The organism is Rhizobium alarense, assembly GCF_021555155.1.
GTDB classification, from domain to species: domain Bacteria; phylum Pseudomonadota; class Alphaproteobacteria; order Rhizobiales; family Rhizobiaceae; genus Rhizobium_D; species Rhizobium_D alarense.
This window is the reverse complement of the sequence record NZ_JAKGBU010000009.1, coordinates 1-56,577: the sequence shown is the minus strand read 5'-3', so window position 1 is coordinate 56,577 and position 56,577 is coordinate 1. Positions and strand designations below refer to the sequence as shown.

General features: G+C 63.4%; 55 protein-coding genes, 1 pseudogene and 1 riboswitch (1 of these 57 only partly in view). Of the genes and pseudogenes, 38 read left to right on the top strand and 18 right to left on the bottom strand.

Annotation, left to right across the window (positions count from 1 at the left end; all coding sequences use genetic code 11):
* Positions 1-140: the 3' end of a cobalamin-dependent protein gene (locus tag LXM94_RS04780; RefSeq protein ID WP_235770005.1), read on the top strand. It extends 1,603 nt beyond the left edge of the window; only the last 140 of its 1,743 coding nucleotides appear in the window; its start codon lies off the left edge, out of view; the stop codon is at positions 138-140.
* Positions 141-161: 21 nt separating this feature from the next.
* On the opposite strand, the gene LXM94_RS04775 is transcribed toward LXM94_RS04780, so the two are convergent.
* On the bottom strand, positions 162-377 hold the full coding sequence (locus LXM94_RS04775; protein ID WP_408015584.1) for a hypothetical protein: 216 nt from the start codon (positions 375-377) through the stop codon (positions 162-164).
* A gap of 297 nt (positions 378-674) precedes the next feature.
* Between LXM94_RS04775 and LXM94_RS04770 the strand changes: the two genes are divergently transcribed.
* The 8 genes and pseudogenes from LXM94_RS04770 (at position 675) to LXM94_RS04740 (ending at position 6,894) form a co-directional block, all read left to right on the top strand.
* On the top strand, positions 675-1,646 hold the full coding sequence (locus LXM94_RS04770) for a thiamine pyrophosphate-dependent dehydrogenase E1 component subunit alpha (protein WP_235770002.1): 972 nt from the start codon (positions 675-677) through the stop codon (positions 1,644-1,646).
* A gap of 1 nt (position 1,647) precedes the next feature.
* On the top strand, positions 1,648-2,622 hold the full coding sequence (locus tag LXM94_RS04765; protein WP_235770001.1) for an alpha-ketoacid dehydrogenase subunit beta: 975 nt from the start codon (positions 1,648-1,650) through the stop codon (positions 2,620-2,622).
* Positions 2,623-2,678: 56 nt separating this feature from the next.
* A pseudogene (locus LXM94_RS26285) lies at positions 2,679-3,080 on the top strand (biotin/lipoyl-containing protein); the annotation flags it as partial.
* A gap of 9 nt (positions 3,081-3,089) precedes the next feature.
* Entirely contained in the window at positions 3,090-3,926 is an 837-nt protein-coding gene (locus LXM94_RS26280; RefSeq protein WP_408015583.1) for an alpha/beta fold hydrolase, read from the top strand.
* 74 nt (positions 3,927-4,000) lie between these two features.
* Positions 4,001-4,324, top strand: a complete 324-nt coding sequence (locus tag LXM94_RS04755; protein WP_235769999.1) for an NIPSNAP family protein — start codon at positions 4,001-4,003, stop codon at positions 4,322-4,324.
* 2 nt (positions 4,325-4,326) lie between these two features.
* Entirely contained in the window at positions 4,327-5,184 is an 858-nt protein-coding gene (locus LXM94_RS04750; RefSeq protein ID WP_235769998.1) for a hypothetical protein, read from the top strand.
* Positions 5,185-5,195: 11 nt separating this feature from the next.
* On the top strand, positions 5,196-6,119 hold the full coding sequence (locus LXM94_RS04745) for a 3-hydroxyacyl-CoA dehydrogenase NAD-binding domain-containing protein (RefSeq protein WP_235769997.1): 924 nt from the start codon (positions 5,196-5,198) through the stop codon (positions 6,117-6,119).
* A gap of 25 nt (positions 6,120-6,144) precedes the next feature.
* Positions 6,145-6,894: an SDR family oxidoreductase gene (locus LXM94_RS04740; protein WP_235769996.1), complete on the top strand. Its 750-nt coding sequence runs from the start codon at positions 6,145-6,147 to the stop codon at positions 6,892-6,894.
* A gap of 5 nt (positions 6,895-6,899) precedes the next feature.
* Here LXM94_RS04740 and LXM94_RS04735 read toward each other — a convergent pair whose 3' ends face one another.
* A complete protein-coding gene (locus LXM94_RS04735) occupies positions 6,900-7,652 on the bottom strand; it encodes a pyrroline-5-carboxylate reductase family protein (RefSeq protein ID WP_235769995.1) in 753 nt (250 codons plus the stop codon).
* Between the two features lie 134 nt (positions 7,653-7,786).
* Between LXM94_RS04735 and LXM94_RS04730 the strand changes: the two genes are divergently transcribed.
* From LXM94_RS04730 to LXM94_RS04660, 15 genes are all read left to right on the top strand, one after another.
* On the top strand, positions 7,787-8,551 hold the full coding sequence (locus LXM94_RS04730; protein ID WP_235769993.1) for a GntR family transcriptional regulator: 765 nt from the start codon (positions 7,787-7,789) through the stop codon (positions 8,549-8,551).
* A gap of 148 nt (positions 8,552-8,699) precedes the next feature.
* Positions 8,700-9,809 (top strand): branched-chain amino acid ABC transporter substrate-binding protein, encoded by a 1,110-nt coding sequence (locus LXM94_RS04725; RefSeq protein ID WP_235769992.1) that lies wholly within the window; start codon positions 8,700-8,702, stop codon positions 9,807-9,809.
* A 147-nt stretch (positions 9,810-9,956) separates the two neighbouring features.
* A complete protein-coding gene (locus tag LXM94_RS04720) occupies positions 9,957-10,907 on the top strand; it encodes a branched-chain amino acid ABC transporter permease (protein ID WP_235769991.1) in 951 nt (316 codons plus the stop codon).
* The gene (locus LXM94_RS04715; protein WP_235769989.1) at positions 10,907-11,902 is read left to right on the top strand and encodes a branched-chain amino acid ABC transporter permease; all 996 of its coding nucleotides are present in this window, start codon (positions 10,907-10,909) and stop codon (positions 11,900-11,902) included. The genes LXM94_RS04720 and LXM94_RS04715 overlap by 1 nt, the downstream gene beginning before the upstream one ends.
* The gene (locus LXM94_RS04710) at positions 11,899-12,729 is read left to right on the top strand and encodes an ABC transporter ATP-binding protein (RefSeq protein ID WP_235769988.1); all 831 of its coding nucleotides are present in this window, start codon (positions 11,899-11,901) and stop codon (positions 12,727-12,729) included. The genes LXM94_RS04715 and LXM94_RS04710 overlap by 4 nt, the downstream gene beginning before the upstream one ends.
* A complete protein-coding gene (locus tag LXM94_RS04705) occupies positions 12,653-13,402 on the top strand; it encodes an ABC transporter ATP-binding protein (protein ID WP_235769987.1) in 750 nt (249 codons plus the stop codon). Before LXM94_RS04710 ends, LXM94_RS04705 begins: the two co-directional genes overlap by 77 nt.
* Positions 13,395-14,684, top strand: a complete 1,290-nt coding sequence (locus LXM94_RS04700) for an NAD(P)/FAD-dependent oxidoreductase (protein ID WP_329605587.1) — start codon at positions 13,395-13,397, stop codon at positions 14,682-14,684. Before LXM94_RS04705 ends, LXM94_RS04700 begins: the two co-directional genes overlap by 8 nt.
* Positions 14,685-14,872: 188 nt before the next feature.
* Complete coding sequence (locus LXM94_RS04695) at positions 14,873-16,504, top strand: ABC transporter ATP-binding protein (RefSeq protein ID WP_235769986.1); 1,632 nt, start codon at positions 14,873-14,875, stop codon at positions 16,502-16,504.
* A gap of 310 nt (positions 16,505-16,814) precedes the next feature.
* On the top strand, positions 16,815-17,270 hold the full coding sequence (locus LXM94_RS04690) for a MarR family winged helix-turn-helix transcriptional regulator (RefSeq protein WP_235769985.1): 456 nt from the start codon (positions 16,815-16,817) through the stop codon (positions 17,268-17,270).
* Positions 17,267-17,971, top strand: coding sequence for an SDR family NAD(P)-dependent oxidoreductase (locus LXM94_RS04685; protein WP_235769983.1), 705 nt, complete (start codon positions 17,267-17,269; stop codon positions 17,969-17,971). Before LXM94_RS04690 ends, LXM94_RS04685 begins: the two co-directional genes overlap by 4 nt.
* A 1-nt stretch (position 17,972) precedes the next feature.
* Positions 17,973-19,304 (top strand): NAD(P)/FAD-dependent oxidoreductase, encoded by a 1,332-nt coding sequence (locus LXM94_RS04680; protein WP_235769982.1) that lies wholly within the window; start codon positions 17,973-17,975, stop codon positions 19,302-19,304.
* Positions 19,305-19,396: 92 nt separating this feature from the next.
* On the top strand, positions 19,397-21,070 hold the full coding sequence (locus LXM94_RS04675) for a peptide ABC transporter substrate-binding protein (protein WP_235769981.1): 1,674 nt from the start codon (positions 19,397-19,399) through the stop codon (positions 21,068-21,070).
* Between the two features lie 102 nt (positions 21,071-21,172).
* Complete coding sequence (locus LXM94_RS04670) at positions 21,173-22,123, top strand: ABC transporter permease (protein ID WP_235769980.1); 951 nt, start codon at positions 21,173-21,175, stop codon at positions 22,121-22,123.
* Between the two features lie 10 nt (positions 22,124-22,133).
* Positions 22,134-23,024: an ABC transporter permease gene (locus tag LXM94_RS04665; RefSeq protein ID WP_235769979.1), complete on the top strand. Its 891-nt coding sequence runs from the start codon at positions 22,134-22,136 to the stop codon at positions 23,022-23,024.
* Positions 23,025-23,034: 10 nt separating this feature from the next.
* Positions 23,035-24,357, top strand: a complete 1,323-nt coding sequence (locus tag LXM94_RS04660) for an NAD(P)/FAD-dependent oxidoreductase (protein WP_235769978.1) — start codon at positions 23,035-23,037, stop codon at positions 24,355-24,357.
* Between the two features lie 39 nt (positions 24,358-24,396).
* Here the strand turns inward: LXM94_RS04660 and LXM94_RS04655 are convergent, their stop codons facing one another.
* Entirely contained in the window at positions 24,397-25,317 is a 921-nt protein-coding gene (locus LXM94_RS04655; protein ID WP_235769977.1) for a response regulator transcription factor, read from the bottom strand.
* Positions 25,310-28,687, bottom strand: a complete 3,378-nt coding sequence (locus tag LXM94_RS26135) for an ATP-binding protein (RefSeq protein ID WP_235769975.1) — start codon at positions 28,685-28,687, stop codon at positions 25,310-25,312. The genes LXM94_RS04655 and LXM94_RS26135 overlap by 8 nt, the downstream gene beginning before the upstream one ends.
* Positions 28,688-29,040: 353 nt before the next feature.
* Between LXM94_RS26135 and urtA the strand changes: the two genes are divergently transcribed.
* From urtA to LXM94_RS04595, 11 genes are all read left to right on the top strand, one after another.
* Complete coding sequence (gene urtA, locus LXM94_RS04645) at positions 29,041-30,303, top strand: urea ABC transporter substrate-binding protein (protein WP_235769974.1); 1,263 nt, start codon at positions 29,041-29,043, stop codon at positions 30,301-30,303.
* Positions 30,304-30,385: 82 nt separating this feature from the next.
* On the top strand, positions 30,386-31,312 hold the full coding sequence (gene urtB, locus LXM94_RS04640; RefSeq protein ID WP_235769973.1) for an urea ABC transporter permease subunit UrtB: 927 nt from the start codon (positions 30,386-30,388) through the stop codon (positions 31,310-31,312).
* A gap of 12 nt (positions 31,313-31,324) precedes the next feature.
* Complete coding sequence (gene urtC / locus LXM94_RS04635; protein WP_235769972.1) at positions 31,325-32,458, top strand: urea ABC transporter permease subunit UrtC; 1,134 nt, start codon at positions 31,325-31,327, stop codon at positions 32,456-32,458.
* Positions 32,459-32,470: 12 nt separating this feature from the next.
* On the top strand, positions 32,471-33,223 hold the full coding sequence (urtD, locus tag LXM94_RS04630; protein ID WP_235769970.1) for an urea ABC transporter ATP-binding protein UrtD: 753 nt from the start codon (positions 32,471-32,473) through the stop codon (positions 33,221-33,223).
* Positions 33,224-33,234: 11 nt separating this feature from the next.
* Positions 33,235-33,924 carry an urea ABC transporter ATP-binding subunit UrtE gene (gene urtE / locus LXM94_RS04625; protein WP_235769968.1) on the top strand — a complete coding sequence of 230 codons (690 nt, stop codon included), beginning with the start codon at positions 33,235-33,237 and terminating at the stop codon, positions 33,922-33,924.
* 64 nt (positions 33,925-33,988) lie between these two features.
* Positions 33,989-35,221, top strand: coding sequence for a formamidase (fmdA, locus tag LXM94_RS04620; protein ID WP_235769967.1), 1,233 nt, complete (start codon positions 33,989-33,991; stop codon positions 35,219-35,221).
* A gap of 69 nt (positions 35,222-35,290) precedes the next feature.
* Positions 35,291-35,623: an FmdB family zinc ribbon protein gene (locus LXM94_RS04615; RefSeq protein ID WP_235769966.1), complete on the top strand. Its 333-nt coding sequence runs from the start codon at positions 35,291-35,293 to the stop codon at positions 35,621-35,623.
* Between the two features lie 347 nt (positions 35,624-35,970).
* Entirely contained in the window at positions 35,971-36,180 is a 210-nt protein-coding gene (locus LXM94_RS04610) for a cold-shock protein (protein ID WP_235770040.1), read from the top strand.
* Between the two features lie 128 nt (positions 36,181-36,308).
* Entirely contained in the window at positions 36,309-36,533 is a 225-nt protein-coding gene (locus LXM94_RS04605; RefSeq protein ID WP_235769965.1) for a hypothetical protein, read from the top strand.
* A gap of 33 nt (positions 36,534-36,566) precedes the next feature.
* Positions 36,567-36,947 (top strand): DUF6481 family protein, encoded by a 381-nt coding sequence (locus tag LXM94_RS04600; protein WP_235769964.1) that lies wholly within the window; start codon positions 36,567-36,569, stop codon positions 36,945-36,947.
* 112 nt (positions 36,948-37,059) lie between these two features.
* Positions 37,060-38,103 carry a fatty acid desaturase gene (locus LXM94_RS04595; protein WP_235769963.1) on the top strand — a complete coding sequence of 348 codons (1,044 nt, stop codon included), beginning with the start codon at positions 37,060-37,062 and terminating at the stop codon, positions 38,101-38,103.
* 269 nt (positions 38,104-38,372) lie between these two features.
* Here LXM94_RS04595 and LXM94_RS04590 read toward each other — a convergent pair whose 3' ends face one another.
* The 14 genes from LXM94_RS04590 to LXM94_RS04525 all read right to left on the bottom strand — a co-directional run bounded on the left by LXM94_RS04590 (position 38,373) and on the right by LXM94_RS04525 (position 53,679).
* Positions 38,373-38,540: a hypothetical protein gene (locus LXM94_RS04590; RefSeq protein ID WP_235769962.1), complete on the bottom strand. Its 168-nt coding sequence runs from the start codon at positions 38,538-38,540 to the stop codon at positions 38,373-38,375.
* A gap of 1 nt (position 38,541) precedes the next feature.
* On the bottom strand, positions 38,542-39,906 hold the full coding sequence (locus LXM94_RS04585; protein WP_235769961.1) for an amidase: 1,365 nt from the start codon (positions 39,904-39,906) through the stop codon (positions 38,542-38,544).
* Positions 39,896-41,314, bottom strand: coding sequence for a TRAP transporter large permease (locus LXM94_RS04580; protein ID WP_235769960.1), 1,419 nt, complete (start codon positions 41,312-41,314; stop codon positions 39,896-39,898). The genes LXM94_RS04585 and LXM94_RS04580 overlap by 11 nt, the downstream gene beginning before the upstream one ends.
* Positions 41,311-41,892 carry a TRAP transporter small permease subunit gene (locus LXM94_RS04575; protein ID WP_235769959.1) on the bottom strand — a complete coding sequence of 194 codons (582 nt, stop codon included), beginning with the start codon at positions 41,890-41,892 and terminating at the stop codon, positions 41,311-41,313. Before LXM94_RS04575 ends, LXM94_RS04580 begins: the two co-directional genes overlap by 4 nt.
* 79 nt (positions 41,893-41,971) lie before the next feature.
* On the bottom strand, positions 41,972-43,108 hold the full coding sequence (locus tag LXM94_RS04570) for a TRAP transporter substrate-binding protein (protein ID WP_235769958.1): 1,137 nt from the start codon (positions 43,106-43,108) through the stop codon (positions 41,972-41,974).
* A gap of 358 nt (positions 43,109-43,466) precedes the next feature.
* Positions 43,467-45,107 carry an amidohydrolase gene (locus tag LXM94_RS04565; RefSeq protein WP_235769957.1) on the bottom strand — a complete coding sequence of 547 codons (1,641 nt, stop codon included), beginning with the start codon at positions 45,105-45,107 and terminating at the stop codon, positions 43,467-43,469.
* Between the two features lie 27 nt (positions 45,108-45,134).
* Positions 45,135-45,938 carry an ABC transporter permease gene (locus LXM94_RS04560; RefSeq protein WP_235769956.1) on the bottom strand — a complete coding sequence of 268 codons (804 nt, stop codon included), beginning with the start codon at positions 45,936-45,938 and terminating at the stop codon, positions 45,135-45,137.
* A gap of 2 nt (positions 45,939-45,940) precedes the next feature.
* The gene (locus LXM94_RS04555) at positions 45,941-46,867 is read right to left on the bottom strand and encodes an ABC transporter permease (protein ID WP_235769955.1); all 927 of its coding nucleotides are present in this window, start codon (positions 46,865-46,867) and stop codon (positions 45,941-45,943) included.
* A 10-nt stretch (positions 46,868-46,877) separates the two neighbouring features.
* Positions 46,878-47,996, bottom strand: a complete 1,119-nt coding sequence (locus LXM94_RS04550; RefSeq protein WP_235769954.1) for an ABC transporter substrate-binding protein — start codon at positions 47,994-47,996, stop codon at positions 46,878-46,880.
* Between the two features lie 388 nt (positions 47,997-48,384).
* The gene (gene ribB, locus LXM94_RS04545) at positions 48,385-49,020 is read right to left on the bottom strand and encodes a 3,4-dihydroxy-2-butanone-4-phosphate synthase (protein ID WP_235769953.1); all 636 of its coding nucleotides are present in this window, start codon (positions 49,018-49,020) and stop codon (positions 48,385-48,387) included.
* Between the two features lie 87 nt (positions 49,021-49,107).
* A riboswitch (FMN riboswitch) is annotated at positions 49,108-49,254 on the bottom strand.
* Positions 49,255-49,312: 58 nt separating this feature from the next.
* Positions 49,313-50,101 carry an SDR family oxidoreductase gene (locus LXM94_RS04540; protein WP_235769952.1) on the bottom strand — a complete coding sequence of 263 codons (789 nt, stop codon included), beginning with the start codon at positions 50,099-50,101 and terminating at the stop codon, positions 49,313-49,315.
* 17 nt (positions 50,102-50,118) lie between these two features.
* The gene (locus LXM94_RS04535; protein WP_235769951.1) at positions 50,119-51,606 is read right to left on the bottom strand and encodes a sugar ABC transporter ATP-binding protein; all 1,488 of its coding nucleotides are present in this window, start codon (positions 51,604-51,606) and stop codon (positions 50,119-50,121) included.
* Between the two features lie 31 nt (positions 51,607-51,637).
* Positions 51,638-52,576: a substrate-binding domain-containing protein gene (locus LXM94_RS04530; protein WP_235769950.1), complete on the bottom strand. Its 939-nt coding sequence runs from the start codon at positions 52,574-52,576 to the stop codon at positions 51,638-51,640.
* A gap of 128 nt (positions 52,577-52,704) precedes the next feature.
* Positions 52,705-53,679 carry an ABC transporter permease gene (locus LXM94_RS04525; protein ID WP_235769949.1) on the bottom strand — a complete coding sequence of 325 codons (975 nt, stop codon included), beginning with the start codon at positions 53,677-53,679 and terminating at the stop codon, positions 52,705-52,707.
* 208 nt (positions 53,680-53,887) lie between these two features.
* Between LXM94_RS04525 and LXM94_RS04520 the strand changes: the two genes are divergently transcribed.
* The 3 genes from LXM94_RS04520 to LXM94_RS04510 all read left to right on the top strand — a co-directional run.
* Positions 53,888-54,697 carry a transketolase gene (locus LXM94_RS04520; protein ID WP_235769948.1) on the top strand — a complete coding sequence of 270 codons (810 nt, stop codon included), beginning with the start codon at positions 53,888-53,890 and terminating at the stop codon, positions 54,695-54,697.
* The gene (locus LXM94_RS04515; protein WP_235769947.1) at positions 54,697-55,665 is read left to right on the top strand and encodes a transketolase family protein; all 969 of its coding nucleotides are present in this window, start codon (positions 54,697-54,699) and stop codon (positions 55,663-55,665) included. Before LXM94_RS04520 ends, LXM94_RS04515 begins: the two co-directional genes overlap by 1 nt.
* Positions 55,666-55,746: 81 nt before the next feature.
* A partial coding sequence (locus LXM94_RS04510) for an FGGY family carbohydrate kinase (protein ID WP_268965011.1) occupies positions 55,747-56,577 on the top strand: 831 nt, incomplete at its 3' end.

The following is a 56,577-nucleotide window of genomic DNA, read 5'->3' as shown; positions in this document are numbered from 1 at the left end:
GGCTGAACGAGGTGCCGAGGGATTCCAATTCCGGCCTGCCGGTCGACGTGACGCGGGAGATTGCCACGCTCGGCTGCCGTCCCTGCGCCGATCTCGACCAGATGCTGGCGGCGTTGACCATCGACCTGCCGGCCGCCTGACGGAAAAGCGTCGCCAAGCCGTCATGCCGCCGTCAGGGTGGAGCCCGCCGCGAAGGAGGATTCGCCGCTTGCCCGCCAGAGGATCGCCTGCGCGGTCTCGATCGGCTCGGCGACGCGGTTCATCGGTGCCCGCGCATCCAGTACCCTCACGAACCTCCCCGGATCCGGATGGGTCTCCGGCATGCGGTCGAAACAGCTGGACCAACTGGCACCCGGCACCGCAGCGTTGACGCGGATATGCTGCCGGCATGGTGGAAGGCCGTGTCATAGGTGAGCGCCGCCGTTCGCGGCCGTCGCCGGCACCGCCAGCTGGCCGTCGCGATCGACTGCGAGCACCATGGTGCCCTGGGGCGAACAGCTCCGCGGTCGCGCGTCCGATGCCGGCGCCGGTTACGATTGCGATCCCATCCTTCAAACGCATGGGTTCATTCTCCTTCCGGACTTTCCTTTCGATTGTTTGCGGCCATTGTGCAGAACGGCTTGCAAAGTGTCGACACTTTTGTATTAAATTCTTTCATGCATTTGGAGGCATCGGTGAAAAACACACCTTCGGTCGAGGATCATCTCGAAATCTACCGCAAGATGCTGCTGGTCCGGCATCTGGAGGAGGGGCTTGGAACGCTGCACAAGGAAGGCCGCACACGCGGACCGATCCATCGCTGCGACGGCCAGGAGGCGGTCGGCGTCGCGGCCACCGCGGTGCTCGAGGCCGGCGACAAGGTGGCGACGACCCATCGCGGCCATGCGGTCTACATCGGCAAAGGCATGGCGATGCGCCCGGTGATCGCCGAGATCTTCGGGCGCGCAACGGGCGCCTGCGCCGGCCGGGCTGGCCACATGCTCATCGCCGACGCCGGGAAAGGCGTCATCGGCGGCAATGCCATCGTCGGTGCCGGTATCCCGGCCGCGGCCGGAATGGCGCTCTCGATGCAGGTGCTCGGGCAGCCGAACGTCGCCATGTGCGTCTTCGGCGACGGCGCCGCCCAGACCGGTATCTGCCACGAGGCGATGAACATGGCGGGCCTGTGGAAATTGCCGATGGTGTTCGTGCTGGAGCACAACCAGTTCGGCCTGACGGTTCCCTCCGACGTCCAGTCGCCGGTCGAAGATCTCGCCATGCGCGCCGCGGGCTATGCGATGCCTTCCGAAATCGTCGACGGCAACGATGCGGTCGCCGTCTACCGCGCCGTCGCCGCGATGGCCGAACGGGCACGCCGCGGCGAGGGCCCCGGCATGGTCGAATGCAAGACCTATCGGGTCGAGGGCTTCTCCACCTCCGACATGGGCGGATACCAGAAGCCCGAGGATATCGCCGCCTGGAAGGCGCGCGACCCTCTCGCCCGCTCCCGCAGAACCCTTCTTGCGGATATCGAAGAGGCCAGGCTCATGGAAATCGAGGCTGCGGCGAAGGCGGAGGTCGACGCGGCCTTCGCACTCGCTCTTGACGACCCCATGCCCATTTTCGCAATCGACGAAGCCTGCAATCCCTACAGCGAGGCGCACTGACATGGCCCTGATGCGATATGCCGAGGCGCTGAATGCCGCGCTCCGCGAGGAAATGCTCGCAGACCCGTCCGTCTTCCTGTTCGGCGAGGACATCGGTCGCTATGGCGGCGTGTTTAAGGTCACCAGGGGCCTGAGGGAGGAGTTCGGCGACATGCGCGTGCGGGACACGCCGATCTCGGAACAGGCATTGACCGCGATGGCGGTGACGGCGGCCATGACCGGGACGCGGCCGGTGCTCGAGATCATGTATGCCGACTTCGTGCCACTCTGCCTTGACGCCCTCGTCAACCAGGCATCCATCTACAACTACATCTGGAACGGGCAGGTGAAGATGCCCTTCGTGCTGCGCACCCAGGGCGGCGGCGGCGCGGGAGCGGGCGCCCAGCACTCCAAGGCGCTCGATTCCATGCTCGCGCATATCCCGGGCATCAAGGTCGTGGCGCCCTCCACGCCTGCCGACGCCAAGGGCATGCTGAAGGCGGCGATCCGCGACGACCAGCCGGTGGTCTTCCTGGAGCACAAGCTGCTCTACAACACCCGTGGCGAGGTGCCGGAGGGTGATGTCGTCGAGCCGCTCGGCAAGGCCCGCATCGTGCGCGAGGGCACGGATGTCTCGATCTTCGCGACGTCCAAGATGGTGGTGGAGGCGGCAAAGGCCGCCGACCTTCTTGCCGGCGACGGCGTGTTCGCCGAGGTCATCGATCTGCGCTCGCTCCGGCCGCTCGACGTCGGCGCCATCGTCGCCTCGATCGCCAAGACGCATCATGCGGTGGTCGTCAACGAAGGCTGGCGCTTCTGCGGTTATGCCGCGGAGCTCTCTGCCACCATCATGGACCATGCCTTCGACGAACTGGACGCGCCGGTCGCCCGTGTCGCCCTGCCCGACATGCCGATTCCCTATTCGGAGCCACTGGAGACGGCAATGCTGCCGAACGCCGAGACGATCCGCTCCGCCGCCCTTGCGACACTGAAGTGAAGGGGAAGGCAGTGGCAACCCATCCGATCACGATCGAAAGCGCCGGCGGCGAATATATGGAATCCGTGCTGGTCGTCGCCTGGGCCGCAAAGCCTGGCGATCACCTCAAGACCGGCGACCTGCTTGTCACCGTCGAAACGGCGAAAGCGGCAACGGAAATTGAAGCCGAGCGCGACGGCTGGTTGACGGAGATCTTTTTCGAAGAGGGACAGGAGGCTCCGGTGGGTGCCGTGCTGGGCACGCTGTCGGACAGCGAGATCACCGGCATCGGAACAGCGGCGACGACATCCGGCGCGGTGGCGGCCGGTGCTCCTCTTTCGACGGCCGCTCCCGATGATGGCGTTGCCGCCGCCGCGAAGGCCCGCGTCGTCGCAAGCCCGCTCGCCCGCCGGCTTGCCCGCGCTGGCGGTCTCGATCTCGGCGGGATCGCCGGCACCGGCCCCCGTGGCCGCATCAAACAGCGCGACGTGGTGGCGGCCCTCGCCGACGAAGCCAGGCAGGCAGGCAGCCTCGTCGAAAAAGCGGCCGGTGAAATCCGCGCGGCGGCGGTCCGGAAAGCAGAGCCCCCTGTGCGGGTGAGCGACCCGACCGTTCTGCTGCACGGTTTTGCGGCCGACCGCACCGCCTGGCGGCAGGTGATCCCGCTGTTGCCGGCGGATGTGGAGGCGGTAGCGCTCGACCTGCCCGGCCATGGTTCGCAGGCGGCCGCCCCCGCTTTCGGCATCGAGGCGATCGCGCTTGCACTTTCCGACCGGCTGGAGGCGCTCGGCATTTCGCGCGCCCATGTCGTCGGCCATTCGCTCGGCGGTGCGGCCGGGCTGGCGCTCGCCGCGCTCGGCCGCGTAGCGGTTCGTTCGGTAACGCTCTTTGCGCCCGGTGGCCTGGGGCCCGAGATCCACGGCGGCTTCGTTGCCGGCCTCACCGAGGCTTCGTCACCCGAGGCGCTCGACCAGTGGCTCGGCTTCATGGTGGCGGACCGCTCCGTCCTGCCGGACGGCTATGCCCGCGCGGCGCTGAGGCAGATGCAGCGCACCGGCAATGCCGCGACCCTTCGGGCCATGGCCGACACGCTTTTTCCCCATGGAACGCAGGCGTTCAGCCTCGCGCAGTCCCTTGCCGGCCTTGCAGTTCCGACCCGGATCGTCTGGGGCCGTTCGGATCGCGTTGTGCCTGCCGGCCATGCGGCACGCGCGCCGGGCTTCGCGGCGGTGCACCTTCTCGACGGCGTCGGCCATGTTCCGCAGATGGAGGTTCCAGCGCTTGCCGCCCGCCTGATCTCGGAAACCGTCAGAAGCGCCGGTTGAAGGCCTCTCCACCCCGGCACGGGGCGGCGGACCGGGCGGACGCAACCGCCCGAAACATGAATAAGGAAAATGACATGATCTTCGATCACCGAACCTATACCGCCCGCCCCAACATGCTGCCGCATTTCCTGAAGCTCTACGAGGACGTTGGACTGCCGATGCAGCGGCATTATCTGGGCGAACCCTTCGGTTTTTTCCAGACGCATATCGGCGACCTTTCGCGCACCGTGCACCTGTGGAAATATGACAGTCTCGCCGACCGCGAAGCGCGCCGCGACCGGATGGAGGCCGATCCCGAGTGGCAGGCCTATCGCCGCAAGGTCATCGAGACCGACTATCTCGCCGACATGCGCAACCAGATCCTGAAGCCGGTCTCCTTCTTCAATCCCGGGAAATGAGCATGCACCTTCTCTTCTCGGCCGAAGGACAGAGTTGGCCGATCCGGCTCGCCGGCGGCGCGGAGCGCACATGCCGCGCACTCGTCGCCGCGCTGCCGATGCCGCTGCAGCTGCACACGCCCAAAATCGCCGGCAGCCACATCTACTGGCACGCACCCTTCGTCGAGGACGTCGAGGGCGCGACCCATGTGCTCGCGGCCGAAGCCGGCGCATTCATTTACTGGCCGGTGCGGCAGTTCCTCGAAATCACCTTCGCGCCGCTGCAGGCCGAGAACGCCGAGATCACCGTGCTCGGCCATCTGGACGCACCGGTCGACGGCATCGCCGCACTCGCGGCCACGCTCAGGCGCGAGGCGGGCAGACGCATGCTGACCGGAACGCTGGCCGCAACCGGAGCGGTCGAACCGGCGCCAAGCCCGGCGTCGCCGCTGCCCGAGACGCTTGTCGCCGCGCTGCGGGCGCTCTGGTCGGCATGTCCCGACGACATTGTCCGCGTGACGACTTCCCGGGCCATCATGCATCCGGCCGGTCCTGTCTTCATGGCGGAATCCGAAGCCCGCGTCCTTCACGAACTGCTCTGGTGGCTGCGCGCGGCGCGCAGCCGGCGTGACGAAACGGTCCTGCGCCAGACCGCGGCGATCGCACTCGACAAGACGGCCACGCGGTTGCGCGACTTCTGCCACATGGCGCAGACGCCGGACCTCCTATTCCGCCTGTCGATCGCAATGGAAGAGCCGGGGCTGCCCTTCGGAGCCCTGATCGACGAGGCCATCCTTGCCGCGGGACGCATCGGCGCCTGGCTCGACCTTCTCATTCCGTGGAACGGCATCAACGAAGCCTTTCGCAAGGCCCTGGACTGAAGGAGCGCATCATGGACAAGCTGTCGATCGGCATCATCGGATTTGGGGTCATCGGGCAGCGCTGGGCGGCCGCTTTCGCCCATGCCGGCCACGATGTCCGCGCCTATGATCCCGGCGGAGGACGGGAAGCGGCCTTCACGGATGCCCTGCCCGGCCTGATGGCCGATCTCGATGCATTGGCGGGGCCTTCCGAAACGCCCGGATCGATCCGGCTCTTCCCGTCCATGGCGGAAGCGCTTTCCGGCGTCGGCTTCGTGCAGGAAAGCGGCCCCGAGGACATCGCCATAAAACGGCTTCTGCTCGCCGAGATCGAGACCCATGTGGATGACGAGGTCGTCATCGCCTCTTCCTCCTCGGCGCTCCTCGTTTCCGACATGCAGACCGACTGCCGCATCCCCGGGCGGATCGTGCTCGGCCACCCGTTCAATCCGGCCCACCTGATGCCGCTCGTCGAGATCGTCGGCGGCAGGGCGACGGACGAAAAGGCGATGGCGACGGCGCGCTCCGTCTACGAGGCGGTCGGCAAGAAGCCGGTAACGCTGAAACGCGAGATCACCGGGCACCTGGCGCTGCGTCTGATGGGGGCCATGTGGCGCGAGGCGATCGCGCTGGTGCGCGACGGCGTCGCATCGGTCGAGGACGTCGATCGCGCCTTCATGTACGGCCCGGGACCGAAATGGACGCTGCAGGGTTCCTTCATCTCCAACCAGCTCAATGCGGCGGGCATGGAGGATTTCCTGCGCAAATACGGACCGACCTACCAGGCGATCTGGGACACGCTTCTCGATGCGAAGCTCGACGAGCCGACCATCCGTGCCGTCACCACGTCGACAGCCGAAGCGGTGCGTGGCCGCACCCAGGAGGATTTGCGCGAATCCCGGGAGGCCGGCCTGGTCGGCATTCTGCGGACTGTCGCCCGCCACGGCGCGCATTGATCCGCGAGCGAAGGAGATCTGAACGATGCACTACCGGACCGCCCTCGTCACCGGCGCCTCGAAGGGCATCGGGGCAGCCATCGCCGAAGCCCTGGTTAAGGAGGGGCTGATCGTTCACGCGCTTGCACGCGACGCGACGGCGCTTCGGGCGCTCGCCGACCGGCTCGGCCCGCGGCTGCGGCCGCTTGTCGCCGACGTGCGCGATCACGCGACGATCGCCGAGACGCTGGCGACTGTCGAAATCGACGTGCTCGTCAACAATGCCGGCGGCCTCGTCTCCGTCAAGCCCTTGTACGGGCAGACGGCGGAAGAGACGACGGATGTGGTGGCTCTCAACCTGACGGCCCCGCTTCAGCTCATCCGTCTCCTTCTGCCGGGCATGATCGCACAGAGGCGCGGCCATATCTTCAATCTCACCAGCACGGCGGCGGCCGCCGTCTTTCCCGCCACAACCACCTACGCCGCCGCCAAGGCCGGCCTTTCCCAGGCAGGCCGCGTCCTGCGTTACGACCTCGCCGGCACAGGCGTACGGTTGACGGAACTCGCTCCCGGGCGCGTCGAGACGGAATTCTACCTGAAGGCCTTCGACGGCGACCGCGACGCTCTGAGCGAGCGCATGTACACCCATCAGCGGCCGCTGCGGCCGGCAGATATCGCTTCCGTCCTCGTCTCGGCGCTCAACCTTCCCGAGCACGTCGACATTGCCGAACTGACATTGTCGCCGACCGAGCAGGCCGCCGGCGGACAAACATATCCCGCAGCGCCGGTGCCGTGACAACCTCACCGTCTGTCGGCGAGCCGGCGGTGGACGGCCGTGCAGGCCGCCTGCCAGGCGCCCGGTTGGTCGCGGGCTTCGAGAATGCCGAGGCCGAGCTCGGTAATGCCGCCGGGCGTGACGAGGTCCGCAAGGATTTCCTCCATGGGCTCCGGCTTCTCCGCCATCATCCGACCGGCGGCGACGAAGGTGAGCGCGACGAGCCGGCGCATGGTGGCGGCGTCCGCGCCTCGCTCGACCGACCAGCCTGCCGTGCGCCGGATGAGATCCTGCGCCCAGCCATAGACCGCCGCGTTCACCGTCGCGATTTCGAAATCGGCCTCGCTCGCAAGGGGGATGGCCGTTCCGAAGCGGCCGATCAGATCGCGGGCCACGCCGTTGTCGGGAAAATAAACGGTCGGGCTGGCACCAATCGCGGCCGCGGTCAGCGGCATGGCGCGAACCACCTCGGCCGGAGCAACGGCAAGGGCTTCAAGAGGAACGCCGGCGCAGACGGACACCACCACCTGCCCGACCCGCCAGGGAAGTCCGGCGACCGCGGCCGGCGCATCCTCGGGGCGTACGGCGAGAAGAACAAGGTCCGTGTCTTCCACCAGCGCCCTGTTGTCGGCGGCAAGCCGCAGGCGGTGAAGGTCTGCGAGCGAGGGCGCCTTGCCGCGCGGCGACAGGACGATGTCGGCGGCGGGAAGACCCGATCGCAGCAGGCTTTCGATCAAGCTTTGGGCCAGATGCCCGACGCCGAGAATTCCGACACTCATCGTTCGCCCTTCTCCGTTGCAGCACTTTCGCGGAATGTCATGTCCGACAATCTTGCCACCCGTGTCGACTCAGGGAAAAAGGATGCGTATTGAACTGTCGACACAGGATCCCGCAGAACCGTCCCGGAGATTTCATGACCGAACGATCCGACTTGACCGACATTGCCGACGGCCTGCCGGGAAGCGAACCCGAAGGCCGCCGGTCCGCCGACAGCAGCGAACGGGCCTACAACACGATCCGCAAGCTCCTCGTCGAGTTCAAGCTGAAGCCCGAGGAGCGCATCAACGAGATGCAGCTGTCGCGCAGCCTCGGCATTTCCCGCACGCCGATCCGCGAGGCGCTGAACCGGCTCGCCTCCGAAGGTTTCGTGTCGCTGACGCCGAACCGCGGCTTCTTCGTGCGCAGCCTCTCGACCGAGGGTCTTCTCGACCTTTACGAATTGCGCTCCATCATCGAATGCGCCGCCTTCAGGCTCATGTGCGAACGCGCGGAGGATGACCAGCTCGACCGGCTCCGCGCCTATTGGGAGGCGATTGTCGAGGGCTATCAGGATCATCCGCCGGACATCATCCTGACCGAGGACGAGGGCTTCCATCTGCTGATCGCCGAGCTGTCCGGCAATCCGGAAATCGTCGCTCAGTTGGCGGCGATCAATGCCCGCATCCGTTTCATCCGCCGCATCCAGATCGAGCATCGCACACACGACAAGCGGCAGGTGGCCTCGCATTCCGCCATCGTCGACGCGGCCATGAGGCGGGATACGGAACAGGGCGTGGAACTGCTGCGCCAGCATATCGAAATGACGGTCTCCGCAACGCAGCAGGCGCTGAAGGACGCCTTGCTGAAAGTTTTCGCTCCTGGCGACGACGACGCAAAGCCACGGCGCCGCAGGTTCTGACAAGGGCAAGGTAACCCGCACAAAAATTGAACGCAATAGTGTCGACACTTTCTTGACGGCGTCCCGATAGTCTGCTTCCATGTCTTCATCGGCAAGAAGACCGGAACGGCCTGCCATATCGAACAGGATTCGAACAAAGGGGAACCAAATGAAGTTCGTCACCTCGCTCTGCCTCGGCATGTCGCTGATCGCCACCCCGTCTTTTGCCGACGAGATCACCATCGGCCTCTCCGGTCCGCTCTCCGGTCCTCAGGCCTATTTTGGCACGACCTGGCACAAGGGCTTCATGCTCTACTGGGACAAGCTCAACGCCGCCGGCGGCGTCAACGGCACGACGGTCAAGTACAATCAACAGGACGACAAGGCCGACCCGCGTGAAGGCACGCTCGTCGCCCAGAAGTTTTGCGACGATGACGACGTCGTTATCGGCCTCGTGAACTTCAATTCCGGTGTTGCCCAGTCAACCCTGCCGATCTACGAGGACTGCTCGCTGCCGACGATGACCTTCGGCTCGAACCCGACCCTGACGCAGCAGGGCTACAAGTTCATGGTCCGCCCTGTCGCCAACGATCTCGCCGGCGCGCTCCTGCCGGCCGAATACGCGCTCAAGGAGCTTGGCGCGAAGACCGCGATTGTGGTCAACGACAAGCAGGTGTTCGGCCAGGGCATTTCGGAAATCTTCGGCAAGAACTTCGTCGAGGGCGGCGGCCAGCTCCTCGATACCCTCTCCGTCGCACCGACCGACGTGGATTTCACGGCTGTTCTCGCGCAGATCAAGGCGAAGGCGCCGGACGTCATCTATCTCGGCGCCGTCATGCCGCAGCTCTCGCTCTTCGCGAAACAGATGCACGAGCAGGGCGTCACGGCCACCCTCCTCGTCCCGGACGGCGGCTACACGCCGGAATACATCGACCAGGCAGGCGAAGCCAATGTCCAGGGTTCGCTGGTCGCCATCCAGGTGCCGCCGATGGACGCCTCGCCGGAGATCGCCGAGTTCGCCAGGCTCTACAAGGAGAAGTATGGCGAGGACGCCGGTCCCTATTCGATCTACGGCTATGTCCAGGGCCAGATCCTCGAGGCGGTGATCAAATCCGCCGCGGGCTTCAGCCGCGAGGAGATGAACGACGCCCTGCACGCCGTGAAGGTGAAGACCGCCGTCGGCGAACTGGAATTCGACGAGACCGGCGAACTCAAGGTGGCTCCGTCCTACCTCTACAAGGTGGAAGGCAAGGCCTTCGTCCTGATCGGACAGAAGTAAGGCCCCGACCCGTCGTCCGGTCGGCATGATGCCGGCCGGCGACGCCGTCGCGCTGTCGGCATGGCTTGCCTTTCCTGACCGGCCGCGCATTCCTATCCCTCGTCATCCCGCGCGCCCTTCGCGCCGGGCCCAACGGAGGGGACGCCCATGCTGGGAACCTTCATTCAACAGACCGTCAATGCGCTGACCATCGGCTCGATCTACGCTCTGATCGCGCTCGGCTATACCATGGTCTACGGCGTGCTGCGCATGATCAACTTCGCCCACGGCGAAATGTTCATGCTCGGCGCCTACGCCGCCTTCCTCGTGCTGACGGTGCTCGTCGGCGACATCGGAGCGGCCGGCGCCTTTGCACTCACGCTGGCCTTCTTCGCCGCCGTCATCGGCATCGGCTTCATCGGCGTCGGCATCGAACGGCTCGCCTACAAGCCGCTGCGCTCCTCGACCAGGCTTGCGCCGATGCTCTCGTCGCTCGGCGTGTCGCTCTCGCTCGTGACCGGCATACAAATCCTCGCCGGGCCGCAGCCCGTTGCCTTCCCGAATTTCTTCCCCGCAGAGCGCTACACTATCCTCGGTGGCACGGTGACGTCGGTGCAGATCGGCATCCTGGTCGCGGCCTTCCTGCTGATGTTCGCGCTCTATACGCTCGTCAACCGCAGCAAGATCGGCATCATCGTGCGTGCCGTGTCGGAAAGCCGGTCCACGGCGCAACTGCTCGGCATTAACGTCAATCTCGCGATCTCCATGGTGTTCTTTTCCGGGCCGCTTCTCGGCGCCGCCGGCGGCATCCTCTATGCGAGCTACTACGGCATCATGACCCCCACCATGGGCGCCGTCATCGGCCTCAAGGCGTTCACCGCGGCAATCCTCGGCGGCATAGGCTCGATCCCCGGCGCCATGCTCGGCGCCTATATCCTCGCCTTCGTGGAGGTGGCCGGCACCGCATTGCTCCCCACGCTCTCCGGCGGCCTGCTGGGCACCGAATATCGCGACGTGCTCGCCTTCGCGATCCTCATCCTCGTTCTGCTCGTGAAGCCGGCCGGTCTCCTTGGCGAGCCGGTCTCCGAGGAGAGCATGGTCTACAAGAGGGAGTTCTGATGTCCGCCGTCGAGACAACCGTCAAGGCAGCGCCGCGCGTCGCCCGGCTGCTGCCTTTCCTTTTCTTCGCGCTGGCCATCGCGCTCCTCCTCACAACCCCCTTCTTGCCGAATTATTATGTCCGCGTCGTCAACGGCCTGCTGATCTACATCCTGCTCGGCATCGGCCTTAACATCGTCATCGGCTATGCCGGCCTGCTCGACCTCGGCTTCGTCGCGTTTTATGCGGTCGGCGCCTATACCTACGGTCTGCTGGCGAGCCCTCAGCTCGACCTGCACCTTCCGTTTCTTCTCATCGTCGTCATAGCCGCCTTGCTCGGCATGCTGACAGGCATCCTGCTCGGCATGCCGGTGCTCAAGTTGCGCGGCGACTACCTCGCCATCGTGACCCTCGGCTTCGGCGAGATCATCCGCATCGTCATCAACAATCTCGACTGGCTGACCGGCGGACCGCAAGGCATCGCGCGGCTCGACAAGGCATCGATCGCCGGTCTCGAGATCGCCCGGCCGGGCGAAATCTACTGGCTGCTGGTCGTGACCGTGATCCTGACCGCTGTCGTCGTCTGGCGCATGGAGCACTCGATCCTCGGCAAGGCCTGGGCGGCAATCCGCGAGGACCAGGACGCGGCGCGCGGCATCGGCATCAACACCACGAACGCCAAGCTCGCCGCTTTCGCAACCTCGGCGACGATCGGTTCCATCGCGGGCGTGATCTTCGCCGCCTCGCAGCGTTTCGTCAGCCCGGAGAGCTTCACCCTGCAGGAATCCGTGCTGATCGTGCTGATGATCGTCATCGGCGGCATCGGAAACATCCTCGGAATCGTCGCGGGCGCAGCGATCCTCATCCTGCTGCCGGAGGTGCTGCGCGAGTTCGCGGAATGGCGTATCCTTTTCCTGGGCCTCCTGATGATCGCGCTGATCATCATCCGCCCCGGCGGTCTCGTGCCGCGGACCTTCGGCCCCGGCCAGTTCTTCCGGAGGCTCATCGGAAAATGACCGTCGTCTTCCAGAATCTCCGCAAGCAGTACGGCGCGAATGTCGCGATCGACGATGTCTCGACCGAATTCGCGCCCGGCCTCATCCATGGCATCATCGGTCCGAACGGCGCCGGCAAATCGACGCTGATCAACATGACGGCCGGTTCCTACACCGTCTCGGGCGGCGCGATCCTGCTCGACGGCCGGCGCCTCGACGGCCTGAAGAAACACGAGATCGCCAATTCCGGCGTCGCCCGCACCTACCAGAACATCCGCCTCTTCGACCAGATGACGGCACTGGAGAACCTTGAGGTCTGCTACTATCCCTCCGAGGCACACCACGCCTGGAAGGAGGTGCTGTGGCCGCCCTACGGCCGCGCCCGCGTCGCCGAACGGCGCTCGGCCTGTATGGAGATCCTGCGTTTCTTCAATCTGCAGACCTATGCGGACGCGGAAGCCGGCAGCCTTCCCTACGGTCGCCAGCGCATGCTGGAAATTGCCCGGGCGCTGGTGACGCACCCGCGCGTGCTGTTGCTCGACGAGCCGGCAGCCGGCCTCAACCATCACGAGACGGTCGAGCTTACTGCCAAGCTTGCCGAACTGCGCTCGCCGGAGCGTGTCATGATCGTCGTCGAACACGACATGGACCTCGTGATGGCGCTGTGCGACCGGATCGTGGTCATGCACCACGGCAAACTCCTCTTCCAGGGCACGCCGGCCGAGGTGCAGGCGAGCGCCGACGTTCAACTTGCCTATCTGGGGACCGCCAATGACATCGACGAAATCCGGGCCGCTGCTGAAGCTCGCCGGGCTCAGCTCGGGATACGGGCGCGTCAGCGTCCTTGACGGCATAGACCTGGAGGTCGACGACCGGGAAATCGTCGTGATCCTGGGGCCGAACGGCGCCGGCAAGACGACGCTGCTCAACTCCATATCCGGCGTCGCACGGCCGACGGCCGGCTCCATCCATTTCGACGGGCGCGACATCACGGGCGCTCGGCCGGAACAGGTGGTGCGCATGGGCCTCACGCATTGCCCGGAGGGGCGGCAGATCTTCCAGCGGCTGACCGTCGAGGAAAACCTCGTGGCGGCCCATATCGGCCGGGCCGGCAAGAGCTTCGAGGCGCTGCGCTCCGAGGTCTTCGATCTCTTCCCGGTCCTCAGGGAACGGCGCAACGGCATGGCGAGCCGTATGTCCGGGGGCCAGCAGCAGATGCTCGCCATCGGCCGCGCGCTGATGGCGGAGCCGAAGCTCCTGATGCTCGACGAGCCCTCGCTCGGCCTTGCACCGAAGATCGTCCACCAGATATTCCGCATCATCCTCGACCTGTCGACGACGGGCATTTCCGTCCTGCTCGTCGAGCAGAACGTGCAGCTCGCGCTGGAATGCGGCGACTACGCCTATCTCCTCAACACGGGGCGGGTGCGCCAGCACGGAGAGGCCCGGGAAATGGCCCGGCACGCGGCCCTCGGCGAGCATTATCTGGGCGGAGCCACAGAGGAAACGCTGCATGTTTGAGGTCGACTGGAAGACGCCGCATCTTTGGCGCAAGACGGCGCCGCCGCGCCCGGCCGCCGCGGCGCTCGACGGCGACATCACGACCGACGTGCTCGTCGTCGGGGGCGGCTTCACCGGCTTGGCCGCCGCGCTCGGCGCGCGCGACAGCGGCGTAAACGTCGTGCTTCTCGAAGGCAACGAGATCGGCTCGGCCGCGTCCGGCCGCAACAACGGCCTCGTCATCTCCCATCACTCAAAGGCCTCGCCCTCCGAATTCGAGGCTGCCTACGGCCGGACGCTTGGCGAACGCTACAACCGCATGGTCGCCGACGCCGCCGGTGTCGCCTTCGGCCTGATGCAGCGCTTCGGCATCGATGCCCACCAGGTGCAGGAAGGCTGGATCCAGCCGGCCCACACGGAGACGACGCTCAAGCGCGCCCGCATTTTCTACGAGGAATGGAAGGCCTTCGGCGCGAACGTCTCCTGGCTCGACCGGAAGGAAGCGACCGACATCATCGGCAGCCCCTATCTCGGCGGCTGGAAGGTCCTCAATTCCGGCCATATCAACCCTTTCGCCATGACGGTCGGCCTCGCCGCCGCGCTCGAACGGGAGGGCGTCCGGATCTTCGAGAACGCCCGCGGCACCGCCATCGAGAAGACCGGCGACGGCTGGCGCGTAACGACGGCGAAAGGCAGCGTGACGGCGCGCGAGGTGGTGCTCGCCACCAACGCGCTCACCGGCGACGTCTGGCCGGGGCTGAAGCGCACGCTGATCCCCTTCAAGGTTTTCCAGTCGGCGACCGATCCGCTGCCCGACGACCTTCGCGCGAGGATCCTCGTCGGCAACCCTGCGGTCTCGGACATGCGCAACGACATCCGCTACTTTCACTACGACTGCGACAACCGGCTGGTGAGCGGCGGGACGCATACCCTTTGGTTCGACGAGGCCGACCGCGGCCGTGCCAAGGTCTCGCAGATGCTCGGCCAGGCCTTTCCGGCCTTCGGCGGCGCGCCCCGGATGGTGGAATACTGGCACGGCACATTCGCGGTCGTGCCGGACCGGCGACCGCGCCTCTACCGGCTCGCCCCCGGCCTCGTCTTCGGCGGCGTCTATTCCGGCCGCGGCGTGGCGCTCTCCCTGTCGCTCGGCCAGGAACTCGGCCGCTGGGCCGCCGGCCGGCGCGCGGACGATCAGATGCCTCTCCCTGTCACCGCGATGAAACCGGTACCTTTCCACCCCGTAGCCGTGCAGATCGCGAACCGCATGCACCCTTGGCACCGCTTCAAGGACGGCAAGGCTTAGGTGCTTGATCGCAAGGGTTTGATGGTGCGGCTGGTGACGGCCGCATTCGTACGGAGGGACACTCCTCGCATTCCGCACTTTGCCGATAAAACATCTGGACAAAAATAGTGGATATCATCCACTATCTCGCATCAGCGAGATGACCTGCCGTGAGCGTGCCCGAATTCGACAGCCGAAAAGGGGAACATATGTCGCAGCCATTCATGCCCGAAAACGTCGTGCTTTCCGTCCGTGACCTGACGGTCGAACTGCCGGCGAACATGGAACGCCCCTATGCGGTCCGCGATATCTCCTTTGATCTCAGGAGCGGGGAAATTCTCTGCATCATCGGCGAGTCCGGCTCCGGGAAATCGGTGACGGCCAATGCCATCATGGGGCTTCTCGCCCCATCGATCGCGGTGACCGGCGGCCAGATCCTGTTCAAGGGAATGGACATCGTGAAGACACCGGAAGAGCGGCTGAGGCCGTTGCGCGGGCGTGCGGTCTCGATGATTTTCCAGGATCCGCTTTCGGCACTCAATCCGCTGATGACGATCGGGCGCCAGATCGCGGAGGTGATGGCGGCCCACGGCGTCGGCACGACGGAAAGCCGCGGCGCCAAGGTACTCGAACTGCTCGATGAAGTGGGCCTTCCCGACCCCCCGATCCTGCAAAACCAGTACCCCTTCAGACTTTCGGGGGGGCAGCGTCAGCGCGTCATGATCGCCATGGCGCTCGCGCTCGATCCGGACGTGCTGATTGCCGACGAACCGACGACAGCGCTCGATGTCACGACGCAGGCGCAAATCCTCGACCTGATCCGCAAGATACAGCGGCGCAAGAACATGAGCGTGATGTTCATCACCCACGACTTCGGCGTGGTGGCGGAGATCGCCGACCGGGTTGTCGTGATGGAAAAGGGTGAACTCGTCGAACAGGGACCGGCTGCGGATGTCCTCAACGCGCCGGGCCATCCCTATACGCAGCGCCTCGTCGCGGCCGTGCCGCATCTGCGCGAGGAGGCACGCAGTGCCGACACGCAGGCTCCCGTGGTGCTCGAAGCGCAGAACGTCGAAAAAGCGTATCGAGCGACCGGCTCCTTTTTCAGGAAGGGCCGCGCCGTCAAGGCCGTCGATCGCGTCAGCTTCACCATCCGCAAAGGGCAGACGATCGGCATCGTCGGCGAAAGCGGATCAGGCAAATCCTCCCTCGGGCGCGTGTTGCTGAAGCTGACGGATTGCGATGGCGGACGAATCCTCTTCGACGGCCGCGACATCGCTGACATGCCGGAAGACGCGTTCCGCTCGCTGCGACCCTACATCCAGATGATCTTTCAGGATCCCTTCGCCTCGCTCAACTCGCGTCGTACGGTCGGCAGCATTCTGACCGTCGGGCCCGTTGCGCATGGCACGGCGCCACATGAAGCGAAGACCAAGGCTCTTGAACTGCTACAGCGCGTCGGCCTGGACGCCGGAGCCTTTGAGCGGTTTCCCCACGAGTTCTCCGGCGGCCAGCGCCAGCGCATCGGCATCGCGAGGGCATTGATGTTCGATCCGGTGCTGCTCGTCGCCGACGAAGCCGTTTCGGCGCTCGACGTTTCGATCCAGGCACAGATTCTCGAACTGCTCGCAGGCGTGCAGAAAGAAATGAAGCTGGCGATGATCTTCATCACCCACGATCTGCGCGTCGCCAGCCAAATCTGTGACGAAGTGCTCGTCATGTACAAGGGCAGGATCGTCGAATCCGGTCCGCCGGAGAAGATATTCCGCACGCCGGAGCACGACTATACGCAGCGGCTCGTCGCCGCCATCCCGGGCGCAGAGTGGGGAACGGCCGCCTGATTTGAGAGAATGACAGCGGCGTGCGGAAGCACGTGCACCGCGTGCCAAAAGAGTTCATCTGACCGCTCCGGTTCGTAACAGAACCGGGGACGTTTCTGCTGCCGCAATGTTTCCTATTAGGAATTTTATTTTCTCCTCAAGACGATATTATAGTTGCATTTATCCACTATCTGCCTTTTGATTGAGGCTCGACACGGGCGAGAGCGAGGAACGGTGACCCACCGAGTTCAATGCGCGCTTCACAACTCCCTGCCTCTGTATGCGTCTCGAACAGGACACGATTTTGAAAACACCGGACAAGCTTCCAACAATGGCGGAGGACGTAGATCTCGACGTCCTGAACGACACGCTGAGCTTTTACATCCGAACGATAAACCTTGCGGTGTCCCGCGACCTCGACGAATGCCTCGAGGGCCTCGACGTCGCGAAAGGAACGGGCAAGATCACCACACTCCTCCTCGTCGACAGCCACCCCGGCATCCGTCCGTCGCTGATCGCGCAACTGACGATGAAGGACCGTTCGGCGATGGGCCGCATTGTCGAGCACCTGGTATCGCACGGCCTGATCCGGCGCGAGACCTCCGCCGAGGACAGCCGGGCACAGGAGCTCTACATCACGGAAAGCGGCGCGGAACTGGCGACCAAGGTTCGCGACCTCGTCACCAGGCAATCCAAGGATTTCTTCTCCTTCATCCCGGAAGACGAACAGGCCCAGCTCATGGACATTCTCGGCCGGGCCTATCGGCGGATCGTGGGGCTCGCATGACCAGAGCGGGCGAGCGCGTCGCACTTGTTTCCGGTGCCGGTCGTGGCATCGGTGTCTTCATCGCCAAAGAGCTCGCACAACAGGGATGGCAGCTCTCGCTCGGGATGCGCAAGCCGCAGGCACCCGCCTGGGCAGAACCCAATTCCGTTCATGTCGAGACCTACGACGCCAGTGACACCGAAGCAGAGATGCGCTGGGTAGCAAACGCGCTCGACCGTTTCGGACGGATCGATGCCATCGTCGCTAATGCCGGTATCATGATCCCGAAGACGGTGATCGAGGCGGATGATGCAGACCTCGACGCCATGCTGTCGGTGAATGTCAAGGCACCGCGCCGTCTCGCCAAGGCAGCATGGCCTTCGCTTGTGGCGAGCCGACGCGGCCGCTTCATCATCCTGGCATCGCTTTCCGGCAAGCGCGTCAAATCGGCGAAGGCAGGCCTCTACTCGATGTCCAAGTTCGCCGCCGTCGCCCTTGCCCACGGCATCCGGCAGGCCGGCTTCGATCAGGGTATCCGCGCCACCGCCGTCTGCCCGGGCTTCGTCGCGACGGACATGGCCGTCGCGATCACCGATCGACCCGCCGAGCTGATGACCGATCCGGCCGACCTTGCCCGCATCATCGCCATGTTGCTCGACCTGCCGAACGAGGCGAGCGTCGCCGAGTTCGCCGTCAACTGCCAGCTTGAGGAGTTCTTCTGACATGCCCGGTCCCTATGTCGTTCCCGTTCACGGGGACGCTGAATTGCCCAAGGACGTCGACGTGGTCGTCATCGGCGGCGGCATCGTCGGCTGCTCGACGGCGCTGGAGCTTTCGGAACGGGGCCTGCGTGTCGCGCTCTGCGAAAAGGGCGGCATCGGTCATGAGCAATCGAGCCGCAACTGGGGCTGGGTGCGCATCTCCCGCCGCGACCCGCGCGAGGTTCCGCTGATGGCGGAGGCGCTGCGCATCTGGAGCGGTCTCGACCAGCGCATCGGCCGCGATACCGGTTACAGGCGTGCCGGCATCATCTTCACTTGCGCGAACGACGAGGAATACGCCAACCACGAGCGCTGGAACCGGAATCTCGACGGCTACCAGTTCGAGTCGCGCATACTGAGCGCATCCGAATTCGCCGGAATGTTCCCGGGTTCGCAGATGAAGCTGAAGGGCGCACTCTACACCGCCGCAGATGGCCGGGCCGAGCCGCAGAAGGCCGCGCCTGCGATCGCAGAGGCCGCACGCGAAAAGGGCGCGGCGATCCTCACGGAATGCGCGGTTCGCGGCATCGAGACGTCGGGCGGCGGCGTCAGCGGCGTGATCACCGAACGCGGACCGATTGCCTGCACGGCGGTGGTGCTCGCCGGCGGCGCCTGGTCGAGCCTGTTTTCCGGCATGCTCGGGCTGCGGCTGCCGCAGCTCAAGGTGAAGAACTCCGTCATCCGCACCAAACCATTCGAGGGCGGTCCGGAACAGGCGATCTGGTCGAACGGCTTCGCCGTCAGGAAGCGCCAGGACGGCGGCTACACGATCGCCTCCGGCCATGAGAACGTCGTCGACATCGTGCCGACGTCATTCCGCTACGCGCTCGATTTCCTGCCGGCGCTGCGCAAGGAGTGGCGTTCGCTCAATTTTCGCGTCGGCGGCCGCTTCGTCGACGAAATCCGAATCCCTGATCGCTGGGCAATGGATGAGGCGAGCCCCTTTGAATATTGCAGGGTGCTCGACCCGAAACCGGCAAAGAAGCTCGCGGACAAGGCGCTTGCCAATCTCGCCAAGGCTTTCCCCGCCTTTGCCGGCGCCGAAGTGGCACAGCGCTGGGCCGGCTACATCGACGTGACGCCGGACGCCGTCCCCGTCATATCGGCGATCGACGCAATACCCGGCTTCCACATCGCGACCGGGTTTTCCGGCCACGGCTTCGGCATCGGCCCGGCCGCCGGTCGTCTGATGGCCGATATCGTGACCGGCCGGCCACCGCTGGTCGATCCCCATGCATTCCGCTTCTCCCGCTTCAGCGACGGATCGAAGATCGAGCTGATCAGCGGCTTCTGACGACCGGACAGCGGTCGAACACCGAGCCACCCGCAAGAGGTGGCCGCAAAATGGAACAGCAGCTTGAGATGCAACAGCAAAGGAGCAGCATCATGCCCGACAGCAGAGAAAATGCGATCCTGAACCCGACCCGCCGGCAGGCCCTGACCATGATGTTCATGGCGGGTGCGTCCGGCCTGGTCATGCCCAATCTCCTCGGCAAGGACCGAGCATTTGCGGCAGCGCCCGACAAGCCGACCGGCCAGCTTATCGTCGGTTTCTCGCAGGAGCCGACGGTCTTCAATCCGCACCTCGCCCACATCGAAGTAGACGAGGGCATCCATTTCGCGGTCTTCGACCCGCTCTTCAACGTCGATCCGGAAGGCAACTTCATACCGGCGCTCGCCGCCGAAGTGCCCACCGTCGACAATGGCGGTATCTCCGCCGACGGATTGAGCTGGAAGGTCAAGCTGAGGGACGGTGTCAAATGGCATGACGGCACGCCGTTCACGGCAGAGGACGTCAAGTTTACGCTGGAACTCATGGTCGATCCCGATTTCATCAGCTGGCGCCGCACCGGGCACGAGCGTGTGCGCGATCTCACGGTGGTTTCTCCGACGGAGATCACCTGGCGGATGGACCAAGCCTTTGCCCCCTACCCGTCCATCCTCGCCAGCACCTTCATCGTGCCGAAGCACATTCTCGAGCCGGAAAAGGACAAGAACACCGCGCCCTTCAACAATGCGCCGGTCGGTACCGGCGCCTTCAAATGGGGAAACCGCGTTGCCGGCGACCATATCGAGCTTCTCGCAAACCCGGACTATTTCGGCGACGGACCCTATCTCGAGACGCTGATCATCAAGTACATTCCGGACCTGACGGTCATGTATACCCAGTTCAAGACCGGTGACATCGATCTCGTCGGCCTGCAATGGATCACGCCCGACCACTATGACGAGGCCAAGGGGCTCGAGGGAAAGATCGTCGAGATCGTTCCGAGCGCCACCGTCGAGTCGATCACGTTCAACATGGCCCGCCCGCAGTTCAAGGATCTTGCAGTGCGCCAGGCCCTCTATCACGCCATCGACAAGCAATCGATCATCGAAGCGCTCTACTACGGCCTGCCGACGCCGACCGAGACCTACATGCCGCAGCAGTCCTTCTACTACAATCCGGACCTGCCGAAGCATGAATACGACCTCGAAAAGGCGAAGAAGCTGCTCGACGACGCGGGTTGGGCGCCCGGCGCCGATGGCATTCGCACCAAGGACGGCGTGCGTCTCGCCTTCTCGAATTCCACGACGGCCGGAAACCACATCCGGGAGCAGGTGCAGCAGTTCATGCAGCAATCGTTCAAGGAAATCGGCGTCGAGATGACGATCTCCAACCTGCCGCCTGCCGTCATGTGGGGCGAGTACTGGATGCAATCGCAGTTCGATTCCGTCGTCGTCGGCATCAACTTCCTGACCGGTCCCGATCCGGACACGTCGGACTACTTCCTGTCGACATCCAGTCCCGCCAAGGGCGGCAACGGCCAGAACACCTGGCAATATGACAATCCGGATGTGGACACGCTCCTCAAGGAGGCCGGTAATCTCTTCGTTCCGGAGGAACGCAAGGCGAAGTACGTGAAGATCCAGGAGATCATGCGTGCCGAACTGCCTTTCCTGCCGATGTTCCAGTACGCAACGGTGAGAGGCCGCAAGATCGGTGTCGAAGGCTTCAAGCCGAACATCAACAACCGCATCGACACCTGGAACGTCGCCACCTGGTACTGGGAATCCTGATCCGGCCGCCTACGGCCGGACTACTTCGTCACCTGCATTGCTTCCGTGACGCGGCGGCCGGCGTCGGAAAGACCGGCGCCGCCGCCGAGACAGGAGATCACCATGCTGCGCTATCTGATCGGCCGCCTGTGGCAAAGCCTCGTGCTTCTGGTCCTCGTTTCGATGATCGGATTTGCCGTCCTCAACCTCGCGCCCGGCGGACCGCTTTCGCAATATACGCTGACGCCCGGCATGACCCAGGAGGCGCTGGATCGCATCGCCGAGCGCATGGGGCTGAACCGACCCCTGCCGATCCAGTATCTCGACTGGATCTGGAACCTCGTCCAGGGCGACTGGGGCAAGTCCTATCGCGACGGGCAGCCGGTCCTGGACATCATCGGCGGGCACCTTTTCGCGACCCTTCTGCTGATGGGGACATCCACCGTCATCTCCATCCTCGTCGGCACCTGGATCGGCATCAGGGGTGCGACGAAGCGTTATTCGATCTTCGACTATACCGCGACGGTCGGCGCGATGATTGCGCTTTCCATCCCGACATTCTGGTTCGGTCTCGTTTCGATCTACGTCTTCTCGCTCAAGCTGAAGTGGCTTCCGGCCGGCAACATGTACACGATCGGCGACGGCTCGCTCGGCGACTACGCCATTCATCTCATCATGCCGAGCCTCGTGCTGGCGCTCGTCAACATCGCCGTCTGGAGCCGATACATGCGCACCGCAACGCTCGACGTGATCAATCAGGATTTCGTGCGCACGGCGCGTGCCAAGGGGCTCAAGCCGCGGCGGGTCCTGATGAAACACGTGGTCGGCAACGCGCTTCTGCCGATGATCACGCTCGCCGGCCTGCAACTGCCCACCATCCTTGGCGGCGCGCTGGTCACCGAGACCGTCTTCACCTGGCCCGGCATGGGCCGGCTCTTCCTCGATAGTCTCGGCTACAGCGACTATCCGGTGATCATGGGGCTCCTCATGTTTTCCGCCATCCTCGTGCTCATCGGCAGCCTGATGGCCGATCTGCTGGTCGCCTTCGTCGACCCCCGTATCCGGCTCGGTTAGGAGAAGCACCATGCCCGCGACGACCCTTTCGGCTGGACACGCCGGCCGCACCTCCCGCTGGTGGCAGAACCGCACGCTTCGCCGCTTCACACGTCACCGGCTCGCGCTCTTCGGCCTCATCATGATCACGCTCCTGGTGCTCGCCTGTGTCCTCGGGCCCCACATCCTCCCCTATGACGAGCTCTTCATCGACCTGAGGGCGCGCTTCGCCCCACCCTTCACCGGTTACCATATCTTCGGAACCGACCCGCTCGGCCGTGACGTCGCCGCGCGCCTCTTCAATGCCGGGCGCATCTCGCTCCTCGTCGGCTTCTTCGCGATGCTGCTCTCCACGCTGATCGGCACGGTGATCGGCATCGTCGCCGGCTACTACGGCGGGCGGATCGGCGCGGCGCTGATGCGCTTCGTCGATGCCTTTCTTTCCTTCCCCAGCATCTTCCTGCTGCTCGCGCTTGCGGCCTTCATCAAGCCGAGCCCCTTCATGATCACGGTCATCATCGCGGTCACGAGCTGGATGGAGATCGCGCGGCTGGTGGAGGCGGAAATCCGCTCGCTGCGCGAACGCGACTTCGTCGTTGCCGCGCGCATGCTCGGCCTCTCGAACAGCTGGATCATGTTCCGGGAACTGCTGCCCAACGCGATCGGCCCGATCATCGTCGCGGCGACGCTCACGGTCGCACGCGCCATCCTGCTCGAAGCCTATGTCAGCTTCCTCGGCTACGGCATCCAGCCGCCGCTGCCAAGCTGGGGCAACATGCTGAACGGCGCCCAGCAATATCTGGACAGCGCCCCCTGGCTCGCCATCGTGCCCGGCATCGCAATCACGCTGGCGGTAACGAGCTTCAACTTCATCGGCGACGGCCTGCGTGACGCGCTCGACGCCCGCAGCGACCTGAACTGAGGAATGCCCGATGGCTTCGTTTTCCCCCTTCGATGCCTCGCTCTGGCATGCGACCGCCGTGCCGGCATCGCCGACGGTTCCTCTGGAAGGACGCGTGCGCACGGACGTCTGCGTTGTCGGCGGCGGTTATACGGGCCTGACGACCGCCCTTGAACTCGCCCGGAAGGGTGTCAGGGTCGTGTTGCTCGAACGCATGGAGGTCGGCTTCGGCGGATCCGGCCGCAATGCCGGGCATTCTACGCCCACCTTCACCCATTACAGCCTTGCCGAGCTGCGCCGCATGCTGGGCGAGCCCTGGGCCGAACGCCTGATCGCCCGCCAGACATGCGCCAATGACCGCGTCGCAGACATGATCGGACGCTACCAGATCCAGTGCGAATGGCAGCAGAACGGCTATGTGATGGGCGCGCCGCACGCCAGGGCCTTGAAGGCGCTTGAGGAGAAGGTGCGCAGCTACAATGCCGCCGGCGCCCGCACGCGGCTGATCGACAGGGCCGAGGCGGAGGCCATCACCGGCAGTCCGCGTTTCCACGGCGGCTGGCTGCACGAGGAAGGCGGCCATCTGAACCCGCTCGGCTATGCCCGCGGGCTCGCCCGCGCCGTCATGCAGGAAGGCGGCACCATCCATACCGGCTCGGCGGCGGCCTCCTGCGAGCGCGAGGGCTCGGGCTGGGCGGTCGGCACGCAGCGCGGCACGGTCGTCGCCGACAAGGTGATCTTCGCGACCGGTGCCTATACCGTCGGTGGATGGCCGAAGCTCGACCGGACCTACAAGATCCACAAGGTCTTCGTCGCAGCCACGCAGCCGCTCAATCCGACGCTCCGCGCCACGGTGCTCCCGCGCAACACGACGATCCATGACGGGCGCGGCGACATCTATGTCTACAAATACAATGCCGAAGGCCGCATCGTCGCCTCGATGTTCCCCATGGGGCAACGGGGCCGCGACCTCGACTATACCCGCCGCGTCATGACCGACCGGCTGAAATGGCTGCACCCGCAGATCACCGGCGATATCCGCTGGGACTATTTCTGGTTCGGCGAACTCGACATGCAATACCGCACGATTCCCCGCCTCTATGGCCTCGCACCCGGCGTCGTCGCGCTGACGGGGCTTTCGGGCCGCGGCGTGCCGACCGGCAGCATGCTTGGCGGCATCCTGTCCGAATGGGCACTGGACGTGCCGGAAGCCGATCTCGACCTCAAGGTGGAACCGCTCTCGGCCGCGCCCTTCTACATGAACTTCGGACCGCCGCTGGCACTGCGCTACTACCGCGTTTCCGACTGGATCAGAACAAGGCTCGCCGGCGCGGAACTGCCGCCGCACGCCTGAGGCCTTCTGCGCACCGAACGCGTCCGGGAGTTGACACGGTTACTCCCGCCACAGGACCTTGACCGCGAGCGTGGCGGCGGATGTCCGCTTTTCCACGGCGAGCTTGTTGAATATCTGCTCCATGTGCTTGTTCACCGTCCGCGGCGACATGGCCAGGATGTCGGCGATTTCCTTGTTGGATTTGCCGTGTGCCACCCAGAGCAGGACCTCGGCCTCGCGCAGTGTCAGACCGAAGGCCTTGATGAGCTGCTCCTCGTCGGTGCCGCGATGCCGATCGACGAGCCTAAGCAGAATTTCGCCGTCCTCACCATGCGACAGCAGCCGAAATTCGATATCTTGAGAATGGCGGGAATAGCGCAATATCTGCGGCAGGGGCGGTCCCTCCTGGGCCGGCGAATCACAGAGCCACCCGACGACTTCCCACGGCAGATAGGCGCCGGCATCAGGCCGTACCCCGACTCGCAGCAGCAGTTCGCTGGCTTGCGGCGTCGACCAGCCGATCCGGCCGTTGCCGTCGCAGGCGACGATCCAGCGGCCCGTGGAATCCAGCGCATTGCGGGCCGAGCGGGCACGCCTGGCATTGCCGAGATGCACCCGCATGCGGGCGAAGAGCTGATCGAGCAGGATCGGCTTGCTGACGAAATCGACACCGCCCGAAGCCAGCGCCTTCACCACGTGCTCGCTCTCGTTATAACCTGTCATGAAGATGACCGGCAGGTCTGCGAAGCCAGGCGCGGCCTTCAGGATCAGGCAGGTCTCGAAGCCATCCATGCCGGGCATGATCGCATCCATCAGGACGATATCGGGGGCCGTCGTGTTGGCGAGCGTGATCGCCTGCCTGCCGCTGCTGGACAAGACGACGTCCATGCCCTCGAGGCTCAGCGCGTCGGAAAGCATGGCGAGCGCATCAGGGGAGTCATCGACGACCAGGACCTTGTTGCAATCGGATGGATCAGACATTTTTCTTCGTATCCTCGATCACGGCAAGGAAATCGCGCAGGCGATAACTCGTTGCCAGATGACGCATGTGTCTGCAAAACCGCGCCGTTTCCGGCTCGGAGACTTCGAGATCGTTCAGCATAGCCTCGATCGAGCGCACAAAGCCGGTCTGGCCCAGGGTGCGCAGCTGGCGCAGCTTCTGCTCGTCCGGCAGTTCCCCTGCGGAGAAGCGCGGCGGGATTTCGACATCTTGCGGCCGGCCATCGCCATAGGTCCAGGTCAGCGGAACAAGGGCTGCCAGTCGTTCGAAGAGCTCCTCGAAGCCAAATGGCTTTATCAGGTAGGAATCATGGAGGTCGGAATATTCGGGCCTGGTCCGATCGGTCCCCGCCTCGGCAGACAGGATCAGGATCGGCAGGTCGCGGTCGAGGCGCTGCCGGATCCGTCGGGCCACCTCCCAGCCTGACATCGAGGGCATGGCAATGTCGAGGATGACGATGTCAGGACGATGGAGCGCCAACTGTGACAGGCAAGCAGGTCCATCGGTCACGGTGACGACCGCGAAGCCCATCGGCACAAGGACGTCCTCCATCAACGCGCGCTGAACGGGGTCGTCATCGGCAACCAGCACCGTTCGCCGCGGCCCTTCGTAGCCGGTGATGGCGAGCGCCAGCCCCGCCATGTCGTCCGGCTTGGCCGCCGATGACAGCATAAGCCGGATGGTGAAATGGGTGCCCTTCCGGGGTGTGCTTTTCAAGGTGAGTTCACCACCCATGATCTCCACCAGCAATTTGGTGATCGTCAGACCAAGACCGGTGCCGGGCGGACCGATTTGACCGGCCACGCCCTCGGCGCGCTCGAAAGGGAGAAAGATCCGCTCGATATCGCTCGCCTTGATGCCAACGCCGGTATCCTCGATCTCGAAGGTCGCCACCTGCCCGCGATAGGACAGACTGAAGCAAACGCTGCCGGCATGGGTAAACTTGATGGCGTTCGAAAGCAGGTTGATGAGCACCTGACGAAGCCGCTTCTCGTCGGTGTAGACGTAGTCGGGCATGCTTGAGGTCGCGCGGAATTCGAAGCCGATTCCCTTGGCCTGCGCCTGCAGGCTGAACATGTCGACGATCTGATCGAGGAAGGGCCCGAGCGCAATCTTGTGTCGGAAGATCTCCAGCTTGCCGGCCTCGATCTTGGAAATATCGAGCAGACCTTCGATCATGTCGGCCAGGTGTTCGCCACTGCGCTTGATCGTGCGCGCGGCATTGTGAACATATCCCGGCATGCCCTTCTGTCTCTCCAGCAACTGGGCATAACCCAGAATGGCGCTCAGCGGCGTGCGCAGTTCGTGGCTGAGCCCAACCACATATTTGCTCTTGGCGACATTGGCGGACTCGGCCGCCTCCTTTGCCTTCTGCAACTGCCGATCGGTCTCCTCATGCGCCTTGATCTCATCCATGAGCAGGCGAGTGTGGCGCCGTGATTCGTCCTCCGCGAATTTCCGGCTTTCCTGGGCGAGCACGAACAACCAGACGATGATGCCGGAAATAATGAAGACGATGATGAACAGTTTCCAAAGCACCGCCGAGATCGGACCGGCCGGCAGCGAGCGGTCGATGGTGCTCTGAAAATAGATCAGCCAGAATACCACGCCGATCGACAGCGTAACCATCGTCAGGATGGCGGCATAGCGCATCAGCCGGCCCTCTACCCAGACCGCGAAACGGGCGGGCAGAAGGGCTGCAGCGGCGCTGCGCACCTGGTCCATGAGCCGTGCATCGGTCTTGCAAAGGTCACCGCAGCGCGCGTCAAGCGAGCAGCAAAGCGAGCAGATCGGTCCGGAATAAACCGGGCAGCCGGCCATGTCCTCGCGGTCGAAGCGGTGCTCGCAGATGCAGCACTGGATCATCGGCTGGTTGGCCCAATCCGCCTTTGTCTCGCGGGCGATGTAGTAGCGCCCGCGCGTGGCGAAGGCGATCACCGGGGCAAGGACAAAGGCGCAGAGCAGCGCCACAAAGATGTAGATCTGGGCGAGGAAAGTACCAAAGAAGCCGAGATAGGCCAGCAGGCCGGCGAGGTCGGCGATGCACATCGCACCGAAGCCGGCCGGGTTGATGTCGTAAAGATGGGCGCGCTTGAACTCAATGGTGCGCGGCGACAGCCCCATCGGCTTGTTGACCGTGAGATCGGCGACGATCGCCGCCATCCAGGATACCGCGACGATGGCATAAAGGCCGAGCGTCTGCTCGAGCGCCTTGTAGACGCCGAATTCCATCAACAGCAGGCCGAGCAGCACGTTGAACACCAGCCAGACGACGCGCCCCGGATGGCTGTGGGTCAGGCGTGAGAAGAAATTCGACCAGGCGATCGAACCTGCATAGCTGTTCGTGACGTTGATCTTGACCTGGCAGACGATGACGAAAATGCCGGTGAGCCCCAGCGCCAGTTCCGGCGAGGCGAGCATTTCCCTGAAAACGCTGAGATACATCTGGGTGGGATCAGCAGCATTGTCGAAGATGACACCGTGCTGAAAGGCGTAGAAGGCCAGAAACGAGCCGGCGAGGATCTTCAGGCCGCCGATCAGGACCCAGCCGGGACCGGCGAACATCAGCGCCGCCCACCACCGCAGGCGGTTCTTTCGCTCCTGGCGCGGCAGGAAGCGCAGGAAGTCGACCTGTTCCCCGATCTGCGCGACCAGCGAAAACAAGACCGCGGAAGCCGCACCGAAATGGGCAAGATCGACAGAGCCGTCCGGCTGACCCCAGAGGCCGGTATATCCGGTCCACTGGCGCACCGAGACGTGGCTCTGCACGGCGATGAAGACGAAAGGTGCAAGCTGCAGCACGATCCAGAAAGGCTGCGTCCAGGCCTGAAAGCGACTGATGAAGGTCACCCCGTGCGTCACCAGCGGGATGATTACCAGGGCACTGACGATGTAGCCGATCGACAGGGGCAGGCCGGTGCACAACTCCAGCGCCGTCGCCACGATCGCCGCCTCGATGGCAAAGAAGATGAAGGTGAATGTGGCATAGATCAGCGACGTGACGGTCGAGCCGATATAGCCGAAGCCTGCGCCGCGGGTCAGCAGATCGATGTCGACGCCGAATTTTGCGGCATTGTAGGCAATCGGAATTCCCATCAGGAAGATGATCGTGCAACTGACGAGGATTGCGGCGACTGCGTTTGCGAAGCCGTAATTGAGCGTGATCGATCCGCCGATCGCTTCCAGAGCCAGAAAGGAAATTGCGCCGATCGCCGTGTTGGCGATGCGGCCGCTGGAGAAACGACGCACGCGATAGGCGGTAAAGCGCAGCGCGTAGTCCTCCAGGGTCTGGTTGGCGACCCATTTGTTATAAGTCCTGCGATTTCTCGGAATCCTCTCCGCTACGGTCACGACAGGTTACTCCACCGGGTTGCCGGCCCGTCCGCCGCACCAAGCGGTCGGCGCGTCCCGATTATGCTGCCACGGCGAAGCAAGAAATGTTCCAGTCATGTCGCCATGCGCCGTCACCCGCGGGACATCCTTGCTGCAGACCGTGATATCCGGATTCAAAACTTCAATTTTTCCCAACGAATTCAATTCTCCGATGTATCGATCCTGCCATTTGCCCCAATGCTAGGGGGAAAACGGGCAAGGACAAATACGTCAAACGCTCCATTGTTGCGTTGCAGCATCATCGCGACACTCGCGTCAGTTGGCCGGATCAAGCCAGCACCTTCCGAACACAAGCGAGATGAGGCTCTGCCATGAAGGACGAACCATCGAAAAAACCGATGCCCGTGACCCGCAGGACGCTGCTGGCGGGTATTGCCGCAATGCCCTTGCTCACCATGGGCGGTGCGCCGGTTCTGGCCGCCGACTATCCCACTGCCGCCGTCAACACGACCGGGCTCGCCGTCACGGACGACACCGTCAAGGTGGGCATCCTGCATTCCGTCACCGGGACGATGGCGATCAGCGAAACCGGCTCGGTTCAGGCGGAGAAGCTGGCAATCGAGCAGATCAACGCCGCGGGCGGCGTGCTCGGCCGCAAGATCGAATTCATCCAGGAAGACGGTGCCTCCGATTGGCCAACCTTCGCGGAGAAGGCGAAGAAGCTGCTGGTCCAGGACAAGGCCGCCGCCGTCTTCGGCTGCTGGACGTCCGCCTCGCGCAAGGCCGTGCTGCCGGTCTTCGAGCAGTATAACGGCATGCTCTATTACCCGACCTTCTACGAAGGCCTCGAGGAAAGCCCGAACGTGATTTACACGGGGCAGGAGGCAACCCAGCAGATCCTGGCCGGGATCGATTGGGTGGTGAAGGAAAAAGGCGCCAAGTCCTTCTACCTCCTCGGCTCCGACTATATCTGGCCGCGCACCTCCAACAAGATCGCCCGCAAGCATATCGAGAAGCTGGGTCTTGAGGTGGTGGGCGAGGAATACTATCCGCTCGGCCACACCCAGTTCAACTCGGTGATCAACAAGATCAAGCTGAAGAAGCCCGACGTCATCTACGCGATCATTGTCGGCGGTTCCAACGTCGCCTTCTACAAGCAGCTGAAGGCGGCCGGCATCGACCTTTCAAAGGAGAAGCCGCTGCTGCTGACGATCTCCGTGACGGAGGACGAGATCCTCGGCATCGGCGGTGAGAACATGACCGGCGCCTATGCCATGATGAAGTACTTCCAGAGCCTTGAGAACGACAACAACAAGCAGTTCGTCGCCGCCTTCAAGAAGATGTGGGGCGACAGCATCGTCATCGGTGACGTGACCCAGGCGGCCTATCTCGGCCCCTGGCTGTGGAAGGCGGCCGTCGAGAAGGCCGGCTCCTTCGACATCGACAAGGTGAAGGCCGCGTCTCCGGGCATCGAACTGACCACCGCGCCGGAAGGCTACGTCAAGATTCACGAGAACCATCACCTCTGGTCGAAGGCGCGTGTCGGCCTCGCCCAGCCCGACGGCCAGTACAAGGTGGTCTACGAGACGTCCGACCTGATGGAACCCGACCCGTTCCCCGAAGGCTATCAATAAGCCTTTCCTGGCGCTGTCCCGCCCGCCAGGCAGGGCAGCGCCCCTTTCCTTCCCCTCCCGAATTGCGAATGGCGAGGCCGCGATGATTGGCGACTATACCTTTGGTGAGTTCACTTCGATTTTGGCCATGCAGGGTTTCGCAGGCCTCAGCCTGTTTTCCGTCTTCGTGCTGATGGCGCTCGGTCTTGCCATCATCTTCGGCCAGATGGGCGTCATCAACATGGCTCATGGCGAGTTCATGATCCTCGGGGCCTATGTCACCTATCTCTGTTCCCATCTGGTCACGGAATATGTGCCGGTGCTGTTTCCGGTCTATTTCTTCGCGGCCATGGCACTGGCCTTCTGTGCCTCCTTTGCACTCGGCGTATTGGTGGAATGGAGCTTCATCCGCCATCTCTATCGCCGGCCGCTCGACACGCTTCTGGCGACCTGGGGACTGTCCCTGATCCTGCAGCAGGTCTACCGTTCGGTCTTCGGTGCCCGCGAGGTCGGCGTTACGCTGCCTGACTGGATGATGGGATCGGTCGCACTGACCGACATGATCGAAATCCCGATCAACGGCCTGTTCGTCATGGGCCTGACGATCCTGATCGCCTTTGCCGTCTATCTGATGATGACGCGGTCCATCTTCGGCAAGCAGGTGCGTGCCGTGCTGCAGAACCGGGTGATGGCCGGCGCGGTCGGCATAGATACCAAGCGGGTCGACCGCATGACCTTCGGGCTCGGCTGCGGCATTGCCGGAATCGCCGGTTCCGCCTTCACGATGATCGGCTCGACCGGGCCGACCGCAGGCCAGCTCTACATCGTCGACACCTTCCTGGTGGTCGTGTTCGGCGGCGCCGGCAGCCTGATCGGCACGATCGCGTCGGCCTTCACCATCTCTCAGGCGCAATCGACGATGGAATTCTTCATGAGCGGCTCCATGGCAAAGGTTCTTACGCTGCTGACCGTCGTCGGCATCCTGATGCTGCGCCCGCAGGGCCTTTTCACACTCAACATCCGCCGCTGAGGAGTACCACCGATGCTCTCCGACACCTTTCTTTTCAAGCAACGCGAATGGCTGGCTTTTGTCATTCTTGCTGCAATCATCCTGATCGTCCTGCCAGCGAGCGTCGATGTCTTCCGGCTGAATCTGGTCGGCAAATATCTGACCTATGCCTTTGTGGCATTGGGGCTTGTGCTCTGCTGGGGACTTGGCGGCATCCTGAGCCTCGGCCAAGGGATATTCTTCGGCCTCGGCGGCTACTGCATGGCGATGTTTCTGAAGCTTGAGGCGTCCACGCCGGAGGCGACGAAGATCCAGTCGACGCCGGGCATTCCCGATTTCATGGACTGGAACCAGGTGACCGAACTGCCCTTCTGGTGGCAGCCGTTCCATTCCCTGGGGTTCACGCTCATCGCAATCCTGGCCGTGCCGGTGCTGTTTGCCTATGTCATCGGTGCAGCCATGTTCAAGCGACGGGTCGGCGGGGTCTACTTCGCCATCATCACTCAGGCGATCGCGGCCATCCTCACCATCCTGATCATCGGTCAGCAGGGGTATACCGGCGGCGTCAACGGCATTACCGACCTGCGCACGCTGCTCGGCTGGGACATCCGCACCGACGCCGCCAAAGTCGTCCTTTATTTCGTCAATGCAGTGCTGCTGATCGCATGCCTGGTCCTCGCCCAGCTGGTCAGGAAGTCCAAGTTCGGCCGCCTCCTGGTTGCGATGCGCGACCGCGAGGACCGCGTGCGTTTTTCCGGTTATGACGTGTCGAACTTCAAGATCTTCATCTTCTGCCTGGCCGCCGCCTTCTCGGCCGTCGGCGGGGCGATGTTCACGCTGCAGGTCGGCTTCATGTCGCCCTCCTTCGTCGGAATCGTGCCATCGATCGAAATGGTGATCTTCTGCGCGGTCGGCGGCCGCCTGTCGCTGTTCGGCGCCGTCTATGGCGCGCTGCTCGTCAACTTCGCCAAAACCAGTTTCTCCGAAAGTTTCCCCGAACTCTGGCTGTTTGCCATGGGCGGGCTGTTCATCGCAGTGGTCATGGCCTTCCCCCTCGGGCTTGCCGGGGTAATCCGCGAACACGTCGAGCCGGCGCTATTGAGGGTCACCAGGCGTCTGGTCCTGCAGCGCGGCAGTGCCGTGGCCGCCTCCTCCTCTTCGCAGTGAAAGGCCATCGCCATGGACCCGAACGCACCTGCCGATTTCCTTCTGAGCGTCGAAAGGCTCACGGTCTCCTTCGACGGTTTCAAGGCGGTCAATGACCTTTCCTTCTATGTCGATGAAAACGAGATTCGCGTGATCATCGGTCCAAACGGCGCCGGAAAGACGACCGTGCTCGATCTGATCTGCGGGCGCACCCGGCCCACCGAAGGTTCCATCCGCTTCAAGGGAGAGGAACTGACCGGGATGCGGGAACACGAGATTGTCCATGCCGGGGTCGGCCGCAAGTTCCAGAACCCGTCGATCTATGAGGATCTGACGGTGTTCGAGAACCTCGAGCTTTCCTTTCCGCGGGGCCGCAATGTGTTCGGCGCGCTCTTCTTCCGCCGCGACGCCGAAGTGCGCGACCGGGTCGAGGAGGTTGCCGAGATGATCTTCCTGAAGGATCACCTGAACACCGAGGCGGCGATCCTCAGCCACGGACAGAAGCAATGGCTGGAGATCGGCATGCTTCTGATCCAGAGCCCCAAGCTCCTGATGCTGGACGAACCCGTCGCAGGCATGAGCATCGCCGAGCGCAGGAAGACCGCGGAACTCCTGAACACCATCATCCGCAACCAGTCGGTGATCGTGATCGAGCACGACATGAAATTCGTCGAGGACATCGCCCACCGGGTGACCGTGCTCCATCAGGGACGGGTGCTCTCCGAGGGTTCGATGGAGCGCGTCAAGAACGACCCGAAGGTCGTTGAAGTCTATCTCGGGCACTAGGAGGCATCGCCATGCTCTCAGTCGAAAACCTCCATGTCGCCTATGGCCAGAGCGAGGTCATCCACGGCCTCGACCTCACCATCGCGCCCGGTGAAATCGTCGCCGTCATGGGCCGCAACGGCATGGGCAAGACCACGCTGATGAAATCGCTGATCGGCATCGTGCCGTCGAGCCGGGGCGTCATCCGCATCGGCGACCGGCCGATCGAAATGCTCGAAAGCTACCAGCGCGTCGGCGCGGGCCTCTCCTACGTGCCGCAGGGGCGGATGATCTTCTCCGCCATGACAGTCACCGAGAATATCGAAACAGGTCTCACCGTGACGGGCGAAAGGACCGTGCCCGATCATATCTACGAACTGTTCCCGGTGCTGCTGGAGATGAAAAGCCGACGCGGCGGCAATCTCTCAGGCGGACAGCAACAGCAATTGGCGATCGCCAGAGCGCTGGCTTCCAGGCCGAAGGTGCTGATCCTCGACGAGCCGACCGAAGGCATCCAGCCGTCGATCATCAAGGAGATGGCCCGCACGCTCTGCCGCATCCGCGACGAGATGGGACTGTCCATCCTCGTTTCCGAGCAGGTGCTGAGCTTCGCTCTCGATATGGCCGACCGGGTCCTGGTCATCGAAAAGGGCCAGATCGTCCACGAGGCGCCGCGCGCGGGTATCGATGAAGAAAAGGTCTCCGCCTTTCTCTCCGTCTGACCGCATTCCTGCCCGATCCCATTCGTCAAGCAACGCCATTCATCAAACCAGGAAGGAGAACGGCATGCCCGATACCCTCATAAAGGTGGATCTCAGCGAGTCCGCCTACGGCAACGAAAAAATCCACAACCGCTGGCATCCCGATATTCCGATGGCATGCTGGGTCGAACCCGGCGACGATTTCCGCGTCGAGACGTATGACTGGACCGGCGGCCAGATCAAGAATGACGACGATGCCTCCGACGTGCGCGACGTCGATCTCTCGCAGGTCCACTTCCTGTCCGGCCCGATCGGCGTGAAGGGTGCCGAGCCCGGCGACCTGCTGGTGGTCGACATCCTTGACATCGGCGCCTTCGACAACAGCCTGTGGGGCTTCAACGGCTTCTTCTCCAAGAAGAACGGCGGCGGCTTCCTGACCGAGCATTTCCCGGAAGCGCAGAAGTCGATCTGGGACTTCCATGGCATGTTCACGTCCTCGCGCCATGTGCCGGGCGTCAAATATGCCGGCCTCATCCATCCAGGCCTGATCGGTTGCCTGCCGGACCGCAAGATGCTCGATCTGTGGAATACCCGCGAAAAGACGCTGTTCGACACCGATCCGGCGCGCATTCCCGCGCTCGCCACCCTGCCGGACGGCGGCCCGACCGCGCATATGGGCGCCCTCAAAGGCGAAGCCCGCGACAAGGCGGCCGCCGAGGGTGCTCGCACGGTCCCGCCGCGCGAACACGGCGGCAATTGTGACATCAAGGACCTCTCGCGCGGCTCGAAGATCTATTTCCCGGTCTATGTCGACGGAGCCGGCCTTTCCATGGGCGACCTGCATTTCAGCCAGGGCGACGGCGAGATCACCTTCTGCGGCGCCATCGAGATGGCGGGGTGGCTGCATATCAAGGTATCGCTGATCAAGGACGGCATGGCCAGATACGGGATCAAGAACCCGATCTTCCGGCCCTCGCCGATCACGCCGAAATACGACGACTACCTGATCTTCGAGGGCATTTCCGTCGACGAGGGCGGCACACAGCACTATCTCGACGTGCATATCGCCTACCGTCAGGCCTGCCTGAACGCCATCGAATACATGACCAAGTTCGGTTATAGCCGCGCCCAGGCCTATGCCATCCTTGGCACGGCGCCGGTCCAGGGCCACATCTCCGGCGTGGTGGACATCCCCAACGCCTGCGCCACTCTGTGGCTGCCGCTCGACATCTTCGAGTTCGACATGAAGCCCGGCGCCGACGGTCCGACCAAATTCCTCGACGGCAGGGTCAACGTGCCGCTTGCACCCGATTTGTGATCATCGAAGACGACCGGGGCGGCCGTGCCGCCGCCCCGATTGTGCGCATCCCACGCTCCGGAGCCAGCCATGCCCTATTACGACTATCTCTGCGACGCCTGCGGCCCCTTCACCGAACTGCGCCCGATGGCGCGCTCGGCCGAGCGCTGCGACTGCCCGGCCTGCGGTACGCCGGCACCGCGCGCTTTCTTCACCACCCCCTTCTTGGCATCGATGGACAAGGGCGCGCGCGTGGCCCATGCGACCAACGAGAAGGCGGCGCACGAGCCCAAGACCTTGAAAAACCTTGGCCATGGCTCCGGATGTGGCTGCTGCAACGGCAAAGCGAAGCCCAAGGCGGTCTATCGCGCCGACGGGGCCAAGACCTTTCCCGCCGCACGACCCTGGATGATCAGCCACTGAATCAATGTCGCGCCATTCCTGTTGGAAAATCCCGCCTGCCGCGATGGACGACGGGCGTCGAGGAAGAATGCAGCTTCCGCGATCGCCGGCCCGCGCGTCCCGCAGGCAGACGTCCTCGCGATCAATGGCACGCCTCTACAACTTTTCGACGAGGCCACGCATGCGAAGAACTAATGGTTGACGACTCGGCGCGGGTGCGGTATTAGGAAGCGTCGAATTTGCTTGCTGAGCTTTGGTTATTGCGCGATTGGCACCGCGTCCTGAACGAACTTCCTTTCAAAATCGCTATCGTCATCCGCGGCGTCTTTGCGTGGCGGTCTCTCAATGTTGCTATGAAAGGGTTCATAATGATCACTGGCACAGTTAAATGGTTCAATTCCACCAAGGGCTTTGGCTTCATTCAGCCTGACAACGGAGATGCGGACGCGTTCGTCCACATCTCCGCCGTCGAGCGCGCAGGCATGCGCGAACTCGTCGAAGGCCAGAAGATCGGCTTCGAGCTGGAGCGCGACAAGAAGTCGGGCAAAATGTCGGCCTGCAATCTCCAGGCTGCCTAAGCGGTATCTGCATTCCTTTGACCACGGATGTACTGGCACTGTCGAATGCACGTTACCCAAGCGAGGCCAGGCGATTCGCCTGGCTTTTTTGTTTCCGCTCGTTTGTCGAGCCCATCACCGGAACTCCCATGACAGAAAAATACAGCATATCGCGCCAGAAGGCCGAGATTGCGTTCAACAATATCCAGACCCAGTTCTTCGCGAAAGACAAGGCAGTCGAAGAGCTCGCCTCCATCGCCCAATCCCGTGAGGCCAAGACCTTGCGGCTTCGGGAAGCGCGCCTTGCCAAGGAACTGAAGGACCGCAAGTCAGCAACGTCCGCTCTCCTCGCCAAACGCGCCAGTGCAAACTGATCAGCGCTCCAACATCACAGTCAGGACCACGATTTGAAGAACGCCAGAGACAACCAGCTTTCCGACCGCCGAGCGGCAGCCGCCGAAGCGAAGACGGCTCTCCTGAATGCCTATCGCGCAGCACGCATCGCCGCTGAACCAACAGAAACGGCGCGCCAGGCGGAGCGAGCCGCCATCACCGCGGCGAGAGAAGAGCGGCGTCTTGGCCGCGAGCGTGTTAAGCTGGAGCAGCAGGCAAATGTCGAACGCGAAGCAGCTGAACGTCAGGCTGCCGCGCATGCTGCCGCATTGGCCGAGACGGACGCCCGCGAAAAAGCCGAGAAAGCGCGGGTGGCGCGCGTGATCGAAGATGAGGCAGCGCGAAAGAGCGCGCGCGATCTGCGCTACGCCAACCGGAAAGCCAGACGGGGATAGTGTCCCGGAAAGTGATATCGCAACCTTCCGCGAAGCCGTCCGCCTGCACGCCTGAACGCATCCACGTCGTTCCCCAGTCGAGCAGCTAAGAACAGAAAGATGCCTACTGCCAATGAATCCGACGAAAGCGATCGATCCCAACACCATCGATCTTGAGAAAGCCTGGCTCAAAACTCTGGCAGCCTACCGCGAGCCAAATGTCGGTCGAAGCCTGTTCGAACTGGTTGTGACCCTGGTTCCGTTTGCTGTTCTTTGGGCCGGCGCATGGGCCTCGATGCACTTCGGCTACTGGCTCGGCATGATCCTCATCGTTCCCGCGGCGGGCTTTCTTTTGCGCCTGTTCATGCTGCAACATGACTGCGGGCACGGCTCCTTCTTCGGCCGGCGCCGTTTCGACGACTGGACGGGCCGGGCGATCGGCGTGCTTACCTTGACACCCTACGACTATTGGCGCCGTGCCCATGCGGAGCACCACGCCTCGGCCGGCAACCTCGATGAGCGGGGCGTCGGCGACATCACGACGCTTACCGTCGCGGAATATGCGGCCTTGTCGCGCCGCGGAAAGCTCGGCTATCGTCTCTACCGGCACCCGCTGGTCATGTTCGGCATTGGCCCTGCCTGGCTCTTTCTCTTCAAGCAGAGGCTGCCGTTCGGCATGATGAACTCCGGCATGCTGCCGTGGGTTTCGACGATGGCAACGAACGTCGTCATCGTCGCACTCGCTGCCCTCCTCGTTTGGGCCGTTGGAATCGTTCCTTTCCTCGCGATCCATCTGCCGGTCGTGCTTCTGGCAGGATCGGCGGGCATATGGCTGTTCTACGTGCAGCACCAGTTCGAAGACACCCACTGGTCGAAGCCCCCCGAATGGACGTTCCAATACGCAGCCATGCACGGAGCCTCTCACTACGACTTGCCACGGCCGCTACGCTGGATGACGGGCAATATCGGCATGCATCATATCCATCACCTCTCAAGCCGCGTTCCCTTCTACAGGCTGCCGGAGGTTCTGCGCGACCATCCGGAACTTGCGGAAATGGGGCGCATCACGCTCAAGGACAGTTTGAGCTGTGTGAAGCTCATCCTCTGGGACGAGGCTTCACAACGGCTGGTGTCGCTGCAGGACGCGGAATCGCGATCACGTTCGGCCGCTGGATGAAAACGCCCGCCGTCGCTGCGCGGATAAGGCGGTGATATTGGTGCTCCATGCACAATGCACAGGCTGAGCGGAACCCTTCAAGGACATGTGGAGCGCGCCGCCGAGCCTTGTCATGTGTGCGCAAGACGAATTTGCCTCCTGCACGGCCAGCAGCAGTGACCGCCCCGACCTCGCCACCCATCCAGCCGACGCGGCATTAACGATACCGGTAGCGGTCTACTGATTGCAACGCCCAACGTTGCGGTGCCAGGCAACGCGCCTTCCGGCGCTCAATCGCCCTTTCCGTTCTGGCGATAGAGGAGGAAGTCGTAGGCGGCCATGCCGGTGACGAGGACGATGACCACGCCGAGGTCGAGGCGCGGGACGCGCCACAACAGGATAAACAGAAAGGCGGCCATCACGGCGAGCGCGAAGATGGCGAGTGCCTTGTTGCGCATGTCAGGTCTCCTCTTTCTGTCCGGCGATGAATTCCGACAACCAGCGAGCGGTGCGCAACAGGCGGCCGTCCTCGCCTTTGCGGCCGACGAGCTGCGCTCCCATCGGCAGGCCGTTTTCGTCTTCGAAGAACGGCAGCGTCACCGCCGGCAGGCCGCACAGGGTCCACAATCCGTTGAAGACCGGCGAGCCAGTCGAGGACAATCCGGCGGGCGCCGGACCCGTTGCAGGCGGTGTCAGCAGGACATCGCAGCGGCTGAAAATCTCGTCGAGCGCAGCACCATAGATGGAAGGCCAGTCGCGCGCGGCGAGATAATCGCGCGCCGAAATGCAAAGCCCCCTCTCGATCGCCTGGACGATCGTTTCCGAAAGCCCGGTTCTCTTCCGGCTGTAGCGGTCGTAGCACTTGGCCATCTCGGCGAAGTTGATCGTCTCGCGGATTTCGCCTGCGGCCGCAAAGGCCGGGGGCAAATCGGCCTCGAATGCCTGCTCGCCCAGACGCACTGCCAGTTCCTCCATTGCACCCTGCATCGCCGGCGTGGCCTTGCTCCAGAACGGCGTGCGTAGGAAAGCGAATATCGGAGGGACCGGCACGGCGGAGCGGGCCGCTTCGAGCAGTCGCGGATGCGGCATGGGCTGCGTCGCGCGATCCGCCGGATCGTCGCCGAAGAGAACCTCGGCGAGAAGGGCCGCGTCCGCTACGTTGCGGGCGAACACGCCGACCGTATCGAGCGACGGGGACTGCGTGAGGATGCCGGCGCGCGAAATCGCCCCGAAACTCGGCTTGAAGCCGACGATGCCACAATAGGAAGCCGGGCGGATGACGGAGCCGCCGGTCTGCGTGCCCACGGCAAGCGGCACCATGCCGGCGGCGACCGCTGCAGCCGAACCGGAGGACGAACCGCCCGGCGTGTGGCCGGCGTCGATCGGATTGCGCGTGTGCGACGGATGCAGGAAGGCGAGCTCGGTCGTGACAGTCTTGCCCATGATGACGGCGCCACCCGCCCTAAGACGACGCACGACTGCGGCGTCCTCGGCGGGAATGCGCCCGGCGTCGAGCACCGTTCCGTTCTCCGTCGGCATGCGCGCCGTGTCGATGATGTCCTTCAGGGCAACGGGAACACCATGCAGAGGACCGAGCGGCCGTCCCTTGGCGCGGTAGGCGTCGAGCGCCTGCGCCTGGGCCAGCACGTGCTCGCGGTCGAGATGCGCGAAGGCCCGTATGTCCGGCTCCCTTTCCGCCGTCCTGGCGAGGAACGCTTCCGCAACCTCGACGGCCTTGAGGGCGCCGCCGGCGATACGGTCCCGGATCGCCAATGCATCGAGGTCGGCGATCCCGCCGGTCGCAGCCGCAAGTCTAGCGTGCATAGAGCTGCTCCGGCAGGTAGAAGACGATCTGCGGGAAGGCATATATCAGCGCCATTGCGATGAAGACCATGCCGACATAGGGCATGACACCCGAGAAGATCTGCGTGAGCCGCACCTCCGGCGGCGCTATCCCTTTAAGATAATAGGCCGACATGGCCATGGGTGGCGTAAGGAAGGAAGTCTGCAGGTTGAGCGCCACGAGGATGCCGAAGAACAGCGGGTCAATGTTGAAGAGCACCAGGAGCGGCAGGAAGATCGGCACGAAGATGATGATGATCTCCGACCATTCGAGCGGCCAGCCGAGCAGGAAGATGATGAGCTGGGCGAGAAGCAGGAATTGGAACGGCGTTAAGTCGAGCGTCTGCACGAATTCCGAAATGATCTGCTCGCCGCCGAGATAGGAGAAGACCGAGGAGAACGTGTAGGAACCGACGAAGAGCCAGCAGACCATCGCCGTGGTGCGCACCGTCAGATACACGCTCTCGCGCAGCCGCTGCCAGGTCATCGCCCGATAGGCAACGGCGAGCACCATGCCGCCGAGCGCACCGATCGAGGCTGCTTCCGTCGGGGTGGCGAGGCCGAAGAGAATCGAACCGAGCACCGCGAGGATCAGGAAGGCGAGCGGGAAGAACGACGTGGCGATCATGAACAGCAGCTTGCCGAGTGGAACGTCCGGCACTTCTTCGGACGTCGGTCGCGGCGCGACCGACGGCTGGAGGATTGAGCGCGTCACCACATAGATCAGATAGAGGCTGACGAGCGTGAAACCCGGCAGCAGCGCGCCGGCATAGAGCTTGACGATGGAGACGCCGGAACTCGCCGCGTAGACGATCAGCATGATCGACGGCGGGATGAGGATGCCGAGCGTGCCGCCGGCGCAGATGATGCCCGAGGCGAAGGACTGGTCGTAGCGCGCCTTGAGCATGGCGGGTAGCGCCAACAGGCCCATCAGCGTCACCACGGCGCCGACGATGCCGGTCGCCGTCGCGAAGAGCGCGCAGGTAACAAGAGCCGCGACACCCATGGAGCCGGGCACGTTCTTGGAGGCGACGTTGAGCGTCGTGAACAGCCGGTCGACGATATTGGCGCGTTCGACGATGTAGCCCATGAAGAGGAAGAGGGGGACGGCCGTCAGCACCTCGTTCGACATGACCGTGTATGTCTGATTGATGAACAGGTCGAAGATCCGGTTGTTGACGAAACCTTCCAGCCAGAGGGACGTGCTGTCCCACCAACTCGCCGTCTCGTCGAGACGACCATAGGCGCGCCACATGCGACCGGCATCGAAATAGGCGTAGTAGCCGAAGGCGATACCGAGCGCCATGAGGTTGAAGGCGATCGGAAATCCGAGGAAGACGATGAAGATGAACAGACCCAGCATGAAGAGGGCCACCTGGGGATCGGTCATCGCTGCGGCTCCTGCTCGTGCTGGTGTTCCTGGATAAGGATCGTTTCGGTTTCCTCCACATCTGCTTCGGCCTCCAGCCAGTGGCCGGTGCGTATGCACAGCACACAGCGGAAAAGCTGGGCGATCCCCTGCACGAAGAGCAGGAGGCCCGCCGCGACAATGACCGTCTTGAACTGATAGATCGGAATGCCGGCGGGGCTGTTCACGCTCACTTCGCCATATTGCCAGGAGCGCGAGGCGTATTTCCAACCGGCGAAAACCAGTGCCGTAATGCCCGGAAAGAAGAAAATCAGGTAAAGGACGAAATCAACCTTCGCCTGCGTTCTGGGCTGCCAGAGACGATAGAGAAAGTCGCCGCGTACATGGCCGCCGCGCGACAACGTGTAGGCGCCGCCTATCATGAAAAGTGCGCCGTACATGATGAACGAGACGTCCAGCGCCCAGGGTGTCGGGCTGTTCAGCACATAGCGAACAAAGACCTCATAGGCGGTGCCGAAGGTCATAAGGACGATCAGCCATGCGAATGCCTTGCCGAACCACGCCGACAGTGCGTCTGCGAAACGGATGAAGGAAACCATCTGAGCCAACTTCTCTCTTGCCGAAAAGGCCCGGCGGGAAACTCCCGCCGGGCTCTGCATTGGGGTTTGTCGTGCAGGCTCAGAGCTTCAGCTTGCCGGGGAAATAGTGCTCGTAGGCGAGCGCGTAGTCCGGCGAGTTCATCAGTTCGTAATAGGTGACGCGCTCGACCCATGCGCGCTGGCTGTCCAGCACCTTCTTCATGAAGGGGTCTTTCTCGAGTTCCGTGATCAGGCCATCCCAGGCCTTGATCTGCGCATCGAGCAGTTCCTTGGACGTCCGGCGAACGTTGACGCCATTGTCGTTTTGCAGTTTCAACAGGTCAGCCGAATAGTTGTTCATCGCCGTCGCCGTGTTCGACGTCGACGCCGCCTCGACGCCATATTTCAGGATCGCCTGCAGATCCGGCTCGAGATCGTCGTAGAAATCCTTGTTGAACAGAAACTCGAAGCTTTCCGATGCCTGGTGATAGGACGACAGATAATAGTTCTTCGCCACGTCCTGGGCGCCGAAACGCATGTCGGAAGACGGGTTGTTGAACTCGAAGGCGTCGATGACGCCACGCTCCATGGCCGGCACGATTTCGCCGCCCGGAAGCTGGGCGACCGACATGCCCATCGCCTGCATCAGGTCGGCCGCAAGACCAACGGTGCGGTACTTGAAGCCTTGGATGTCGCTGACCGTGTTGACCTCGCCCTTGAACCAGCCGAAAGGCTGGGCGAACATCGGAAAACCGAGGAAGCCCACGATGTTGAGGCCGAGCACATCCTGCGTGAGCTCGCGGTAGAATTCGGCGCCGCCGCCACCGTTGAACCAGGCGAGCATGGTCGTTGCAGAACCGCCGAAGACAGGGCCCGTGCCAAAGAGCGAGGCCGCCTTGGACTTGCCATACCAGTAAACCGGCACCGAGTGCGCGGCGTCGATGACGCCATCGTTGCAGGCATCCAGCACTTGGAACGCACCGACGACGGCACCCGCCGGCAGGAGATCCACCTTCAGCCGGCCGCCGGACATGGCTTCGACGCGGGTTGTGTACTCGCGGGCGAAATCCATCCAGATATCCGAGGCCGGCCACGACGTCTGCATCTTCATGACGAGCGGAGCCTGTGCCAGAACGGCGGGTGCCGCGAGCGTTCCGGCAGCTGCGACACCACCGGCCAGTGCACCCTTCGTGAGAAACGAACGGCGCGAAACGATTCCATGATCGGAATTGTGCATTGTCTACCTCCCAGTTCGGGCGGGCGTTCCCTTTGCCCTTATCCCGAGAATATTATTTTGTACTTCCCCCGCGATAGCAAGGACGTCTCGCGAGACAAAGCCGTCATATTGAGTAGAAACTTTCGAAAAGCAGGCCGCAGGCTTGTATAATTCTGGACATATTCGACTTAAGTCGAATATCAATTCGCAGTGCGGCATAACTTTTTTGCAACGCTTACATAATTTTCAATCGATTTAACGAACATAAGTCAATAATACTGACTTTTCTATTTTTCATCGATCTCTATCGCCGTCGCATCGCTTGTTATCGGCGCTTCCGACAGGTGTGCCGCCGCGGAAAGGATTTCGTTTCGACAGATCACTGGGTCGTGAACGCCGCCGCGCGGTGGACTTCCCGGGCACCGAGAACCGTCAGCAATACCTCGGTGTCACCGATGTCGTAGAGGTCGCATGTCAGGATGTTCCGGTCGAGGACGATCAGGTCGGCGAATTTTCCGATCGACAGCGAACCCGTCGTTTCTGCACGCCAGGCGGAGGCGGCGGCATGGGTCGTGTAACCCTTGATGCACTGCTCACGGGTCAGCCGCTCGTGCGGCAGGAAGACCGGGTGGTCGCCGTTCCTGCGCGGCGGCTGGCGGGTGAGCGCCGTTTCCATGATCTGGAAGGGGTTGAGGGTGGAGACGCCCCAATCGCTCGACAGCGTAAGGAGCGCACCGGCATCGATCAGCGAACGGAAGGCATACATCCATTTTCCGCGCTGTTCGCCCACCATCGGCAGCGCCACATCGGTGACAGACGGTTCGTGACGCGCCCAAAGAGCCTGGACGTTGGCCACCGCGCCGAGTTCGGCAAAGCGCGGGATGTCCGCCGGATCGATGCATTGGATATGGGCGATCTGGTGCAGGCTCGGCCACAGGCCGTTCGCCGCCTTCGCGGCATCCAGCCCGTCAAGCGCCGCACGCACGGCTCCATCGCCAATGACGTGCACATGGATCTGGAACCGCGCAGCATCGAAGACGGTGAAGAGCTCCCTGACCTGCTCGTAGCCGAACATCAGCGGTGCGTTGCCGCCGGTCGGATCGGAATAATCCTCCAGCATCGCGGCAGTCCGGTTTTCGATGACACCGTCCAGGAAGAACTTCGCCGAGTGGATGCGGAACATGTCGAGCCGGTTCTCGCGGCGCAGCGCCTCGACCCGGGCGAGCGCATCGGCCGTCGCCTCTTCCGGAAAGACCTTGGCGGTGGCGCCGATCCGGACCGTCAATTCACCCGCCTCCGCAAGGCCGCGATAAACGCGCGCGTGGCGCTCCTCGACGAGCGCGTCGAGCACGCCCGTGATGCCATGCCGGTTGCAGAGCGTCTGGCCGAACCGCACGCCGTCCGCATAGTCCGCGTCGGTGACCTCGGGCATGCGATCCTCGACCCAGTTGACGGCGCTCTCGTGCAGCATGCCCGTGGGTTCGCCGTGTTCATCAAGAACGAAATGACCGTTCAGCGGATCGGCCGCCCCCTTGGCGAGCCCGACGGCTTCGATCGCCTTCGTATTGATGCAGGCATTGTGCCCGTCGGAGGCGAGGATGAAACAGGGGCGGTCCGGTACGGCCGTATCGAGCACGTGCCGGTCCAGATTGTGGTCCGTAAAGATGCCGGTGTACCAGCCGACGCCGTTCACCCAGGCCGCATCCGGCTTGCCTGCGGCAAACGCGGTGAGGAGGGATCGAAGCTCTGCAATCGTGCGCGCGTCGTCGAGATTGGCGGTCATGCCATAGTGGTAACCGGAATCCTGCAGGTGAATGTGGGTGTCCTGAAAACCCGGCAGGACGAGCCGTCCGCCGGCGTCGACGATCCGCGTCGCTGGGCCGGCGAGCGCCCGGATATCTTCTGTCGTTCCGAGTGCGGCGACCCTGCCGCCCCGCGCCGCCAGTGCCTCGACGTAGGGCGTCAGCGGGTCCATGGTAACGATTGCAGCATTCAGAATGACGAGGTCCGGCTGAGACATGGGGCGGCCTTTGCTTGCGCGGAATTGTCAGGCGTCCCCGGCTGTCACGCCGGCGACGCCGCGCCGGCGAATGACTTCGGAGAGAATGACGAGAAGGGTCGAGACGATGAGGATGACCGAGCCGAGCGCCAGCATCGACGGCAGCTTGTTGGGAAAACGGAGCTGGCCGTAGAGGAAGACCGGCAGGGTAGGTTGCGTGCCGCTGAGGAAGAAGGCCAGCACGAACTCGTCGAAGGAGGTGATGAAGCACATGAGCAGGCTGGAAATCACCGCCGGCAGGATGAGCGGCAACGTCACGCGGCGAAACGTTCCGAGTGCCGTCTCGCCGAGGTCGCGCGACGCTTCCTCGAGGCTCCGGCCGAGCCCGTCGAGGCGCGACATCAAAACCATGACCGAGAAGGGCAGGCACAGGAATACATGAGCGATCGTGATCGACCACAGGGACAGATCGACCTGCAGGATGCGGACCAGGATGACCAGAAAGGCGACGGCAAAGATGATCGAGGGTACGACGAGCGGAAGCATCACCGTCGCGAGCAACACGCTGCCTGCCGGCAGCAGCCTGCGGGCAAGGCCGATGGCGAGCGGGATGCCGATCGCGGTCGCCGCGACGGAGGCGATGACGCCCACGACGATGCTGTTCCTGAGCGCATCGAGCATCGAAAGATTGGCAAACATCGCCTCGTAGTGCTTGAGGGTGAACGCCTTCAGTGGAAAGACCGCGAATGTGCTGTCGTTGAAGGAAAAGACCGGCAGCAGGGCGGCCGGCGCGTAGAGGAAGACCAGGAACAGGACGGCATAGAGGCTGAGGAACCGAAAGCGGTGCGTCATGTTCAGGTGCTCCGTTCGCGCAGCTTGCGGTAGCCGATCGCCCAGAGGAAAAGCAGGCAGAGCGCGGCGATCACCAGCATCATGACGATGGCGACGGCAGCTCCCAGCGGCGCGTTGTCCTGCTTGAAGAACAGCGTCTGGATCGCATTGCCGATCATTGTGCCGCCCGGTCCTCCGACGAGCGTCGGCGTCACATAGTCGCCGACCGTCGGGATGAAAACCAGCAGCGCCGCAGAGACGACGCCGGGCAGCGACAGCGGCAGCGTGATGCGCCAAAAACGCGCCCAGCGGCTATCGCCGAGATCTGTCGCGGCTTCGAGAAGCGTGCGGTCGATCTTCTCCAGCGAGACATAGATGGGCAGGACCGCGAAGGTCACCCAGGCATGGGTCAGCGTCAGCGTGACGGCAGCGGGGTTGTAGAGCAGGAACTCCAGTGGCTTCTCGATGAGGCCGAGGCTCATCAGCCCGGAATTGATGGCGCCGTTGAAACCGAGCACGATCTTCCAGGCGAAGACCCGGAGCAGATAGCTGGTCCAGAACGGTATGGTGATCAGGATCAGCCAGACGACCTTGTATGCCGTCACCCGGAAGGCGAGGAAATAGGCCATCGGATAGGCGACGAGGATGACGGCCGCCGACGCCGTCAAGGACATGACGAGCGACTTCAGGAGGAGGATCGCCGGCACCGGATTGGCAAGATGAAAGGGAATACCGAAATAGACCGTCGGCGTGTCCGCCGGCTCGATCAGGCTCCGGTAGTTTGCGAGCGTCGGCGACGTGTCGATGGAAAAGCCGGTCTGCGTCCAGAAGCTCAACGCCAGCAGGGCCAGAAGCGGCGCGATCAGGATCAGCACAAGGATCGCAACCAGGCCGTAGCCCGCGGTCGTCCGCGCCCGCATGGCGGCAGATTGGCGCGCTCGAAGCGTCATGCCGGACGCCTCAGAGCTTCAGCGCCTTGATCTCCTCCCACACCTTGGTCTGCTCGTTGACGACATTGCTCGGCTGCGGCTCGAACAGGATCGCGCTGTTCATATGCTCGACCGGGTCGGTGATGCCCATCGCCTTCACGACCTCCGGATCGGCGATCTCGAAGGATTTCATGTTGGCATGGCCATAACCGGAGCCGTCGATCAATGTCTTGCCGGTTTCAGGCGAAAGCCAGGCATCGATGAAGTCATAGGCGAGCGCCACATCGGCCTTGCCGGAATTGAGAAGCGTCATGCCGCAGAACCAGGTGAAATACCCCTCCTTCGGCTTGGCATAGACCGCTTCGATGCCCTGATCCTTGAGGTTCTTGACAGTGTCGTTCCAGGCATAGGCGGCGACAATCTCGCCGGAGGCGAGGCCCTGCTGCAGCTCGGTCGCGTCGGTCCAGAGGAAGCGGCTGTTGTTGACCGCCTTTGCGCCGAAGGCCTTGGCGGCCTGGAGGTCCTCTCCGACAAGAAGATTGGCCTGCTTGTAGCTCATGCCCTTGACCATCTGGCCGATCGCGATGACGAGAGGATCGTCGAGCATCGAGACCTTTCCGGCGAAGGCGTCATCATAGAAGATGCCCCAGGTTTCGCCGTCCTTGAAGGCGTCGCCGATCAGATCCGGTCGATAGGCGATGCTGGCATTGCCCCAATCGGCCGGCGCCATGACCACATTGCCGTCAACGACGACGCCCGCGGCTTTCTGGAGAGCGGGAAAGACGTCCTTCCAGTTGGACAATCGCGCGGTGTCGATCGGCACCGTCAGCCCGGCCTCGACGAAGCGGCCGACCGAATAGTTGCAAGGGTGCATGACGTCGGCCGCAAAGCCCGCGCGCACCTTGGCAAGCGCTTCCTCTTCGCCGCCGAAGGTCGAGAAATTCGGCCCGGAGCCGTGTTTTCCCACGTAGGGTGCGAAATATTCCGGCGCGTCGTACCCGGTCCATTCGAGACAGGTCAGCACTTCGGCGGCATGGCCGAGCTTTGGAATGAGGGTCGCGCCCACGCCAAAGGCCGCGGCGCTTTTCAGAATATCGCGACGGGAGACCCGGCCCGATGCCATGCGGTCAATGAACTTGATGCGCTGCATGTTCTCCCCTCCAGTGGTTCATCCTGGATTTTGATCGTTCAAGCTAGGGAGATTTTGAACGGCGAGTCAATACATATTGAATCAGCGTTCAATGTGGCGGAGAGGCGGCATCCCAGAAAGGCACGCCCCTCGACCTGGTGTTCAGGGCCTTGGCAACATCGCGGAAGGACACAATCCGGAGGCGGGAAACCGGAGGCGGGCGGACCAGCGCCCGGCTCCTGTCAATCGTCCAGAGGCGTGGACGGCAGGCGCCTGAGATGACCTGCCTGAGCCTGTCGCCACAAATCCGGCGGTACGGCCCGGACCATCGACGACGATGCGAACACCGCGGGCGAAAGCGATATTCGAAGGAATGTCCACGCCCGCGATGGAATCGACCTCCCGTGGGTCAAGCCGCTTGCGCTGCGTCGGCGGGCTCCCGGCTCCCGAGGTACAGAACGAGGTCCGAGATGGTGATCAGCAGGATTTGGTGCGCTTCAGCAAACACCAGAAGCTCGGGTAGCCGGGCCATCGTTCCGTCGTCATTGGCGACTTCGCAGATCACGCCGGAGGCGGATTTTCCGGCGAGACGGGCGAGGTCCACCGCGGCTTCCGTGTGGCCGGGGCGCCCGCGCACGCCCATCGGATGGGCGCGCAGGGGAAAGACGTGCCCGGGCCGGGCGAAATCGGCCGGCCGCGCTGTAGAATCCATCAGAGCCCGGACAGTCGTAGCGCGGTCGGCCGCGGAAATGCCGGTCGTGGTTCCCGGCAGATAGTCGACGGAGACAGTGAAGGCGGTTTTGTGAAGCTCGGTGTTCTGCGGCACCATCAGCGGGATGCCGAGCGCGTCGAGGCGTTCGCCCTGCATCGCGACGCAGATCAGCCCGCGGGCGTGTTTCATCATGAAGGCGATCGTTTCCGGGGTTACGCAGTCCGAGGCGACGACGATGTCGCCTTCGTTCTCGCGATCCTCATCGTCAACGACCACGATCATCTCGCCCCGCGCCAGGGCGGCGATTGCGTCTTCAATTTTCGAGATTGCCATTCCATTGCCTTTCAAGGGTGCCGCTATCGGACATCATCAATCCCTTGGGCGAACAGGTCCGCAACCACCCGGTAAGGCGGCGTACAGACATGCCCTCTTCCATCCGGACTGTGACCGTCGGCCCCGGCATCGCACCGGGTCTGCTGACCTTCCACCTGCGTGGAAGCGCTCGCGGGCTCCCGGATCGCTCCGGATACCGCCGGTGGGGAGTTTCACCCCGCCCTGAGAACAGACGTAAGTAAGGAATTCCCGCGGTAGAATGCAAGGGCCGGCTTCCATCGGCCTCGCAATATCACCAGCAGCAGAAACCGCCATCGACGAGCAGATCCACACCGGTCACGTAGCTCGCCGCGTCCGACAACAGGAAAACGGCCGGTCCGACCATTTCGTCGACGCTTGCCATGCGCTGCATCGGCGTCTGCTCCTCGAAGAGTTTCGTCTGGTGCACCATTTCGGGCCGGGTGTTCATCGGCGTTGCCGTGTAGCCCGGGCTGATCGTGTTCACCCGGATGCCGCGCCCGACCCATTCCATCGCCATCGATTTCGACATGTGGATCACGCCGGCTTTGGAAGCGTTGTAATGGCACTGGCTCAGGCCTCGGTTGACGATGACGCCGGACATGGAGGCGATGTTGACGATCGATCCGCGGCCTGACTTCAGCATGGCGCGCGCTTCCGCCTGGCAGGAGAGGAAAACGCCCTTCAGGTTGACGTCCATCATCGTCTGGAACTGGCTTTCCTCCATCTCCTCCGCCGGATTGGCATTGGCGATGCCGGCGGCGTTGACGGCGAGTGTCAGCGGGCCGAGCTCTGCCTCGGTACGGACAACCGCATCGTTGAGCGCCGCGCCGCTGGTAACGTCCGCGGCGATCTGGATGCTGCGCCGCCCTGCCCGCGCGATGAAGTCAGCCGTTTTCGCAAGGCCATCATCGGTGCGACGGTCGAGCAGAGCGACGTCCGCGCCGCACTGGGCGAGGCCCATTGCGATGCGCTGGCCGATGCCGCTGCCCGCACCCGTCACGAGAGCGACGTTGCTGGAAAGATCGAACAATGTCGGCGCGTTGAGCATGATATCAGTCATAGTGGATCGTTCCCTGTTCAGATCGTTGCCAGTTCCATGACCGAGACGTCGTTGGCGTCCTCGCGGTCCAGGATGCCGGCCTGCTTGCCCTGTGCCATGACCATGATACGGCTGGAGACGCCGAGCACTTCCTCGAGGTCCGAGCTGACCACGATCACCGCAACACCCGCGCGCGCGAGGTCCATGATGAGATCGTAGATCGACGAGCGGGCGCCGACGTCGATGCCACGCGTCGGCTCATCCAGCACCACGACCTGCGGCTTGCGCGCCAGCCATTTTGCGAGCACGACCTTTTGCTGGTTGCCGCCGGAAAGCTCGCCGGCTTTCTGCCCGCCACGGCCCTTGACCCCGAACTTCCTGATATAGTCCTCAGCGAACTGCTGGATACGGCGGGACGAAAGCCAGCCTGTGCGGGCGATCTCTCCGAGATTGGCGTAGCCGATATTTTCCGCAATCGAATGATCGAGCACCACGCCCTGCAGCTTGCGGTCTTCCGGGACGAGAACGATGCCATTGCGGATCGCATCGATGGGTGAACGCGGCGTAATGGGCTTGCCGTGCAGCAGGACCTCGCCTCCGGAAACGGGATCGGCGCCGGTAACGGCGCGCACAAGTTCCGTCCGGCCGGCGCCCATGAGGCCTGCAATGCCGAACACCTCGCCCTTTCGGACGGAAAAACTGATGTCGCGGAACGCCCTGGACGGCGATGAAAGGTTCCGCACCTCCAGCGCCACCTCCTCCGTCGGCCTCGGAAGCGCCGGGAACATGCGCTCGAGGGAACGCCCGACCATGGCCTCGACGATGGTGCGGATCGGCACGTCGCCGGTATCGAACTGTTGCACTTTGGCGCCGTCGCGCATGACGACGATGCGGTCGGCAATCTGGCGGATTTCCTCCAGGCGGTGCGAGATGTAGACGATGCCGACACCTTCCGACTTCAGCCGCTCGATCTGCTGGAAGAGGAGCTGCGTCTCCTCGCCGCCAAGTGCCGCGGTCGGCTCGTCCAGGATGAGCAGGCGCGCGTTGAGCGTCAGGGCCTTGGCGATCTCGATGAGCTGCTGTTTTCCCGTCGAAAGCCCCTCGACGAGGCGATCGGGCGAAATGTCGAGCCCGAGCCGCTTGAGACCGCTGCGTGCCCGCTCCTCCATCGCCTTGCGATCGATACGGCCGGACCTCATGGGATAACGACCCACGAAGACATTCTCCGCGATGGAGAGCTTCGGCAGCAGCTTCAGTTCCTGATGGATCATGCCCACGCCCTCGTCCATCGCGGCGCGGGGATTGGCCGGGGCATACGTCTTGCCAAGCCAGACCATCTCCCCTGCGGAGGGCCGGACGGCGCCGGAAATGATGTTCGACAGGGTCGATTTTCCGGCACCGTTTTCGCCGAGCAGCGCCACGACCTCTCCCGGATGGATGTCGAGATCGACACCATGGAGAACCTTGATCGGACCGTAGGATTTCTGGATTCCACGGAGCGACAGGATGGGAGAGCGGATCGTCATGGCGCTGCTGCCTTTCGGGTATCGAGCCGGGTTACGGATGGCTCTTCACGAATTCCGGCGCGTTCTCGCAGGTCGTCAGCACGGCGTTCGGCGTCTGGCGCTCTTCGACTTTCTGGCCGGCGGCGACGGCAAGCGCGGATTCGACGGCAAGCACGCCCATCTTCTGCGTGCTCTGCGTCGCGGTGGCGATGAACGGGCCCTTGCACTTGGCGAGGTATTCCAGCGCCGAGACGTCGCCGTCATAGCCGCCGATGATGACCTTGTCGGAGAGGTTGGCAACGTCCATCGCCTTGGCCGCGCCCATCGCCAGGCCGTCGGCCTGCCCGAAGATGATCGTGATGTCGGGGTTTGCCTGCAGCATGTTCTGGGCGATCGAGAAACCCTCGTCGGCCGACCACATGTTGCTCCACTGCTGGTCGACGAGCTCGACGCCCGGGGTCTCGTCGATGGCGCGCTTGCATCCGGTGAAGCGGTCGACTTCCGGCGTGGTGCCCTTCTGGCCATGGATGATCGCCATCTTGCCCGAGCCGCCGGCCTTTTCGATGATGTGCTTGCAGACGGCGTAGGCAGATTCGACGCTCTCGCCGGCGATGAAAGTGTCGCCCGGCGCGCCTTCCGGAACGCGATCGACGTTGATCACCGGAATGCCGGCTTCGCGGGCAAGGCGCGTCGGCACCGCCGCTGCTGCCGCGCCGGCGGGAATGTAGATGAATGCGTCGATACCCTGGGTCATCAGGTCCTGCACCTGGCTAACCTGCGTGGCAGTGTCGTTCTTCGCATCGACGACGATGACCTCGAGGCCTTTCTCCTTTGCGTACTTTTCCACGCCGAGCTTGATCTGGTTGAAGAAGTCGGCCTGGAGGTTCGGAACGGCAAGGCCGATCGTCTTGACCTCTGCGGCGGATGCGCCGAACGGCGATGCGAGGATCGCGGCCGCAGTTGCCGCCATCAGCAGTTTGGAACGTTTCATGATTTTTCCTCCGAGTTTCCTGGTGTGCGGCCTGCCTGCGCAGGACGCCACCTCCCTTTTGCCGGTCCGCACCATTGCCGACCGTTTTCAGCCCCCGCCGACGCCTCCGCCGCCGGGAAGAAATTCCGTTACTTTCGCTTGCGGTAGGTTTCCGCAGTGACGGCGAGCACGATGACGGCGCCGATGATGACTTGCTGCATGAACGGGGAGACGCTGAGCAGGTTGAGGCCGTTGCGCAGGACGCCGATGATCAGCACGCCGATGATGGTGCCGCCGATGCCGCCCGTGCCGCCCGAAAGAGAGGTACCGCCAATGACGACCGCCGCAATCGCGTCAAGTTCGTAGGAGACGCCGGACGACGGCTGGACCGAGTCGAGACGCGCCGCGAGCACCATGCCGGAAAGGCCGGCCAGAAAGCTGCATACGACATAGACGAGCACGGTTGCCCGCTGGACGTTGATACCTGCAAGTCGCGCCACTTCCGCATTGCCGCCGATGGCATAGAGCACGCGCCCGCCGTGACGGTAGCGCTGGTAGAGAAGGCCGACGGCGAAGACCACCAGCATCACGGCTACCGTCAAGGTCAGAAAGCCGCCGAAACGCACGATTGCCATCGTGTTGAACCAGGCGGGAAAGCCGATGATCTGCTGGCCGTCGGTGATCATGTTCGCCAGGCCGCGCGCGATCGACATCATGGCGAGCGTGGCGATGAAGGCCGGCACGTTGAAGCGCGTTATGAGCAGGCCCGCCACCAGGCCGTTCAGCGCGGCCACGACGAGGGCCAGCGGAATGGCGATCCCCATCGGCACGCCGACCACGACGTTGAGGTAGCCGAGCACCATCATCGCCAGCGCCATGACCGAGCCGACCGCAAGGTCGATGCCTCCGATCAGGATGACCAGCGTCATGCCCACGGCCATGACGCCCAGCACCGTTATCTGATCGAGCACATTGAGGAAATTCCGGACCGAAAGGAATCTGTCCGTCGCGAAGGTAAGGAAAAGGCACAGCACGATGAGGCCGATCAGCGGCCCCGTGGCTCCGCGCAACGAGGGAAGCATTCCGCCCGCAACCCCTTGTTTCTCCTTCGCTGCAGCCAGCATGAATGCTCCTCCCGGTCAGCCCAGTGTCCCAATGGGCAATACGCATAAATATTCATTACCGTCTGTAAATTCGTAACCGATCCATCCATGATGTGTCAATACGGCGAATTCGGGTAATTTTCACACGGCAGGCGGCTTTTCCCCTTGACTTGCCCAAACCTCATGCAAGTATATAGATGACTGTATAATTATGCATCATGAGGATTTCATGCAGCCGAACGATCTCGACCGTATCGCTCAACAGATCCGCCTTCGCGATCTGCAAGCGGTTTTCGAAGCCGGCGCCGGCCATATCGGCGGGGAGATGTCCGCCATCGACATTCTGACGGCGCTCTATTTTCGGGTGCTGCGCATCTGGCCCGACCAACCCAGACATCCGGACCGCGACCGCTTCGTGCTTTCGAAGGGCCATGTGGCACTCGCGCTCTACGTGACCCTCGCCAAGCGCGGGTTCCTGCCGGAGGAGGAGATCGGCACGTTCCTGAAGCCGCATTCGCGCCTGAACGGACACCCGAACTGCAACAAGGTTCCGGGCGTCGAAACCAATACCGGCCCGCTCGGTCACGGCCTGCCGGTTGCCGTCGGCATGGCCAAAGCCGCGAAGCTGACGGACGCGAAATACCACACCTACGTCATGACCGGTGACGGGGAAATGCAGGAAGGATCGAACTGGGAGGCTATCGCCGCCGCCGCGCAATTCCGCCTCGACAACCTGACGCTCATCATCGACCACAACCGCTTCCAGCAGGGCGCCGCGCTGAAGGACACCAACAATCTCGCGCCCTTCCCGGCCAAGCTGGCTGCCTTCGGCTGGGATGTCACCGAGATCAACGGCAACGCGATGGACGAGATCGTACCGGCTCTGGAACGGCGCCCCGGCCGGCCGCACTGCATTGTCGCGCACACCAACAAGGGCCACGGCATTTCCTTCATGCAGGACAAGGTCGACTGGCACCACAAGGTGCCCGACGCCGAACAGTACAAGATTGCCGTGGCTGAGCTTTCGGAGGCCCTGTGATGAATGCCGTGACACCATCTCCCAAGCTGCATGACTGCCGCGACGCCTTCGTTGCCGTCCTGGAACGCCTCGGCGCCGACAACCCCAGGATCGTCGCCGTCTGCAACGACTCGGTCGGCTCATCCAAGCTGGGCGGCTTCAAGTCCAGATGGCCTGAACGGCTCGTCAATGTCGGCATCGCCGAACAGAACATGGTGGGCGTGGGCGCCGGTCTTGCCAATGGCGGCCTGCTGCCCTTCGTCTGCGGTGCCGCCTGCTTCCTGACCGGCCGGTCGCTGGAGCAGATCAAGGCCGACATCGCCTATTCCAACGCCAACGTGAAGCTGATCGGCATTTCCTCCGGCATGGCCTATGGCGAGCTTGGGCCGACGCACCATTCCATCGAGGATTTTGCCTGGCTCCGCGTGCTGCCCAACCTGCCGGTGATCGCACCGTGCGATTCGATCGAGACGGCGGCGGCCGTGGAATGGGCCGCCGCGCACGAGGGCCCGGTCTTCCTGCGGCTGTCGCGCGTCGGTGTACCTGACCTTCTGCCGGCCGGACACAAATTCGAACTCGGCAAGGCCAACCTGATGCGTGACGGCGATGCAATCACGCTGGTTGCCAATGGCACGCTTACCCACCGCGTGTTGAAGGCCGCTGCCCTTCTGGCCGCAAAGGGGATCGAGGCACGCGTGCTGAACATGGCGACGGTCCGCCCGATCGACGCCGAAGCGGTGACGGCTGCGGCGCGCGAAACCGGCGCCATTTTGACAGCGGAAGAGCACTCCACCTTCGGCGGTCTCGGTTCGGCCATTGCCGAAGTCGTTGTCGCGGAATCGCCCGTACCGATGAAGATCCTGGGTGTTCCGGGCGTCTTCGCCCCCACCGGTTCGGCCGAGTTCCTGCTCGACGAATTCGGCATGGCCCCCGCCGCCATCGCCGAGGCGGCTGCCGCGTTGATTGCACGGAAATCGTCACGCGTCTGATATGACGTGTACAGATCCCGTGCCGGGCGCGGCAAATCCTCCCTGGTGCCGCGCCCCCAATTCCTGCCTGCCGGAGCCGCCATGACGACCGCCATTCTCGCCATCGACCAGGGCACCACGAATTCCAAGGCCGTGCTGGTTTCCACGGCCGGCGAAATCCTGTCGCGCGGCTCCTCTCCGGTCGGCATCGAACACCCGCAGCCCGGCTGGGTCGAACAGAACCCGCTGCGCATCTGGGAATCCGTGCAGGAGGCGATTGTCGCCTGCCGGAAAGCCGGACCTGCCGTCGACATTCTCGGTATCGCGATCTCCAACCAGCGTGAATCCGTCACTGTCTGGGACGCCGCAACGGGAAAACCGCTCGGCCCGGTGGTGAGTTGGCAATGCCGCCGCAGCGCGTCGGTCTGCGCCGACCTCATCGCGGCGGGCCATGCCGCACGGGTCCGGACGCTTACCGGCCTTCCCATCGATCCGATGTTCCCTGGCCCCAAGATGAAGTGGCTGCTCGATCGCGTTCCCGCACGCCACGCGGTTCGGCTCGGCACGATCGATGCCTGGCTCATCCATTGCTTCACGGATGGCGCGGTGCATGCCTGCGACGCCGCCAACGCCGCCCGCAGCCAACTCTATGATCTCAACCGGCAGGTCTGGAGCGATGAACTCTGCGCCCTGTTCGGCGTGCCGAAATCCGCCCTGCCCGAGGTGCGCGACAGCGCCTCGAACTTCGGCGTCACGAAGAACGTGCCGGGCCTCAGGGACGGCATCCCGATTGCCTCGGCCATTGGTGACAGTCACGCCGCGCTCTTCGGCCACGGTGCCTTCAATCCCGGCGACGGCAAGGTGACCTTCGGCACCGGCTCCTCGATCATGACGACGCTTCCGCGCTTCATCGCGCCGCAGCGGGGCATTACC

Bases quoted from the DNA above. Each gene is read 5' to 3' on its own strand.
- LXM94_RS04525 (WP_235769949.1), bottom strand. From the start codon at position 53,679: ATGCTGGCTGCAGCGAAGGAGAAACAAGGGGTTGCGGGCGGAATGCTT.
- LXM94_RS04530 (WP_235769950.1), bottom strand. From the start codon at position 52,576: ATGAAACGTTCCAAACTGCTGATGGCGGCAACTGCGGCCGCGATCCTC.
- LXM94_RS04540 (WP_235769952.1), bottom strand. From the start codon at position 50,101: ATGACTGATATCATGCTCAACGCGCCGACATTGTTCGATCTTTCCAGC.
- LXM94_RS04570 (WP_235769958.1), bottom strand. From the start codon at position 43,108: ATGCACAATTCCGATCATGGAATCGTTTCGCGCCGTTCGTTTCTCACG.
- LXM94_RS04520 (WP_235769948.1), top strand. From the start codon at position 53,888: ATGCAGCCGAACGATCTCGACCGTATCGCTCAACAGATCCGCCTTCGC.
- LXM94_RS04535 (WP_235769951.1), bottom strand. From the start codon at position 51,606: ATGACGATCCGCTCTCCCATCCTGTCGCTCCGTGGAATCCAGAAATCC.
- LXM94_RS04595 (WP_235769963.1), top strand. From the start codon at position 37,060: ATGAATCCGACGAAAGCGATCGATCCCAACACCATCGATCTTGAGAAA.
- LXM94_RS04755 (WP_235769999.1), top strand. From the start codon at position 4,001: ATGATCTTCGATCACCGAACCTATACCGCCCGCCCCAACATGCTGCCG.
- urtA (WP_235769974.1), top strand. From the start codon at position 29,041: ATGAAGGACGAACCATCGAAAAAACCGATGCCCGTGACCCGCAGGACG.
- LXM94_RS04710 (WP_235769988.1), top strand. From the start codon at position 11,899: ATGACCGTCGTCTTCCAGAATCTCCGCAAGCAGTACGGCGCGAATGTC.
- LXM94_RS04605 (WP_235769965.1), top strand. From the start codon at position 36,309: ATGACAGAAAAATACAGCATATCGCGCCAGAAGGCCGAGATTGCGTTC.
- LXM94_RS04745 (WP_235769997.1), top strand. From the start codon at position 5,196: ATGGACAAGCTGTCGATCGGCATCATCGGATTTGGGGTCATCGGGCAG.
- LXM94_RS04655 (WP_235769977.1), bottom strand. From the start codon at position 25,317: ATGTCTGATCCATCCGATTGCAACAAGGTCCTGGTCGTCGATGACTCC.
- LXM94_RS04580 (WP_235769960.1), bottom strand. From the start codon at position 41,314: ATGACCGATCCCCAGGTGGCCCTCTTCATGCTGGGTCTGTTCATCTTC.
- LXM94_RS04765 (WP_235770001.1), top strand. From the start codon at position 1,648: ATGGCCCTGATGCGATATGCCGAGGCGCTGAATGCCGCGCTCCGCGAG.
- LXM94_RS04725 (WP_235769992.1), top strand. From the start codon at position 8,700: ATGAAGTTCGTCACCTCGCTCTGCCTCGGCATGTCGCTGATCGCCACC.
- LXM94_RS04660 (WP_235769978.1), top strand. From the start codon at position 23,035: ATGGCTTCGTTTTCCCCCTTCGATGCCTCGCTCTGGCATGCGACCGCC.
- LXM94_RS04590 (WP_235769962.1), bottom strand. From the start codon at position 38,540: ATGCGCAACAAGGCACTCGCCATCTTCGCGCTCGCCGTGATGGCCGCC.
- LXM94_RS04575 (WP_235769959.1), bottom strand. From the start codon at position 41,892: ATGGTTTCCTTCATCCGTTTCGCAGACGCACTGTCGGCGTGGTTCGGC.
- LXM94_RS04705 (WP_235769987.1), top strand. From the start codon at position 12,653: ATGACATCGACGAAATCCGGGCCGCTGCTGAAGCTCGCCGGGCTCAGC.
- LXM94_RS04700 (WP_329605587.1), top strand. From the start codon at position 13,395: ATGTTTGAGGTCGACTGGAAGACGCCGCATCTTTGGCGCAAGACGGCG.
- urtE (WP_235769968.1), top strand. From the start codon at position 33,235: ATGCTCTCAGTCGAAAACCTCCATGTCGCCTATGGCCAGAGCGAGGTC.
- LXM94_RS04675 (WP_235769981.1), top strand. From the start codon at position 19,397: ATGCCCGACAGCAGAGAAAATGCGATCCTGAACCCGACCCGCCGGCAG.
- LXM94_RS04735 (WP_235769995.1), bottom strand. From the start codon at position 7,652: ATGAGTGTCGGAATTCTCGGCGTCGGGCATCTGGCCCAAAGCTTGATC.
- LXM94_RS04730 (WP_235769993.1), top strand. From the start codon at position 7,787: ATGACCGAACGATCCGACTTGACCGACATTGCCGACGGCCTGCCGGGA.
- LXM94_RS04665 (WP_235769979.1), top strand. From the start codon at position 22,134: ATGCCCGCGACGACCCTTTCGGCTGGACACGCCGGCCGCACCTCCCGC.
- LXM94_RS04750 (WP_235769998.1), top strand. From the start codon at position 4,327: ATGCACCTTCTCTTCTCGGCCGAAGGACAGAGTTGGCCGATCCGGCTC.
- LXM94_RS04555 (WP_235769955.1), bottom strand. From the start codon at position 46,867: ATGACGCTTCGAGCGCGCCAATCTGCCGCCATGCGGGCGCGGACGACC.
- LXM94_RS04695 (WP_235769986.1), top strand. From the start codon at position 14,873: ATGTCGCAGCCATTCATGCCCGAAAACGTCGTGCTTTCCGTCCGTGAC.
- urtD (WP_235769970.1), top strand. From the start codon at position 32,471: ATGGACCCGAACGCACCTGCCGATTTCCTTCTGAGCGTCGAAAGGCTC.
- LXM94_RS04610 (WP_235770040.1), top strand. From the start codon at position 35,971: ATGATCACTGGCACAGTTAAATGGTTCAATTCCACCAAGGGCTTTGGC.
- ribB (WP_235769953.1), bottom strand. From the start codon at position 49,020: ATGGCAATCTCGAAAATTGAAGACGCAATCGCCGCCCTGGCGCGGGGC.
- LXM94_RS04550 (WP_235769954.1), bottom strand. From the start codon at position 47,996: ATGCAGCGCATCAAGTTCATTGACCGCATGGCATCGGGCCGGGTCTCC.
- LXM94_RS04615 (WP_235769966.1), top strand. From the start codon at position 35,291: ATGCCCTATTACGACTATCTCTGCGACGCCTGCGGCCCCTTCACCGAA.
- LXM94_RS04685 (WP_235769983.1), top strand. From the start codon at position 17,267: ATGACCAGAGCGGGCGAGCGCGTCGCACTTGTTTCCGGTGCCGGTCGT.
- LXM94_RS04680 (WP_235769982.1), top strand. From the start codon at position 17,973: ATGCCCGGTCCCTATGTCGTTCCCGTTCACGGGGACGCTGAATTGCCC.
- LXM94_RS04690 (WP_235769985.1), top strand. From the start codon at position 16,815: ATGGCGGAGGACGTAGATCTCGACGTCCTGAACGACACGCTGAGCTTT.
- LXM94_RS04560 (WP_235769956.1), bottom strand. From the start codon at position 45,938: ATGACGCACCGCTTTCGGTTCCTCAGCCTCTATGCCGTCCTGTTCCTG.
- urtB (WP_235769973.1), top strand. From the start codon at position 30,386: ATGATTGGCGACTATACCTTTGGTGAGTTCACTTCGATTTTGGCCATG.
- LXM94_RS04715 (WP_235769989.1), top strand. From the start codon at position 10,907: ATGTCCGCCGTCGAGACAACCGTCAAGGCAGCGCCGCGCGTCGCCCGG.
- LXM94_RS04720 (WP_235769991.1), top strand. From the start codon at position 9,957: ATGCTGGGAACCTTCATTCAACAGACCGTCAATGCGCTGACCATCGGC.
- LXM94_RS04585 (WP_235769961.1), bottom strand. From the start codon at position 39,906: ATGCACGCTAGACTTGCGGCTGCGACCGGCGGGATCGCCGACCTCGAT.
- LXM94_RS04740 (WP_235769996.1), top strand. From the start codon at position 6,145: ATGCACTACCGGACCGCCCTCGTCACCGGCGCCTCGAAGGGCATCGGG.
- LXM94_RS04670 (WP_235769980.1), top strand. From the start codon at position 21,173: ATGCTGCGCTATCTGATCGGCCGCCTGTGGCAAAGCCTCGTGCTTCTG.
- fmdA (WP_235769967.1), top strand. From the start codon at position 33,989: ATGCCCGATACCCTCATAAAGGTGGATCTCAGCGAGTCCGCCTACGGC.
- LXM94_RS04515 (WP_235769947.1), top strand. From the start codon at position 54,697: ATGAATGCCGTGACACCATCTCCCAAGCTGCATGACTGCCGCGACGCC.
- urtC (WP_235769972.1), top strand. From the start codon at position 31,325: ATGCTCTCCGACACCTTTCTTTTCAAGCAACGCGAATGGCTGGCTTTT.
- LXM94_RS04565 (WP_235769957.1), bottom strand. From the start codon at position 45,107: ATGTCTCAGCCGGACCTCGTCATTCTGAATGCTGCAATCGTTACCATG.